Source organism: Vibrio sp. 811, from assembly GCF_033339195.1.
Genome location: NZ_JAWOUB010000017.1, coordinates 1 through 57,671, shown reverse-complemented (window position 1 = coordinate 57,671; position 57,671 = coordinate 1). Strand labels below are relative to the sequence as shown.

Here is a 57,671-nt window from a genome sequence, read left to right as displayed (position 1 = left end):
GTTGGCGTTTGTGGGCGGATAAAGTGACGGCAGCAACGCCTGATCTTCAAGTCTTGGGGGCATTCCGTCTTGATTTTCCAAAAGAACAAAGCCCATTTTTATCGTTCTATGCCGAAGCGGATCTCTACAACGCGGGTGAGACATGGCGCTATCTACCGACTCTGGCACTTGGACAAGACTTGACCGACTATCTTTCGACCGCGATTCAGGGCGGTAAAGTGAACACAGCGAAATTGTTGTGGTATGGCGAGTTAGGTGATTTTCCTTACAAAGAACATAATGGCATGTTCCAAGCTTGGGTTGGATTAAAAGACGCGAAATTTAGCTTTGATACGGCATGGCCAACCATCACGGATTTGCAGCTAGACTTGCTGTTTGAAAATGATGCCATGTATTTGGATTCAAAATCAGCCACACTAAATGGCGTTCATGCCAAGCGTATCACTGGGCGAATCCCTGAGTTGGCAGAAGGTGGACACATCGAGATTGAAGCGAAAGCAAGCGCGCCGGGTAATGAAGTCCGTGACTACATGATGGCGACGCCATTAGTGGATTCAGTCGGTGCCGCATTGACAGCGCTGCAAGTGAGTGGGCCCGTTTACTCTGAGTTTCAACTCAACATACCGTTTGATTTTGAGAAAGACTCTCGCGCTTGGGGTTATGCCGATTTAACAGAAAATCGTGTTGATATTGAAGCGCCGCCAATGACGCTTGAAAACGCCACAGGACGTATCACCTTCGACAATGATGTGGTTACCACATCGGGTTTGTCGGCCGAATTATTACAACAGCCTATCTCTCTTGATTTCCATGGAGAGAGTGCGGAGCAAGGCTACAACGTGATAATTAATACACTAGGAGATTGGGATGTCGAGCCGCTCAAACCCTATGTCGGTGAGCGTTGGTTAAACCTTGTTTCTGGCCATGCGCCGTGGCAAATGGATATTGACTTGCAACTCAATGATGTTGGTTTCACTTATCAGCTTGAAGTGCTGGCGCAGCTAAATCGTCTGGCTAGTCAATATCCTTATCCTTTAGCGAAAAAAATTGGTGAGTCTGGGCAAGCGAAACTGCAAGCATCCGGCAACCAAGAGAGTATTTCAGCACGACTACAGATCCCAAATGTGAAGTATCAAACTGAGATAGATATCGCTGGCGATGTCCCGGTTCTGACTGCGACTCATTTAATGGTTGGCAAAGGTGGCTTCCGGATTAGTCCTATTGTCGGGCACGATGCTTCGGTGCGTGTCGAAGAACTGAATTTAGACCAATGGGCGGAGCTTGCGCAGGTCTCTGAGAGCAAGCCTTCATCGTCTGTTTTGGCAAGCATGAAAACGCCGACCATTCCATTGCCGACACGCATTGAAGTTGAAACGCCAAACTTACAGCTCGGTGGGATTGAGTTTCATGATGTGGATTTTTCAGCAAGCAAGAAAAATTTGAGTTGGCAACTCGATGTGGACAGTCAAGAGGTTAAAGGGAAAGCTAACTATCTGAAACCCTATGATCTATCGGTCTCTCTAGAGCACTTGCATCTGTACATCCCAGGGTTTGAAGAGATGACCAAAGAGCGCAGTTCAATCTTTGCGAGTGAAGATCAAAACGCACCTTTGATTACCAATTTTGACCGCAAGTTTCACGCAGAGATGCCAAACTTAACTTTGAACATCGATGATTTTTGGCTGCAAGGTTACAAAGTGGGCAAAGTTAATGTTGATTTGCAGCGTCGCGAGAACCGCTTGGAGTGGAAAAATATCACCTTTAGTAGCGGCAAAAACCGCATTGATATGAGTGGTTGGTGGGACCTGACGAAAGAGAGTAGTCATTCCAACTTAACCATGAAAATGAAAGGTGATAACAACACCGATCTTATGGAGCGCTTTGGTATTACATCAGGCATTCAACAAGCACCATTTGAGATCAATGCCAATATGGAATGGGACGGCGCACCTTGGTCAATGAAGACACAAACCTTGCAAGGAAACGTCTCAACGGAATTTGGTAAAGGCGTGATCAGTGAAGTTAGTGGTGCGGCACGCTTGTTAGGCTTGTTCAGCTTGGATTCTATCATCCGTAAGATGCAGCTCGACTTTACCGACGTATTCGATAAAGGCATGGCATTCAACTCGATCACGGGAACAGGCAAAATCCAAGACGGTGTGTTTATCACCAATGATATCGTAATGGATGCGTTAGCAGGGGAAATGCAAATCCGCGGTATCGCTAATATGAACAGCAGAATGGTTGATGCGGAAGTGAAATTCACACCAGACATCACATCAGGCTTACCAATGCTGACCGCGTTTGCCGTTGCGCCTCAAACTGCTTTGTATGTCTTGGCCATCTCTACGGTGATATCTCCGGTGGTTGAGGTCTTCACTCAAGTCAATTATGAAGTGAAAGGCCCACTAGATTCACCAACGGTGAAAGAAATTTCGCGAAGTAAAGGTGAATACAAGCTGCCAGAAAAACTGCGTGAACAGGCCAAATAACTCACCGAATATAATGGAATAGGGAGGAAACACATGGAGCGTGTTGGCATTATTCAAATGACTTCGGGTCCGGATATTAACGCGAATTTGGACTTCATTGAAAAACAGTGTGCTTTAGCGAGCAAGCAAGGTGCCAAACTTGTTCTTACTCCTGAAAATACAGTGCTATTTTCCAGTCGCGAAGCTTATCATCAACATGCAGAGCCACTTGGCAGTGGCATGATTCAACAGCGGCTCTGTGAAATCGCTAGAAAGAACCAGTTAACGCTAATTGTCGGAAGCATGCCCATTCAAACCGCAAAAGGTGTCACGACAACAACACTTGTATTGCCGCCGCACGGTAAATGCATTGCTCACTATGACAAACTGCATATGTTTGATGTCGACGTAGCCGATGGTTATGGTAGTTATCGTGAGTCGGATACGTTTATGGCGGGTAATCAAATAGTCGTTGCGGAAACTGATATCGGCAGTGTTGGATTGAGTATTTGTTATGATTTACGTTTCCCAGAACTTTATAAAGTATTACGTCAAGAAGGGGCGGATATCATTGTGGTGCCCGCTGCGTTTACCGCTGTGACGGGGCAAGCTCACTGGGAAATACTATTGCGAGCTAGAGCGATTGAGACACAATGTTGGATTTTGGCAAGCGGACAAACTGGAACGCATCCATGTGGACGAAAAACATGGGGACACTCAATGGTCGTTGACCCTTGGGGACGTATCCATAAACAGCTTCAGGATGAGGTAGGTTTATTGGTGACTGAGATAGATTTGTCACAAAGCCAACAAGTAAGGCAGAATATGCCGCTGACTCAACACAGTCGCTTTCAAAATGAATTGAGACGGAAATAAAAGAGCTAACTATGAGCACAAACCAAATAGAACAGGCACTCCTTGCCCCAAATGGTCTGACAGAACAAGACATTGCTGACACGCTTGCCAGCATTGCGACGCGCCAGATCGATTATGCGGACATTTACTTTCAGTCCAGCTGGCATGAGTCTCTGGTTCTAGAAGACAGCATCATCAAAGATGGCTCTTTTAACATTGATTGTGGTGTTGGTGTCCGTGCAGTAACTGGCGAGAAAACCGGCTTTGCCTACTCTGATCAAATCCAGCCTGAAGGCCTGAAGCAGAGTGCAATGGCGGCGCGCGGTATTGCTCAGCAAGGGCAGAATGGTAAAGTCCAAGCGTTTAAACGCACCGAAAACCAAGCGTACTACGCCGCTGTGAATCCACTAGCTGAATGGGAAAAGCAGCAAAAAACAGAATTGCTCAAATTTCTAGATGCTTACATCCGCACTAAAGAACCATTGATTAAAGAGGTCTCGATCAGCATCAGCGGTGTGCATGAGCAGATGCTTGTTGCGGCAACAGACGGTACTTATGCAGGCGATATTCGTCCTTTGGTGCGTTTGTCTATTAGCGTGCTCGCACAAAAAGGTGAACGACGTGAACGCGGTAGCGCGGGGGGCGGCGGCCGTTTCGGTTACGATTTCTTTTTAACGGAAAGCAATGGTGTGAAACAAGCTTTTCATTACGCAGACGAAGCGATTCGCATGGCGTTAATCAACCTTGAAGCAGAAGCAGCACCAGCTGGCATGATGCCAGTGGTATTGGGTTCTGGCTGGCCTGGCGTGTTGCTACACGAAGCGGTAGGTCATGGCCTAGAAGGTGATTTTAACCGGAAGGAATCTTCGGTTTTCTCTGGCAAAATGGGTCAACAAGTGACGTCTTCGCTGTGTACCATCGTCGATGATGGCACGTTAAAAGACCTTCGTGGTTCACTGAATGTGGATGATGAAGGGGTAAACGGCCAGTACAACACGCTTATCGAAAATGGTGTGCTGAAAGGTTACATGCAAGACAAGCTAAACGCGCGGTTAATGGGTGTGAACCCAACAGGTAACGGTCGTCGTGAGTCTTATGCACATTTACCAATGCCGCGTATGACCAACACCTACATGCTACCAGGTGAACATACGCCAGAAGAAATAATCTCGACGGTCGAGAAAGGGTTGTATGCGCCAAACTTTGGTGGCGGTCAGGTGGACATTACTTCGGGTAAGTTTGTGTTCTCTGCATCCGAAGCATACTTGATTGAAAACGGTAAAATTACGCGCCCTGTTAAAGGTGCGACGTTGATTGGATCAGGTATCGAAGCAATGCAGCAAATCTCTATGGTCGGTAACGACCTAAGTATCGACAAGGGCGTTGGCGTATGTGGTAAAGCAGGTCAAAGTGTGCCAGTTGGGGTTGGTCAGCCGACCTTGAAGCTGGACTCACTGACAGTGGGTGGCACTGAGTAACTCAGTCGAATCGTTATAAAAAGAGCGCTCATTAGAGCGCTCTTTTGCTTTGTGAGTCGGTGTCAATTACAGGTTTTCTTCAGCAAATTCCGCCAAGCGGCTACGAACCACGCCGTTGAGGTGAATATTTGCGCTGCCTTCAAAGTTCTTGAAGCGCTCAACCATGTACGTCAATCCTGATGTCACTGGGGTGAGGTAATGAGAGTCAATCTGCGCCAAGTTACCGGAGCAGACGATTTTGGTTCCTTCGCCACAGCGGGTAATGATGGTTTTGATTTGTGATGCAGTGAGGTTTTGACACTCATCAAGCAGTACAAACGCATTTTGAATCGAACGGCCACGCATAAAGTTGATCGATTTAAATTGAATGTTGGCTTTATCGCAGATGTACTTCAATGAGCCTTCAGTGCAGTGATCGTGTTTATGTAGTGCTTCCAAGGTATCGGTCACCGCCGCTAACCACGGCATCATTTTCTCCTCTTCGGAGCCGGGTAAGAAGCCGATGGATTCACCGATATCTGGCGTGTTACGTGTTACGATAATTTTATCGAACATGCTTTTTTCAATGGTTTGCTCCAATGCTGCTGCCATTGCCAGTAATGTCTTACCACTACCCGCTGCACCCGTTAGAATCACCAAGTCAATTTCTGGATCGAGTAAGGCATCTAACGCCATTCCCTGGTAGATATTTTTAGGTGTGATGTCCCAAGCCTTACGATGCATTAGACGTTCGCGGCTCAGGTCGAGAAGCGTTAGCTTGTCTTCATTGATGGTTTCTACGCGACCAGCAAAGTCACTGTCTTCATCAATAACGTATTGGTTGATAAAGGTTGGGTCGAAGGGTTCGCGACTGAGTTTGTGGTAAGTTTTTCCGCCCAGTGCATAGCTTTCTACTTCCTCAATACCGCTCCAGAAATCACCTTCACGCAATTGAAAGCCTTTGGTTAGGTATTGAATGTCGTCAATCAGTTGGTCGGTTCTATAGTCCTCAACAAAGCGTACACCAGCCCCTTTGGCTCGCAGACGCATGTTGATGTCTTTCGTGATCAGTACCACTTCACGTGGTGCACGTTTATTTTGCAGATAAAGCACCGCGTTGAGAATACGGTTGTCACCGGCCTTGTCGGCGAAGGCTTTGACGGTTTCCTGCAGTTCAAAATCCGCCAAAATGGAAATGGTACCTTGGTCGGGGTTGTCTTTAGAAACAGGAATACCTTCAGAGATTTCATCTGGCGTTGCTTCTTTAAACAAATCTTCCAAGGTGCGAATAGCTACGCGCGCATCTCTTGCAACGTCGCGCTTGCTGTCTTTGATTCGGTCGAGTTCTTCCAACACGGTCATGGGGATAACGACATCGTGTTCTTGGAAAGAGAAGATGGCAAAGGGTTCATGAAGAAGAATGTTGGTATCGAGTACAAACAGTTTCCGATCGGTATCGCCCATAGCGTCTCCTTGCCGTAGTACGGCTCTGCATGCGAGTTGTTAGGTCGTTTCCAAATAGGTGTGAAGTGACCTAACTCTGATTGCTTGCAATAGAGGTTGTCGGGCTGATGTCGGCTAGTGTGCAACCGAGTAGCAAGACAACTTACTGCAAACCCGTGTTGATCCTAATCGTGTACTAACGCGCTTAAATCATATGCAATGGTTTTAAACGCCCCTCATTAGAAGTATACGTAATATTTACGTTCTACAACTTAATAATTGGCATGAGTATTTTACAATTTGATTGCATTTAGAGTTTGGGAAAAAAAGTTTCTGCTTGGTGCGGTTTCGGCGTGACCTAAATCACAGCTTCAAGTAAGATTAGCGACCTTTTTCTGCGTATAGGCTACGTCCGATTTATCATGTTGAGCTGGCTTAAAAAATACTCAGTTCATACTGAAATGACGAATGCTATCGGCATAGCAGAAGCCAGAATCAGATCTAAACTATTATCCATGCCCACGGGCATGAGTAGACCAACAAGAAATACGAATCAAGAACTAATAACGAGGTAGTCAATTCATGACATTTGCTTTGGGGCAGCGCTGGATTAGCGATACGGAAAGCGATTTAGGTTTAGGTACCGTTGTAGCAATGGATGCTCGTACTGTGACATTGATGTTTGCAGCGTCAGAGGAAAACCGAGTTTACGCACGTAACGATGCACCTGTTACCCGAGTCACCTTTAATGTTGGGGATGTCATCGATTGCCAAGAAGGTTGGTCTCTAAAAGTAGAAGAAGTACTGGAAGATGAAGGTCTTTACACCTATTTCGGTACTCGTGAAGACACGCAAGAAACCGCTGTTGTTCTGCGTGAGATTTTCCTTAGCAACCAAATTCGTTTTAACAAACCTCAAGATAAGTTGTACGCCGGTCAAATCGACCGTATGGACAACTTTGTTCTGCGTTACCGTGCGCTAACCAACCAGTTTGAGCAGCATAAGAGCCCAATGCGTGGCCTATGTGGTATGCGTGCAGGTTTGATCCCTCATCAGCTTTACATCGCGCACGAAGTTGGCCGTCGTCACGCGCCACGCGTCTTGTTGGCGGATGAGGTAGGTTTGGGTAAAACCATTGAAGCGGGTATGATCATCCACCAACAAGTTCTGTCTGGTCGTGCCGAACGCATTTTGATTGTGGTGCCTGAAACACTGCAGCATCAATGGCTGGTTGAGATGATGCGTCGTTTCAATCTGCATTTCTCTATCTTTGACGAAGAGCGCTGTATCGAAGCTTTTGCGGATGCAGAAAACCCATTTGATACTCAGCAATATGTGCTGTGTTCTTTGGATTTCCTACGCAAGAGCCGCAAGCGTTTTGAACAAGCACTGGAAGGTGAATGGGACCTACTGGTTGTCGATGAAGCGCATCACATTGAATGGAGCCAAGATAAACCGAGCCGTGAATACCTGGTGGTAGAAGGCTTGGCTGAACGTACTCCAGGTGTGTTGCTACTGACTGCAACGCCAGAGCAGCTTGGTCGTGAGAGTCACTTTGCTCGTCTGCGTTTGTTGGATCCAGACCGCTTCTATGATTACGAAGCATTCGTTGAGGAAGAAGAGCAATACGCGCCCGTAGCAGATGCGATTACTTCACTCTTTTCCGGTGAAAAGCTACCTAATGAAGCAAAAAACCAGATCACTGAGTTGTTGTCTGAACAAGACGTAGAACCACTTTTCCGTATTATTGAAAGTGAAGCGGACGAAGAAGCTAAAGCGTCGGCACGCCAAGAGCTGATCGATAACTTGATGGATCGTCATGGTACAGGGCGTGTTTTGTTCCGTAACACGCGCGCGGCCATCAAAGGCTTCCCTACGCGTAACGTGCATATGATGCCAATGGATATTCCACCGCAATACACTACATCAATGCGTGTTGCTGGAATGATTGGCGGTAAGATGAGTTCTGAAGCACGTGCGATGAAGAACCTTTACCCGGAAGAAATTTTCCAAGAATTTGAAGGCGATGACGCGAGCTGGTGGCAGTTTGACTCGCGTGTGAATTGGTTGCTTGAAAAAGTAAAAGAGAAGCGCAGCGAGAAAATCCTCGTGATTGCTTCTCGTGCGAGTACCGCACTGCAATTGGAGCAAGCACTGCGTGAGCGTGAAGGTATCCGCGCCACCGTTTTCCACGAAGGTATGTCGATTCTTGAACGTGACAAAGCGGCGGCTTACTTTGCGCAAGAAGAAGGTGGAGCACAAGTTCTTATCTGTAGCGAAATCGGCTCTGAAGGTCGTAACTTCCAGTTTGCCAACCAACTTGTCATGTTCGACTTGCCATTTAACCCAGACTTGCTTGAGCAACGTATTGGTCGTTTGGACCGTATCGGTCAAAATCGCGATATCGACATTCATGTTCCTTACCTGAAAGGCACATCGCAAGCGATCCTAGCACGTTGGTTCGATGAAGGCCTGAACGCTTTTGCGGAAACCTGCCCAACAGGCCGTGCTGTTTACGATAAGTACTCCGATGATCTGATTGAAATTCTTGCCTCTGGTGATACCAGCACGCTAGATGAGATCATTGAAGCGTCAGCAAAAATGAATAAAGAGCTGAAATCCCAATTGGAGCAAGGCCGTGATCGCCTATTAGAAATGCATTCAAATGGCGGGGAAAAAGCACAACAAATCGTTGAGAAAATTGAATCAACTGACGGCGATACCAATCTGGTCACCTTCGCACTTTCTCTTTTTGACACGATTGGCTTGAATCAAGACGATAAAGGTGAAAACGCCCTGATTGTGACCCCATCTGAGCACATGATGGTGCCAAGCTATCCAGGTCTGCCATACGAAGGAGCGACGATCACGTTTGATCGTGATACGGCTTTATCTCGTGAAGATATGCACTTTATCAGTTGGGAACACCCAATGATCCAGGGTGGTATCGATCTTCTTATGAGTGAAGGGGTGGGGACGTCTGCGGTATCTCTATTGAAAAACAAAGCGTTACCAGTCGGGACTATTCTTCTTGAGTTGATTTACGCGGTAGATGCGCAAGCGCCAAAACGCAGTGGTATCGCGCGCTTCTTACCGAAAACGCCAATCCGTTTAATGATGGACTCGCGTGGTAATGATTTGTCTGCTCAAGTGGAGTTTGAAAGCTTTAACCGCCAGCTCAGCCCTGTAAACCGTCACTTAGGTAGCAAGTTGGTTACGTCGGTACAGAAAGACGTACACCGCTTAATTGAAGCTGGTGATGTTCTTATTGAAGAGAAGGTCGAAGAAGTACGCAAGCAAGCTCATCAAGATATGCAGCATAGTTTGAATGCAGAACTTGAGCGTTTGCAAGCACTGAAAGCGGTGAACCCAAATATTCGTGACGAAGAAATTGAAGCTATCGACGCACAAATTAAAGAGCTTACTGGTTATATCAACCAAGCTCAGGTTCAGCTCGACTCGCTGCGTTTGATTGTGGTGAGCCACAACTAAGTATTTATTGCTCATTAAAAAAGGTCTTCAGTTGAAGACCTTTTTCTTTATTTACGGTTTAGTTTCTTTATGCGGAATGCATTAATCACTGATAGCTATCTCATTTACATCAACCACTTCCACCAGATAAATACAGCCAAGAAGCCAAACAAGTAAATCAGGCCTGCAATCGACAACCACTTTAGTTTAGGTCCAACAGCCAAAGGCTCAGGTAACTCAGTTTTGCTCACTAAGGTGTAATTTAGCAGAGCAAAGAATGGCGTGGTCATAAAGGCGAGAATCATCGCAAAGTTCAGCATAGGCAATAACGCAGAAGCCCAGAAAACCACAATACCTAATGCAAGTAAGGAGACTACCAGCGTGATCGCTGAAGTGGTTTTAGGGTTAGTGTCTGGTTGTGAGCGCAGTAGGCGTTGAGAATCCGAAATAACGCGCGAATAGCCATCAATAACGGTAATCGTGCTGCCAAAGATACAGAAAAACGCAATTACCGCGATTAAGTAACGAGACCATTCGCCAATCGTTGCCGCATATAAGCCAACCAATTGGTGGGAGAAGCCAACGCCAGAGCTTTCAAGCGCAACGCCAGATCCATAAAGCATCAAAGAGCCTAGCGATACAAAGATAATGGCAAGAAACGCCGTGCCAATATAACCGACATTAAAGTCAAATAGAGCAGAGCGGTATGTTACTTCTTGCTGGCTTGATTGGCGTTTTAGCCATGCTGAGGTTAAACAGGAGATCTCTATCGGTGCAGGCATCCACCCCATTGTCACGACGATAAAACCAATAGCCGCAATAGACCAAGGTGACGGCGGCTCGAAGTTGGCCACTTGTTCAACAGGGTTACCAAAGGCGATAGAAACAGCGAGTAAAGTCGCGATGGTTAACACCGACATGATCACTTTAGATAGCGTATCGAGCGCTTTGTAATGGCCAGCAAATAATATGATCAGGCAGGTGACAATCACAATGATGCTGAGTGATGCCATTGATAGTGAAAACGGAATGAAGTAGCCCAGCAAGCTAGCGCTAAACATCAACAAAGCGGCGGTATTGATGACGGCCGATACCACGCTAAGAAATAGAAATAGCCATAGATAAGGCCGACCTAATTTCGCGTAGCCCTCAACCAAGGTGAGCCCTGTCCCCATGGTGTACTGTACGCCCGCTCGGAAAAAAGGGTATTTAAACAGGTTTACGAGCAGAATCAGTGCAGCCAATTGCCAACCATAAATCGCACCAGCCTTGGTTGATGCCACGAGGTGAGAGCCACCGACCGCAGCAGATGCCATTAATATGCCGGGGCCTAGCGAACGAAAAAATAAGGAAAGTTTGGATTGGGGTTTATCTATAACGGCGGAGTCCATTGCTTATTGTCCTTTTTATCTTATGTATCTTTCTAAAGAGATACATACCGCAGTACATGACAAACTGAGCGCTCGCCCTATACTGCGCAACGGTAATGTCTTTTAAATGCTGTGTTTTGGTGTATTTATTTTAAGTATTCTTTGCGAATATCATGCTGTGTGCATCTAGCACTCTATTCAGTTATGCGTCTTGTTGTCAAACTAAATTTACAACGTGCTATTTTTAGTTTTTATGCTAAAGGATTGACTTTGTTTTATTGGGTTGAACTTTTCTTCAGAATCCTGCATCTGGGTGCTATTTGGGTATATAATCGTGGCGTTTTTATTTTGTAGAGATCTCCCATGGCAATGCTTGAATATACCCCTCCCACCGACCCTTGGGTTGATATCGTTTTTGAGGATGACGACATTCTGGCAGTGAATAAGCCATCAGGGCTGCTGTCTGTCCCTGGTCGCCTTGCAGAGCATTACGACAGCATGTGGAGCCGCCTCAAAGAGTTGCATCCAGAAATTCAAGTTGTGCATCGCTTGGATATGTCGACATCAGGGTTGATGTTGCTGGCGAAAAACAAACCCGCGGAGCGAGCATTAAAAAAGCAGTTCCAATATCGCCTCACTCACAAGGTGTATTACGCACGTGTTTGGGGGCATGTTGAGCCGCAAGAAGGGAATATTGATCTTCCATTAATTTGTGATTGGCCAAATCGTCCACGACAAAAAGTATGTTTTGACGACGGCAAACCATCTCAAACTTTATTCCAAGTAGTGAAGCGTGAAGTGCACCCTGATGGCACCCATACAACCGTTGTGCGGTTACTCCCCATTACTGGTCGATCGCATCAGTTACGCGTGCATTTGATGGCGATTGGTCATGCGATTGTGGGTGATGAGTTTTATGCAAGCGAAGAGGCGTATCAGTTTTCAGAACGTTTAGAGTTGCACGCTGCGGAGCTAAGTTTTTATCATCCAGCTACGGATCAGCTGAGCAGTATTTTTGTACCCTGTGACTTTTATTCTGAAGCCGAGGCGATGATCTTTAACTATTTTTCGCCAGAGCGTACATTGCCTGATTATAAAACGTTGCCACACCCTTAATGCCAATTGCACTCAACAGCGGTTCTTTCTAGTTCGCTATTTTTGGCTATTTCGTTACTGTGGTTGATGTATCCTGTCTTTCAGCCGTGAACAAGGAGTTGTTATGTCTTTGCCAAGCATCGTATTTTTAGACCGAGCGACCATCCCAGAACATATTGAGGTCCCACGACCTGGCTTTCCGCACCACTGGCGTGAGTACGACCTAACTGCGCCTGAGCAGGTAATAGAAAGGTTAGCAGATGCCGATATCGTGATTAGCAATAAAGTCCTGCTTGACCAACATGTATTAGAGCAACTACCAAAATTACGGATGATCGCGGTTGCCGCAACTGGTTTTAACAACGTCGATGTGAACTACTGTGCTAATCATGATATTGCGGTTGCTAATGTACGTGGTTACGCGACGCGTTCGGTGCCCGAGCACGTGATGGCAATGTTATTCGCTTTAAGACGGAATTTATTTGGGTACCACCAAGATATTGCCGCAGGTGAGTGGCAGCGTAACCAGCAGTTTTGTTTTTTTACTCACCCAATCGGGGATATTGGTGGTAGCACGTTAGGTGTTGTTGGTAGTGGGGCACTAGGGCAAGCGATGGCGAATCTGGCTCAAGCGTTAGGAATGACCGTGTTGTTTTCTGAGCGTAAAGGGGCGGCAGAATGTAGACCAGGTTATGTGCCGTTTGAGGAAGTATTAAAACGCTCCGATGCGCTGACTTTGCATTGCCCGCTCAACGATCGTACTCAGAATTTAATTGGTCAAGCTGAGTTGCAACAAATGAAGTCCAACGCCATTTTGATTAATACAGGGCGTGGAGGTTTGGTGGATGAGAGCGCGCTGGTGGATGCCTTAAAACAGCAAGAAATTGCAGCGGCTGGTTTTGATGTTTTTACACAAGAACCGGCTGATGAGAGCAATCCGCTGATTGCCAATATGAGTTTACCTAATTTGTTACTTACACCGCATGTTGCATGGGGCAGCGACTCATCTATCCAACGTTTAGCGGAAATCTTGATTGAGAACATTAACGCTTTCGAGCGCGGAGACCGCGTGAATCGCTTAGTGTAACGCTGACAGTAAAACCAAAGATAAAAAAAGCAGACATTGACGTCTGCTTTTTGCGTTTAAATCGAATGCTCATTGCTTGAGCCGTCGAATTAAAACTCTTCTTCGTTTAGACCTTTAAGGATCTGAAAGATTTCGCGGTACGCTTTTGCTGGTTTCCCAGCTTTTTTCTCTTTCGCTGCTTGGCGAGCAAGTTGGCGTAGACGCTGGCGATCCGCTTCTGGGTACATTTCCATTACGTCATCAATGGCTTTGTCACCTTCTTCCACTACGCGATCACGCAACGCTTCAAGTTTGTGGAATACCGCCGTTAATTGAGAGTGCTTATTACGAATTTTATCTAGTGCGGCTTGGATTGGCTCTGGATCTTCGTAACGCATCAATTTACCGATACGTTGTAATTGGCGACGACGCGCTTCATTTTTAAAGCGTTGCGCGTCAGCAATTGCTTCTCGCAAATCTTCACTCAATGGAAACTTTTCTAGAACTGAAGGTTTGAGGCCGACAAGCTCCTCACCTAGCTTTTGCAGTTCTTCCATGTCTCGCTTCATCTCGGATTTACTTACCCAGATGATCTCTTCTTCTGGTTCCCATGGCGCTTTTTGATTCTTACGTGCCATTTCAGTTGCCTGTGTTTTGATTAATATTATGACTATTTTAACAAGAATCATGGGGAGAAAGCGAAATTCTTGTTATCCTATTGTTCATCAAAGACAAGATGTGAAAGACAATGGATATTAAACAGCAGGTTGCTGAGCAACGTACCGAGCTAGAGCAAGCCGTCGCAAGAGCCTTAAAGCTTGCATCGGCAAAATCTGACGCCGCCGAAGTCGCAATTACTAAAAGCACTGGTTTAAGTGTTTCAACTCGTATGGGTGAAGTAGAAAATGTCGAGTTCAACAGCGATGGTGCGCTGGGCATTACCGTTTACCGAGGTCAACGCAAAGGCAGTGCTTCCACGTCTGATTTAAGTGAAGCGGCAATCGAGCAAACCGTTATAGCGGCGCTAGATATTGCACATTACACATCTGAAGACCCATTTGCAGGCCCTGCAGCAAAAGAATACATGGTGCAAGAGATCCCGGAGCTTGATCTTTTCCACCCTGACGCACCCGATCCAGACTATGCTGCCGATGTGGCGATTGCCGCTGAGAAAGAAGCGCTAAGTTATGACAGAGCAATCAAGCAAAGTGATGGCGCGAGTTATGATAGTCATTATGGCGTGAAAGTGTATGGCAATAGCCATGGCTTATTAGCTAGTTATGCGTCTAGCCGCCATAGTACTAGCTGTTGTGTAATTGGCGTTGGTCAAAACGGCGAGATGGAACGTGATTACAGCTACACCGTGGCACGTCATCGTGATGACTTATGGACCCCAGAAACGGTGGGTCGTAAGGCGGCAGAGAATACGGTTAACCGCTTAGATGCGCAGCGTCTAAAAACAGGTCAATACCCAATCATGTTTGCGGCTGATGTTGCGACAGGCTTGATTGGCCATCTCGTTATGGCGATCAGCGGTGGTAACCTGTACCGAAAATCTTCTTTCTTACTTGACCATCTAGGCAAACAAGTGCTTCCTGAATGGTTCAATATCTCAGAACGTCCGCATGTATTGCGTGGTTTGGCATCAAGTCCATTCGATAGTGAAGGTGTGTACACTCAAGACCGTGAGATCATTACCGACGGTGTGCTAGCAACTTATCTGTTAACCAGTTATGCCGCACGTAAAATGAAGATGACGCCGACAGGTCACGCTGGTGGGATTCATAACTGGTACGTGAAGTCGACAGGCCAAAACTTCGAGCAAATGCTTAAAGAGCTCGGTACTGGTCTTCTAGTGACAGAAGTCATGGGACAAGGTGTGAACGTGGTAACGGGTGATTACTCTCGCGGTGCCGCAGGCTTCTGGGTTGAGAATGGCGAAATCCAATACCCAGTATCAGAAATTACCATCGCAGGTAATCTAAAAGACATGTTCACCAAGATTGTGGCGGTTGGTAGTGATATTGAAACGCGCTCACAAATCCAAACGGGCTCTATCCTACTGGATAGCATGAAAGTGGCGGGTGAATAAGCTTTTCTAGCAATTCAGAATCAAAAAAGCCTGATGTGTTCATCAGGCTTTTTCGTTTTTTCTGTTAGGTAATCAGTATTGTGGCAAGCCCTAAGAAGACAGATAAACCAATCACATCCGTCACCGTTGTTAATGCCATACCACCAGCTAAAGCGGGATCGATGTTCATTTTTTTCAATAGGATTGGAATCGTTACTCCGGCAATACCTGCGACCAATAAGTTGGTCAGCATGGCGGCGGAAATGATTCCTCCGAGCATCCAGTTACCTTTCCAAGCAACAACAATACCACCAATAATCAGCGCCCACATGATACCGTTGAGTAAGCCGATCGAGGCTTCTTTCATTAACAGTTCGCGTTTGTTTGAGTCACCGATATGACCAAGAGCAAGACCACGAATCACTAGTGCGACGGTTTGGTTACCAGCAACACCACCCATGGACGGAACAATCGTCATCAATACCGCAATGGCCGCCATTTGATCTAATGTGGCCTCAAACATGTTAGAAACGGAAGCAGCAGCAAGGGCGGCTAATACGTTAGCGCCAAGCCAGATACTGCGTTTGCGAGCTGATTTTACAACAGGCGCGAAAGTATCTTCGTCATCGTCCATACCCGCCATACTCATCATCGAGTGTTCCGCGTCTTCACGAATAACGTCAACCACGTCATCGATGGTGATACGGCCGACCAAATGCAAGTTTTCATCAACAACAGGTGCAGATACCCAATTACGGCGTTCGAACAGACTCGCAACATCTGAGTCGCTAGTATCGACGGTGATGGCCTCGTCCGCGTCTTCCATTACATCAATGATTTTTACGTCTGGCTGAGTGGTAATAAGCGTCGTGATCGGCAGTTCACCGATGAGCTTACTCTCTTCATCGATCACATACAGGGCATCCGTAGCTTCTGGAAGCTCGCCTTTCATACGTAGATAACGCAAAACTACGTCCACATCGACGTCACCACGAATTGTGATGACGTCGGTGTTCATCAGTCCACCCGCGGTGTCTTCTGGGTAGGATAGGGCGGTTTCGACCCGTAGACGGTCAGAGGAGTCCATTTGCGACAGGACTTCGCGTGACAGGTTGTCAGGCAAGCTACGCAGTACGTAAGCCACGTCATCGGTATCCATGCCTTCTGTCGCTTCTGCAAGCGCTTCTGGTGCCATTTTGGATACGAGGCTGTCTTTGACGTCTTCGTTCAGCTCGTCAAGGATTTCACCATAATCTTCAGGGTCGGTGAGTTGCCAAAGAACTTCACGGCTCTTCCGTGGGGAGGCTTCTAAAAGGTGAGCGATATCCTCAGGTTCCATGTCCTGTAATTGACGACGAACATGGACGAAGCGGCCATTTTCTAGCGCTTCTGTGACTTCTTGGAGGGCTTGGTGAGCTTGGTCGAATTCAATTTGCTCTGCCATTCATTCCTCCCAATTCCTGATATTTACAATGCGTTGAATAATAACTTAATTCTAGGCGCCTTTTAATAACAACTTATGATACTAAGCAAATTTATTTATTAGGTCAGGGAAGAGAAAGATAATGGGAGGTAAGAAAAAAGCGAGTAAACTACTCGCCTTCATCAAATTTATCTTCGATCAAGTGGCAAACGGCATCCAGTGCTTCTTCCGCTTGCCCACCCGTTGCGTGGATCGTGACGTATTGTCCTTGAGCGGACTCTAGCATTAACAGGCCCATTACGCTGTCTGCTGTGGCGGTTTTGTCTTCTTCATTGTCGATGGTGATGACCGCTTCAAAGCTCTGTGCCAGTTCGACCAGTTTGACTGCTGCACGAGCATGTAAGCCAAGGCGGTTTTGAATCAATACTTTACGACTTAACTCCACGGCTACTCCTTAGCGTTTTTCTCTAGTGAGGTATGGCGAATTTGTACTTGGTGTCCTTTGTTGGCGAAGTATTCACCGATTTGCTGAGTTAAGTACACCGAGCGGTGCTTACCACCAGTACAACCGATTGCAACGGTCAGGTAGCTGCGGTTGTTTTTCTCAAGCAGAGGTAACCAATTCTCTATAAAGCTTTCAATTTGATATTTCAAACTTAACACCGATTGGTGTTGCTCTAAAAATGCGGCGATAGGAGCATCCAGACCTGTAAGCGGGCGTAGTGCTGGTTCCCAATGTGGGTTAGGTAAGAAGCGAACGTCGAATACGTAATCGGCATCGGAAGGCAGGCCGTATTTAAAACCAAAAGACTCAAATACCATAACGAGCCCTTTGCGATCTCTGCCTTCAACGCGCATACGCACGGTTTCACTCAATTCATGCAAAGACTGCCCACTACTATTCAGGACCAGATCTGCATGCGCTTTGAGTGGCATCAAAATTTGCTTCTCACGCTCGATGGCTTGATCGAGCGAGAGGGAGGTGCCACCTAAAGATAACGGGTGAATTCGGCGTGTTTCACTGTAGCGTTTGAGTAGCGTTTCTTTATTAGCGTCCAAGAAAAGCACGGTCACATCAAGCTCAGTTTTTAACTGTTCTAGTGTACTCGTCAGTTCTTTTAGCTTTTTAGGAATATTGCGAATATCAATGCTGACTGCAACATTCTGTTTGCTGTCAGCAACAGAATGAACAAATGCGTCTAGCAAGTTAACTGGCAGGTTATCAACACAGTAGTAACCTAAGTCTTCCAGTACACGAAGCGCAATACTTTTACCGGCACCTGAGTGCCCGCTAACAACGATTAGTCGCATGGAGTTAGTCCTGCTTATTGGTGAATCATGATGTCGTAAAGTTCTTCATCACTCTGAGCATTACGCAGTAGTTTCAATACTTGCTTATCGCTCAGACGTTCTGCCATAGAGGATAGAGTCTTGAGGTGCTCTTTGCACTGTTCTTCTGGTACAAGGAGCGCAAAAAGAAGATCGACAGGTCGATTGTCAATCGCATCAAATTCGATTGCTTCATCACATTGCAGTAAGACAGCAATGGCCTTGTCGCTTGATTGCATTCTCGCGTGAGGGATCGCAATACCGTTTCCGATACCGGTACTGCCCATTTTTTCTCTATTGAGCATGCATTCGAACAGCTCGGTAGAATCTTGGCCCGTTTGATCAGCCACGATACGGCTGATCATTTCAAGGGCGCGTTTTTTACTCGTGCAGTGGACCGCACTTTTGGTGCAGTCCAATGACAGTATTTCGCTCAGTTGCATGATTAATGACTGTTTAGTTTTTCTTTGTGCTTATTAAGTTGGCGAACCAATTTATCTACCAGCGAATCGATCGCGGCATACATATTTTCGTCATCGGCTGATGCGTGGATTTCGCCTTGATTTATGTGAAGCGTAGCTTCCGCGATTTGAGTAATTTTTTCAACTTTTAGTACAACATGCACTTGATTGATATGGTCGAAGAACCTTTCGAGCTTCTGAAACTTAGAATTTACATAGTCTTGCATTGAATCGGTAAGATCAACGTGATGGCCTTGAATATTGATTTGCATAGACTTTCCTTTTCAGTTAGTGCCTTATAATAGGCGTTTACGCTGACTTGAAGGGGCAATTCCCAAGGATTCGCGATATTTGGCTATCGTACGTCTTGCGACCTGAATCCCTTGGTCAGCCAGAAGAGCAGCAATCTTGCTATCACTCAGTGGTTTGGCAGTATTCTCTGCTGCGACCAGTTTTTTAATGAGTGCACGAATTGCTGTTGACGAACATTCTCCGCCGTTGTCAGTACTAACATGGCTAGAGAAGAAGTACTTCAATTCAAAAATACCACGTGGTGTATGCATAAATTTTTGCGTTGTTACACGAGAAATCGTGGATTCATGCATGTCCACAGCCAAAGCGACATCATTGAGTACCATTGGCTTCATGGCTTCCTCACCATACTCGAAGAAATCTTGTTGATGTTCAACAATACATCTTGCAACTTTGAGTAGCGTCTCGTTTCTACTCTCTAAGCTCTTAATTAACCATTTTGCCTCTTGCAAATTGCTGCGGATGTACTGGCTATCCGCGCTATTACCTTTGCCTAATTGAGCATATTGTTGATTTACTTTTAATTTTGGCACGCTATCCGGGTTTATAGAAACGGTCCATTTGCCATTGTCTTTAAAAACGGATACGTCTGGAATTACGTACTCGGTATCATCAGGAGTGATGCGACTACCTGGACGAGGATCTAACTGTTGGATAAGCTTTAAGACTTCACGCAGATCGGCTTCTTTCAGCTTAGTCTCTTTGATGACGAGCTTGTAGTCACGGTTGCCTAGGTGATCAATATGATCCGCAAGTATCATTTTGGCTTCAGCAAGCCATGGCGTGTCTTCTGGGAAGGTCGTCAGTTGCAGTAACAAACATTCTTGTAAGTTACGCGATGCAACGCCAAGAGGATCGAATTGTTGAATGCGTTTACGAACGGCTTCTACTTCGTCTAACTCTATCTCTTCATTATCGAAGCTCTCATGAATCTCTTCAGGCGACAAAGTTAAATAGCCGTAGTCGTCAACAGCGTCAATAATCGCTAATGCAATCGTGCGGTCGGTTTCACTGAATGGTGTAAGGTCAAGCTGCCACATGAGGTAATCATGTAATGATTCAGTGGTTTCGCCTTGGTAGACGGGCATATCATCATCAAGAGCTAAGCCAGTGCTACCAGTATTCGCGCTGTAGACGTCATCCCAAGTCGTGTCGATTTCAAGTTCAGAGCTAATTTCTGATTTCTCTATCACATCGGAGCTATCTGGAACGTCAATTTCTGTTGGTTCGCTAGCACTGTTGCTATCAGCAGCCTCGACCGCTGACTTATCTTCACCGTTTGCTAGAGGCTCGTCTTGGCCTTCTTCAACTTCCAATAATGGGTTTGAGTCCAACGCTTCTTGGATTTCTTGTTGAAGATCGAGTGTCGACAATTGCAATAAGCGAATCGCTTGCTGCAACTGTGGCGTCATGGCTAACTGCTGACCTAGCTTGAGTTGTAATGAAGGTTTCATTCAGTGTTACTTACCTTGTAATGCTCAGAATCTTACCGTTCCTAATATAATCATAGACGGAATTGTTCGCCGAGATAAACTTGTTTCACCTGTTCATTATTGAGAACTTCTGCCGGAGTTCCCGATGCAATTAGGTGCCCTTGGCTCACGATATAGGCTTTTTCACATACGTCCAGTGTTTCACGTACATTATGGTCAGTGATTAACACTCCGAGACCACGATCGCGCAGATGCTCAATGATTTTCTTGATGTCATTAACCGAAATTGGGTCAACACCAGCGAAAGGTTCATCCAATAAAATGAACTGAGGGTTGGCCGCTAGAGCTCGAGCGATTTCCACCCTGCGTCGCTCACCCCCTGATAGTGCCATACCAGCACTGGTTCTGATGTGCTGGATGTGGAATTCTTCCAACAAATCTTCCAGTTTATCTTGGCGCTCTTCCCTCGTCATTTCTTGACGAGTTTCAAGTACGGCCATGATGTTATCTTCTACTGAAAGCTTACGGAAAATCGACGCTTCTTGCGGAAGATAGCCAATGCCAAGGCGTGAACGGCTATGCATCGGCAAAATACTGATGTCATTGTCGTCAATGGTAATGGTGCCTTCATCGCGAGGTACTAAGCCGACAATCATGTAAAACGAGGTGGTTTTACCCGCACCGTTTGGACCGAGCAGCCCAACAATCTGACCAGATTCAACTTCTAAGCTAACATCAGTGACGACTTTGCGTTTTTTGTAGCTTTTCGCCAAGTTTTTCGCACTCAGTACTGCCATATTAGTTCTCTATCTGATTGGGTTGCAAAATGGTCGTAACGCGCTCTTCCTTAGAGCTATCTGCGACTAGCTTTTGTTTACCAATTTGGTAACGAATCGAAGAACCTTTGATGGTGTTGTTGTCTTGTGCCAGCTGCGCTTGACCTTTCATGGTCAGTTCGTCTGTAGAAATACGGTAATCCAACTCCGTAGCTTGGCCACTAAGTGTTTTACCATCGTCCATCAGCTGAGAAAACTTCGCAGGTTTACCAAATGCTTGAATCTGTTTAATTGCTTCGGTTTTAGGATCGCGAGTTACCACGATTCTATCAGCATCGATATTGATGCTCCCTTGCTTAAGAGATACATCGCCTTCAAAAACAACCTGGTTACTCTTCATATCCACCTGTTGGGTGTCAGAGTTTATGTAAACCGGCTGTTGAGTATCCGACTTGAGTGCCAGCGCTTGAGGCGCCGCCAATACCAGTGCCAGTAGGCTAAGGTGTAACGGTTTCATATCGACCTTGAACTTCATCTGTCAGAGTCGCAGTATGCTGTTTTAAGTTGCCTTGCATTGCGCCTCCAGTAGTTTCAAATAGTGGTCCAACCAACATCACTTGTTGGTCAGCTTTAAAATCACGATTGGTTAGATTAATGACCAATTTGTCTGTTGCCATGGTATCAAAACTCGCACCAGGCAGAAGATTTTGCATTAAGACTTTGTCATATAAAGTCAAAACTTGGTCTTCATCTAACACTGCTCTTGTGGCAGTCACCTTCCATTCAATGACGCTACCTTCACGGTAAACCATCAAAGTCGGGTTATTAAAAATAGTATCTCCACTCTTAGCATAATGGTCTAAGTTAGTGGAGCGAATGATGTAACTGCGGACACCATCTTCACCGTAGGTGATGTTTTCTAATCCAGAACCACTGAACATGGGCAGTTCAGAATCTGGTGCTACTTGAATTGCGTCGTTGCCTTTAGGGGTTAGTAGGTAATAACCGCACCACGCTACAACGAAGATCAAGAGCAAATAAATAAGGCGAGTAAAACTCATATAATGAAGGCCTATCGTTTAGCTCAGTACTTCCCTGACCATTGCCTTTATTCGTCTAATAAATGGTTTAAATGTTTGTGCTGATATTACATCACGCCAGCTTTTAGTAAATCGTGCATGTTCAGTGCACCCACAATTTTTTCGTCTTTACATAAAATCAGAGCGTTAATGTTTTTATTCTGCATCAAGTTCAAACCTTCAACCGCCAGCATATCAGGGTGCGCTGTGGTTGGGTTTGTCGTCATGACCTCGCCAATTGCCGTCGTATGAATATCGATACGCTTGTCTAAGGTACGACGTAAATCACCATCGGTGAATATACCAAGCATAGCATCGTGCTCATCGACGATGGCTGTCATGCCTAACCCCTTTTCTGAAATTTCAAGCAGGGCATCGCGAATTAATGCGTCAGGAGAAACTTTAGGTAACGCTTCTCCAAAGTGCATAATATCAGACAACTTAAGTAGCAGTTTTCTCCCCAGTGCACCACCTGGGTGAGATAGGGCAAAATCTTCGGCAGAAAAACCACGAGCTTGAAGCAGAGCTACGGCTAATGCATCTCCCATCACTAATGTGGCAGTCGTACTGCTAGTTGGCGCCAGGCCTAACGGACAAGCTTCTTGAGGTACCGTAATTTGCAGGTGTAAGTCAGACAGCTTGGCCATATTTGATTCTGGCTTACCTGTCATGCTGATGATCTTAATATTCAGGCGCTTTAATACTGGAAATAGAGACAGAATTTCGTTTGATTCACCAGAGTTAGAAATTGCCAGCACAATGTCACCAGGGCTGATCATACCCAAGTCGCCATGTGCGGCTTCGCCTGGATGAACGAAAAACGCCGAAGTCCCTGTGCTTGCCAGAGTGGCGGCAATCTTGTTACCAATATGGCCTGACTTGCCAATACCCATAACGACAACTTTGCCGTTGTTGGAAAGGATAAGTTCACACGCTTTTTCAAATTGATCATCAAAGTAGGTATCTAGCTCTTGCAGAGCAGCAACTTCGATATCAAGAACTTGTTTAGCAGCAGCGCGAAAATCAAATTGATTGGACATATCAGATCTCTACTTATTGATCGTGGTAATTAAGCGGTCATGTTTGCGAATAAGTACACTTGGTAACCTAAGAAGCACACAAACAAGATGGCACCTTCAATACGGTTAATACTACGTGATTTACCCAAACACATCGCGACAAGTAACAATGAAACGCCTAACATGACCCAGAAGTCACGTCCCATCGCGTACTCACTGAGCACCGATGGATTAATGATGCCAGGAATCCCCATGACCGCCAGAATGTTAAACACATTCGAACCGATAATGTTACCGACAGCCATGTCGTCTTCACCCTTTAAAACTCCCGCAAGTGATGCGGCCAGTTCAGGCAGGCTAGTGCCAATGGCGATAATAGTTAGGCCGATAACAAGGTCGCTCATACCAAAGTGTTTAGCAATGATTACCGCGTTATCAACCAGCATGCTGGCTGCCAAAGGAAGCAGTATCAAGCCAATAACCACCCACATGATTGCTTTAGGGTTACTGACGCCTTCTGGGATCTCTGACTCTTGGTCATCAAGAAAAACATCACCTGATTTTTGCTCTTTGCGGCTGATTTGCAACATAGCAAATAAAAATGCCCCAAAGAGTACAAACAATAAGACACCCTCATAAAAACCGAGATGGCTATTCCAAAGCAGAATACCAGCGAGTACGGTTACGGCTATCATGAGTGGAAGTTCTCGGCGGATGACGGCGGAGCTAATCGACAAAGGCTTGATCAGCGCTGTAATACCTAGGATTAACGCAATGTTCGCTATGTTTGAGCCTAATACGTTACCCACCGCTGTATCTGTTTTACCATCCCAAGCAGCGGTTGCAGATACCATCATCTCAGGGGCAGATGAGCCCATCGCAAGGATTGTCATGCCGATGACAAGCGGGGAAATACCGACGTTGCGGGCTATCGCTGCAGAGCCAAAAACAAGTTTATCTGCACTCCAAACAAGCAAAACAAGACCGACTATAAGCAACGCAACGGCTTCGAGCATGAGAATTCCTAAGTATTAAATAAGTAAAATGAATAACCGCTAATTTTGACCTTTTGCGGCCTAAAATGGAAGATAAACGAAGAATAAATTAAAGGTTAGTAACGAAAATGTATGTAAATCTCACTCATTTAAATGAGCAATTCTGGTCTAGGATTTAAACACTTCGTGCTAATTAGGTCATAAACCATGAGAAATTGCAGGGATATAGTCGACTTTATTTAATTGAACAGTGCTTTAAATTCAACGCCAATGTGCTTATGATTGCAGCCTAATAAATGTACCGACGTTACTTTATTAAACGTAGAATTCAACTCCGATGAGTATCTGCTTGATGATTCCGTGAGTTGCAACGCTCCTACAGTAGAAGAGATGATATGTCGAACAACGATTTAGTCACCGTGAACAACCTCACTTTTTCACGGGGAGAACGCATGATCTTTGATGATATTGATCTGCATGTTCCTGAAGGCAAAGTGACGGCCATTATGGGACCATCGGGAATTGGTAAAACAACACTGCTGCGTTTGATTGGTGGTCAGTTGTATCCCGAGCAAGGAGAGATCTGGTTTGATGGCGACAATATTCCCTCTCTCTCGCGTAAAAAACTCTACCACGCTCGAAAGAAAATGAGCATGTTGTTCCAGTCAGGGGCTTTATTCACTGATTTGAATGTTTTTGATAATGTCGCCTTTCCATTGAGAGAGCATACCGATTTATCGGAAGATTTGATTCGCACCATGGTGTTACTCAAGCTCGAAGCTGTCGGTCTGCGCGGCGCAGCGCAATTAATGCCGAGTGAGCTTTCAGGTGGTATGGCAAGACGCGCTGCTTTGGCTCGTGCAATCGCACTTGACCCTGACCTGATCATGTACGATGAGCCGTTTGTGGGGCAAGACCCAATTACTATGGGCGTTTTGGTTGAGCTAATTAGCAATCTAAACCAAGCGTTAGGTTTGACCTCTATTGTGGTTTCTCACGACGTACCTGAAGTCATGAGTATTGCTGACTGGGTATACTTGATGGCCGATGGAAAAATCATCGCCTATGGTACGCCAGAAGAGCTGACTCAAAACTCTGATCCTCGTGTCCAGCAGTTCTTACAAGGTGATGCCGACGGTCCTGTGCCGTTTCGTTTCCCTTCTCAAAGTATCGAAAAGGACTTATTTGATGGTCGATAACTTCATTCACTTTGTCGCCTCGCTGGGTCGACGCACGCTTTCTATTTGCGGAGCATTTGGTCGTGCGACTTTCATGTTGATTGGGGCGCTATTTTCTAAGCCACAACCGATCAGAAGCTTTCCTCTGCTTGTTAAGCAACTTTATTCTGTTGGTGTTCAGTCGCTGGCGATCATCGTCGTATCTGGTCTGTTCATTGGAATGGTTTTGAGTCTACAAGGCTATGTTGTGTTGGTGGATTACGGCGCAGAAGGCAGTTTGGGGCAAATGGTAGCGCTTTCGTTACTCCGTGAATTAGGACCCGTTGTTACTGCACTTTTGTTTGCTGGTCGTGCCGGTTCTGCGTTAACCGCAGAGATAGGTCTAATGAAAGCAACGGAACAACTGTCTAGCCTTGAAATGATGGCGGTAGACCCATTGAAACGAGTGATTGCACCACGGTTTTGGGCTGGGGTTATCTCAATGCCTTTACTGGCTATGATTTTCATGGCTGTGGGAATTTGGGGAGCTCAGCTTGTTGGTGTTGACTGGAAAGGCGTTGATCACGGCAGTTTTTGGTCAGCGATGCAGTCCTCTGTTGAGCTAGGACAAGACATTGGTAACAGTATGATCAAATGTTTTGCGTTTGCAATTACGGTTACTTGGGTCGCTCTATTTAACGGTTATGATGCTATTCCAACATCGGAAGGGATCAGCCGAGCAACTACGCGCACTGTTGTGCATTCTTCTTTAGCAGTACTAGGATTAGACTTTGTACTGACCGCATTGATGTTTGGGAATTAATCATGCAACAAACACGTAAAACTGAATTATGGGTTGGCAGCTTTGTATTAGCGGGAATTTGCGCGATTCTTGTGATGATTTTTCAAGTTGCTGACGTAAAAAGCATTGGCTCTGGTGATACTTATACCCTCAAAGCCGAGTTCGATAATATTGGCAGTTTAAAAGTTCGTTCTCCCGTAAAAGTGGGGGGCGTTGTGATTGGTCGAGTAAGTAGTATTTCGCTTAACCCAGACAACTTATTGCCAGTTGTAACACTATCTATCAATAGCAAATACAATCAGTTCCCAGAAACGTCGAGCGTACAAATTTTGACATCTGGCCTGATTGGTGAGCAATACATTGGTTTAGTACCTGGCTTCGTTTTTGATGAAGAAGTCATGCTGGTGGATGGTGATACCATCGAAGACACCAAATCGGCGCTTGTGCTTGAAGACTTAATTGGTCAAGTACTATACAGCGTAGGTGGTTCAGACGACTCAAGTAAGGAATAATTATGTTAGCGAGATTACTACTTTCAGTTTGTGCTGTGTTTAGCGTCTTTGGAGCAACAGCAGCAGAGGTGGATAAAACTGAACCTTATAAGATGATGAAGCAGGTAGCTGAAGTCACGTTTGAAAGATTGAAAGCCGAACAGCCGAAAATCAAACAAGATCCAAATTTACTTAAAGTGATCGTTGAAGAAGAGCTAATGCCTTACGTCAACTACCGCTATGCAGGGTTAAAACTTCTTGGTCCAAACTTAAAAGGTGCTAAGCGTGAAGATGTACTTGAGTTTATCGATGCATTTCGTGCGTACCTGATTGCGTCTTATGCACAAGTGTTGACGCAATACTCTGACCAAAAAATTGAGTTTGGTCCTGAGCCTAGCATTGATGACTCTAAGCGTATTACAAGCATTAAAGTTGATATCATCGATACTCCGCGTCCAAACATCAAACTTGAGTTTAAACTGCGTAAAGACAACCAGTCTGGAGAGTGGGAAGCATTCGATATGATTGCAGAGGGCATTAGTTTACTTTCTAGTAAACAATCCGAATGGAACAGTAAAATTCGTCAAGAAGGCATTCTATCTGTTGCTAAAGACTTAGAAAAATTGGCCGCAGAACCGATCCGTTTCGAGGCGAAGAAATAATGGCCCAGACTCCCGTTCAGTGGCAATTGGATCAAAACATTCTTAAGCTAACAGGGGCACTTGATAGAGATACAGTGCCTTCATTGTGGGCGTATGCACAGCAATGGCAACCTGCTCAATCGGAGCTGGAATGCTCGCTAAAAGAGATAGAGCGCGTCGACTCTGCAGGAATGGTGATGTTAATCCACTTATTAGAGCATGCAAAAAAGCAAAACTGTCATATAATGCTCAGTTTCGTGCCGGCGCAACTGCGCACTTTGTTTCAACTGAGCAATGTTGAATCTTTAGTGGCCAAACACATACAGAATTATCAGGGGTAAATTGTGGATAGCGCAAAAGTACAACAGTTATTAGAAGAAGCACTAAACCTTCAAGAAGTGCATGTGAAAGGTGAAGGTAGCCACTATGAAGTGGTTGCTGTTGATGCTTGTTTCGATGGAATGAGCCGCGTTAAGAAGCAGCAGCTAATTTATGCTCCTCTGATGGAATACATCCAGCGTAACGACATTCACGCATTATCAATCAAAGCGTTCACACCAGAAGAGTGGGCTCGTGATAAGAAATTGATGTCGCTTTAAGGTTTATTGATGGAAAAGTTTCGAGTTATTGGGTCAGATAAACCACTAGTTGGTGAAGTGACCATTTCAGGTGCAAAAAACGCAGCACTGCCGATTTTATTTGCGTCTATCTTGGCGGAAGAGCCAGTAGAAGTGGCAAACGTACCACACCTTCGTGATATCGATACAACCATGGAATTGCTTAAGCGTTTAGGCGCGAAAGTAAGCCGCAATGGCTCTGTTCATGTTGATCCAAGCAGTATTACAGAATACTGCGCGCCTTATGATTTAGTGAAAACCATGCGTGCCTCTATTTGGGCTTTAGGTCCTTTGGTGGCGCGCTTTGGTCAAGGTCAGGTTTCTTTACCAGGCGGTTGTGCCATCGGTGCCCGTCCTGTGGATCTGCATATTTCTGGTTTAGAGCAGCTTGGCGCAACCATTACATTAGAAGATGGTTATGTGAAAGCAGAAGTGGATGGTCGTCTAAAAGGCGCGCACATCGTGATGGATAAAGTCAGCGTAGGCGCGACGATCACCATCATGTGTGCTGCAGCGCTAGCGGAAGGCACAACAACACTAGATAACGCTGCGCGTGAGCCTGAAATCGTCGATACCGCTGATTTCCTAAATAAGCTTGGCGCAAAAATCTCTGGCGCTGGCACAGATACCATTACGATTGAAGGTGTTGAGCGCCTAGGCGGTTGTAAACACAACGTGGTTGCTGACCGTATTGAGACGGGAACATTCCTTGTCGCAGCAGCAGTATCTGGCGGTAAAGTGGTATGTCGCAACACTAATGCTCATTTGCTTGAAGCGGTTCTCGCCAAGTTGGAAGAAGCTGGCGCGCTTGTCGAAACGGGTGAAGATTGGATCTCCGTTGATATGACCGACCGCGAGCTAAAAGCGGTAAGTGTACGTACTGCGCCACATCCTGGTTTCCCGACGGATATGCAAGCTCAATTTACGCTACTGAACATGATGGCGAAAGGTGGAGGCGTGATCACAGAGACTATCTTTGAAAACCGCTTTATGCACGTACCAGAACTCATGCGTATGGGCGCTAAAGCTGAGATCGAAGGCAATACGGTTATCTGTGGTGATGTTGAGTCACTCAGCGGTGCGCAAGTGATGGCAACCGATCTACGAGCTTCGGCTAGTTTGGTTATTGCAGGTTGCATTGCTAAAGGCGAAACCGTCGTTGATCGTATTTACCATATCGACCGTGGTTACGACAAAATCGAAAATAAACTGGCTGCACTTGGCGCAAATATTGAGCGAGTGAGCTAGGCAAGTTAAACTGCTCCGCAGGTAACTTGGATATCAAGAGAGCCGAAACCTGAGTTTCGGCTTTTTTATATCACTCTCATGACCATATTTTCCCTTTATGGAAAGAGAGATATTAATAGCTGTATCTGGCAAAAGCCGGTTCCTGGAGAACAAGAATGATTGCACTGTTACGTGTATTTGCTGTCGCTATCTTTGCGATTGTTATGTTTATTGGTGGTTGTGGTTACTGCCTATTAAGCCCTAGAAACCCTAAGCACGTTTTCACTTTTGGCCGTTTGTTTGCCAAGATGTCTCGTGTGTTTGGGATTAAGTTAGAGTTGCGTATCCCTGAAGATGCGTATTCACGCGGCCAACATGTTTACATTGCTAACCACCAGAACAACTGGGACATGTTTACTGTTTCTGCGGCTGTGACTCCGAAAGTTGTGACAGTAGGTAAAAAGAGCTTGGCTTGGATGCCACTGTTTGGTCAGCTTTACTGGCTTACGGGTAACATTCTGATTGACCGAGCGAATCGCTCTAAAGCAAAAGGTACTATCGATCAGGTCGTGAGCAGCATGAAAGAAAGTGATGTTTCGGTGTGGATGTTCCCTGAAGGCACGCGTTCTCGTGGGCGTGGTTTGCTGCCATTCAAAACAGGTGCTTTTCATGCGGCAATTGGTGCAGGTGTGCCAATCATTCCTATCGTATGTAGCTCGACGAATAAAATTAAGCTGAACCGTTGGAACAATGGTCATGTGATTGTTGAAATGCTACCTCCAATCAGCACTGAAGGCTATGGTAAAGAGGGCATTCGCGAGTTAGCGAATATCTGTCGTGAACAGATGAAAGAGAAGCTTGAATCGTTAGATGAAGAAGTCAAACAGCGTAATGCTGCTTAAGTTTTACTGCGATATCATCACGAAAAGACAATAAAAAACGGGTAGCCTGAGCTACCCGTTTTTTATGTTTGTCAGCAAGTACAATTATTTGCGAACTGCAATTGCTTCAATCTCGATGCCAACATCTTTTGGTAGGCGAGCCACTTCTACACAAGAGCGTGCAGGGTAGTTTGCTACGCCGTGCTCATCAAAGAACTTGCCGTAAACTTCGTTCACTGTGCCAAAGTCATTTAGGTCTTTAACAAAAACCGTTAGCTTTACAATATCAGATACTTTAAGACCTGAAGATTCAACTACAGCCTTTACGTTTTCTAGAGACTGACGAGCTTGTTCTGCGATATCAGCAGACACTTCACCTGTCGCTGGGTTTACTGGGATTTGGCCTGAAGTAAGAACCATGTTACCTAGATCTACGCCTTGAACGTAAGGACCGATTGCTGCTGGTGCAGACTCAGTGTGAAGTACTTTCGTCATTTGATTTTTTCCATCAGTTGTAGGGAATAAAGATTCTCAGTTTGCCTCTAAACCCTCGGTAGGTAAAGAGCAAAATACCCTGACATTGCAGGGTATTTTAAACGTATCACAGCCTAGTCGTGCGGCGTGTTTATCGCTCGGTTACGATCTCGCGTGAGAACACTTTCTCGCAGTATTTACACTTTAGGCGGATTTCTTGTTTCTTCTCGAACACGCTAAAGCTGCTTTCTACTGGTTCATTATGAGAAATACAGTTTGAATTCGGGCATTCAAATACATCATTGATGCGCTCAGGAAGCTCTAACGCGAGCTTTTTCACCACTTCATAATTCTCGATTTGATTCACGGTCGCGTGAGGAGCATACAACGCTAGCTTGCTCGCTTGCTCTTCATTGATAAACACATTTTCGATTTTGAGTAGATCTTTATGACCGAGTGCTGATGATGGCAAGTTCAGTCCAATCGTTACGCGTTGTGATGAATTGTGCATATCGAACAGTCTTAATACTTTGATGCCGATTTGCGCAGGGATGTGGTCGATGACCGTACCATTTTTGATTGCTTCTACCTGCAATTGAGTTTCTTTAGCCATGATTTTTCCCCTCGATTACAGTGTTTCGTTTAGAACAAGCGCCAGCAGTGCTTGGCGAGCATACACGCCATTTTGAGCTTGCTGGAAGAAGTAAGCATGAGGCGTTTTATCAACATCAGTTGTAATTTCATCCACACGTGGTAGTGGGTGCAGCACTTTCAAGTTCTCACGCGCGCCTTCTAGTAGTGCCGCCGTTAGGATGTAAGCCGACTTAATATGTGCGTATTCCGATTCGTCAAAGCGTTCTTTCTGTACGCGTGTCATGTACAGAATATCCAGTTCAGGAATCACACTTTCCATGTCTGTGTGTAGGCTATATTGAATGCCAGCTTCGTCTAGTTCTTCGCAGATGTAATCTGGCATTGCCAGCGCATCTGGTGCAACAAAGAAGAAGCGGATGTTGTTAAACTTTGCTAAGGCTTGAGTCAGTGAGTGCACTGTGCGGCCATATTTTAGGTCACCTACGAATGCGACGTTCAGGTTGTCTAGACGCCCTTGTGTTTCCGCTATGGTGTATAGGTCGAGTAGCGTTTGAGTTGGGTGTTGGTTTGCACCGTCGCCCGCGTTGATCACTGGCACGCCATTTGAAAATTCAGAGGCCAAGCGAGCGGCGCCTTCTTGTGGATGACGCATCACAAAGGCATCGACGTAAGAAGAGATGACTTGTACTGAATCTGCGAGTGTTTCGCCTTTTTTCGCCAGAGAGGTATTACCATCATTATCAAAGCCAATCACGTCACCACCAATGCGCTGAATCGCTGTTTCAAACGATAAACGTGTACGTGTTGATGGTTCAAAGAAACAACTTGCAACGACTTTGTTTTTAATCAGTTCTGGTCGAGGTGCTTTTTTAAGGCTACCTGCTGTTTCTACGATAAGTTCCAGTTCTTCGCGTGAAAGCTCTGGAATAGAGATGATGTGCTTCTGGTAAAGCGAGTTCGCCATGATCTTCTTCCCTATAACATTGATGACTACATCCAAATAACCGAAAGGAATTTTGGACATAAAAAAACCTCCCCAATGGGGAGGTTTTAAAATTCAATAGAATTAACGAAAATAACACCACGTAAGCGTAGTCGCTTAGCGAGAGCAAATCGCGTTTTTACGTCAGCAATCAGCGTGGTCATTTCTTAATCCTCAGACAAATTGCCGAGCATTATACGCTTAACTTTCGTGAGCGCAAGCGATTACATCATGGTTTTTATCGGCTGTTTTTGCGCGCTGGTTTAGCTTCCTAGCGTCGCAACCATCACGGCTTTGATGGTATGCATACGGTTTTCAGCTTCGTCGAATACGATGGAGTATTCCGATTCAAATACCTCTTCTGTTACTTCAAGGCCTTTCATACCGTATTTTTCAGCGACTTCTTTGCCGACGGTGGTTTCATCATTGTGGAAAGCTGGAAGGCAGTGCATGAATTTCACATGTGGATTACCCGTTTGCTTAATCACGTCCATATTGATTTGATAAGGTGTCATTAACGCTACACGTTCATCCCATGCCTCGGCAGACTCACCCATAGACACCCAAACGTCGGTGTATAGGAAGTCACAACCTTTCACACCTTCCTCAACGCTTTCTGTTAACGTGATTTTTGCACCGGTTTGTTGCGCGATAGTTTGACAAGTTGCCACGAGCTCTTCTTCAGGCCAGAACGCTTTTGGCGCGACAAGGCGAATATCCATGCCCATTTTCGCTGCGCCCACCATAAGTGAGTTACCCATGTTGTTGCGCGCATCACCTAGGTAAGCGAAGGTTATTTCATGCAGCTGTTTACCACGGCCGTGCTCTTGCATGGTCAGGAAGTCAGCAAGGATCTGGGTCGGGTGGAACTCATCCGTTAAACCATTCCACACTGGAACACCAGCATACGTACCAAGCTCTTCAACAATGGATTGGGCAAAGCCTCGGTATTCAATCCCGTCGTACATACGACCAAGAACACGAGCGGTGTCTTTCATCGATTCCTTATGACCGATCTGCGAGCCAGAAGGGCCGATGTAAGAGACTTGAGCACCTTGGTCAAAGGCAGCGACTTCAAACGCACATCGGGTACGAGTCGAAGATTTCTCAAAGATTAGTGCGATGTTTTTACCTTGAAGTTTCTTCTGCTCTGTTCCTGCATATTTAGCTTTTTTCAGCTCTGCAGACAGTTCGAGCAAAAACTGGATTTCTTTGGTTGAGAAGTCCAATAGCTTCAAAAAGTTGCGGTTACGTAAATTGAAAGCCATAGCTCGTCCCTTAGTACATGTGATTAGATTAATAGAATTTATTAAAACATATAAATGCTTTTATTGTGAATAATTATTTTTAATTAAAGCTAAAAAAGGTTGATGTATTCACATCAACCTTAGTTTTGATTCACCTAATGTAAAGGGACGAGTAAGTTATATATCGTCTCGTTCTATTGGACAGCTCATACAGCGAGCGCCACCGCGACCACGACCAAGCTCGTTACCAGGTACTGTCAGTACTTTGATGCCAGCTTTATCGTATTTTTCGTTGGTGTATACGTTGCGTTCGTAACCAATTACTACGCCCGGTTTTACAGTCAGAACGTTATTGGCGTCATTCCATTGTTCGCGTTCCGCTTCATAGCTGTCGCCACCAGTGGTGATGATTTTCAGCTGATCTAAGCCAAGAGCGGACTCAATCGCGTGCAGATAGTTATGTGAGGCTTCAACATGCATTTCACCGTTGCCTTTTGGTGTTAAGCGCCATGTGTCGAGATCTTTGCGCATGATCTCAGGGTAGACAGAGAAAGTATCTACATCCATATGGGTCATCACGGTGTCTAAATGCATACATGAGCGGTGTTTAGGCAGATCAATTGCAATCACTTCGGTCGCTTGGCCTGCTTTAAATAGGCTCGCTGCAAGGTTCTCTACGCCTTGCGCGGTCGTACGCTCAGACATACCGATAAGAACTGCACCTTTACCAATAACCAACACATCACCGCCTTCGACATTAGCATTATCATAATGCAGATCATCGTCACCGAAGTATTTAATAAAATCTTGGCCAGCAAAAATTGGGTGCCAACGATAAATCGCACGTAGGTGGTTTGTTTCACGTTGGCGTGCAGGCATCATCATCGGGTTAAGAGAAACGCCGCCATAAACCCAACATGAGGTATCACGAGTAAAGAGGTGATTAGGCAGTGGCTCAATAACAAAGTCGAGAGGACGCTTCATTTTTGGCAGCATAGAAGATGAGGAGATCGGTAGCTCTGAGTATGCTAAGCCACCTAAAAAGATGCAGGCAAGATGTTCATCATCCATTTCTGAAAAGTATTGGCGTAGGTCTCGCGCAAATGTTGGCCCGTAGCGAAAGTCAGAAATCTGAGTGTTCAGCAGCCATTGTTTTGCTTCTGGAACAGCGAGGGTTTCGACCAGTAAATCGTGGAGGAGAAGCACTTCAACGTCTTGCTCGCGCAGCGTACGTGCGAATGCATCGTGCTCTTCACCTGCCGCTTCTACAGCAAGAACGTCATCAAATAGCAACTCATGACAGTTTGACGGAGTTAAGTGGGTTAGGGCGCGTTCAGGGCGATTTAATAGAACTCGTCGAAGTTGACCAACTTCTGATCCAACGTACAGCTTGCTCATTTTGTATCCTTACAAATTTTCCAGCCATTAGTTATGACAAGCTTCCTAGAAAGATGCAAGTTATCAAGCTTTGTTTATATTCTGGTGTTTCTGGTTTTGTGAGTTTTTTATTTTTATTTTGATTCTTATGAAATTTATTATTAGATATAAATGCTATTTTACTAAAATTAGAGTGCGTGCGTTTTTATTCTAATTTTCCCGTTGAGAAAGAATACACGCACAGTGCATAAAACGTGCATTTTTATTCTAAATTATGCATTATTAAAGTGAATTTATTCGTTATGCTTCTTCGTTTTACACGTGAGTGTATTCAAGAAAGCATCATAAACACGCATAGAAAGAGAAAATAACCACATTAAGTGTCAATTAGGATGTTCTGAATATTAAAAAATGCCATTCTTTGTTAATTTTTTGTTTCTTTGTGTGGTCGGTTTAATATTTAGATTCAAATAACCGATAAGAATCGCAGTGGTATGATGTTTGTTTGTGGCTTTTCATCGCAATCCATGCCATATTTCACCGGATCAGCATACTCAGTATCGGGTATTGTGTTTCCATCAAGTAACTAATCTGGAGCCAAAACATGTCTCACGAAGATGAATATCTATCAGTAGAAGAATTAATTGAGATTCAAAAGGAAGAGACTCGCGATATCATTGCAGCATTGCTAGAAGATGGCAGCGATCCAGATTCGCTATACGAAATTGAGCACCACCTGTTTGCAGAAGATTTTGACACGCTAGAAAAAGCGGTAGTTGAAGCATTCAAGATGGGCTTTGAAGTTCTTGAAGCAGAAGAAACTGAAGATGAAGATGGTAACAAGTTGCTTTGCTGTGATGCGACTATGGAGTCCGCACTAGACGCAGAAGCGATTGATGCGCAAGTTGAAAAATTGATTCACTTGGCAGAAAAATACGACATCATCTATGACGGTTGGGGTACGTACTACGAAGGCGAAGATGCGCTTTACCCTGAAGAAGATGAAGACGACGAGTAATCAAAGCTCACTACTTTTGGAAAAACCAGCGTTTAACGCTGGTTTTTTTATTCCTTGAAAAACTGACGAATGTGGAGGCGATAAATAATTCACATTGAGTTTATAGGGGATTTCTCCCTATAATGCGTGAAAATTGATCTAGCTCAAGGTGTATATGCAACTCTCACTCGCCGGTTTATGGCAAGTCTCTCCACTGACGGACCTTTCTATCCCACAGGATGACATTACTTTCCCTGCTCCTTTGAGTCAGGTATTGCCAGCTGAACTGACAGAAGAAGCAATTCGTCAGCAAGAGTGGCACCTGATGCATGACATTGAAGTGGACGAATCCATGATGGCATTCCCAGCGGTAGAAATGGTGTTGGGTGGTGTGGATTACCATGCAGAAGTGCGTTTGAACGGAGTAGCATTGTTCGACTGTGACGGTTCTCAAAATGTCTACAAGAAAGACATTCGTCCGTTCATGCAAATGGGGCGTAACCGCTTTGAAATCTTGTTCTTAGAGGAAGAAGAGGATCTTCTGTTTGATGAAGATAAACTTGAGCTGTGCTCTCTGTCCGATCATGAATATAAAAAAAGTGATGAGCGCTTAGGGGTATGGCAAGAACCGTATCTGCAGTTCATTCGCAATGTACGTTTAGACCGCGTGGCAACCGAGCAGATTTGGCACCACGGTGGTGGTTGCGAGTTTAAAGTAGACTTGTACTATCAAACTTTTGCGCCGGGTCTGGTCTCTGCATCGGTTAAGTTTAATGGTATGACTTACCATATTCCTATTGATGTCCGAGCGGAGCATGCGAGCGCTTTATTCCAGATCGAAGCGCCAAAGTATGCCGATCTTACTGATCCTGATCCAAGTGATCTCTACCAATTGTCTGTTGAGTTGGATGGGCAGCACCAAAACTTCACTGTTGCCTTGAGCCAGGAGCTTTGTGTTACCCATGTTGTGCTTTAACTTCTAATAATATTATCTATTACAGCATCTTAAGCATTACGACTTCACATGCATCATGCCCTGTTTGTCCAAGCGGGGCATCGAGATGCTCAAAGCCTAGCTTTTCATACAAGCTTACCGCTTCTCTCAGACATTCAGTTGTCTCTAAATAGCACTGCTGATACCCAAATTGTTTCGCCAATTGTAAGCTCAATGCGACGATGCGTTTGGCTAAACCGTGTCCTCGTGTTTGAGGTAAGAAGTACATCTTTTGTAGTTCACACACATTTGGCTCGCCAGCTAAAGGGGCAAAGCCACCGCCACCAACGATCTCTCCGCGATGTTCAATGACCCAATAGGCGGCCCCGCATTGATTGTAAACCGAATACATATCATCAAGCGTTGGATCGGCCACACCATAACCTTTGTCTGCGGTTAAGCCGTATTCTGCAGAGACTTTACGAATCACATCTGCGACTTGCGGGTTGTCTGCTTTAGTAAGAGGTCGAAGAACGTATTCCTCAGCCTGACACACTTTTGTTAGCCCTTTTAGGTAAGTCTCTAGACCAAGTTTGAGTTGCTCTTGCTCGCTGTCATCGAGTTGGGTAAGCAGTTGTTCAAAGAAGTGGTTTTGCTGTTGGTCCAGTTGTGATAACGCCTGTTGGCCTTGCTCTGTAATCGCTACGAGTTGACTACGTTTGTCTTTTGGGTTTTCGATGCTCTCGACCAAACCTAATTTAATCAAACCAGTAACGGTTCGGCTCGCGTTGGACTTGTCGACATTAAGCTGCTGTGCCAGCTGATTGATGGTCAATGGCTGCAATTGGATTTCACCCAATGCGTGCGCTTGCACTGGAGTGAGAGCGACATCGCCGCATTGTTTATCAAGCATACCAAGCAATCGGACGGCTTGACGGGAGTAGTGTCGAAGTTGACGAGCGTTCATTATCACTTACCTCTAAAAATAAAGTTGCGCACCGCAATTAAATTAATTGCGGTGCGCAACCTTGTCAATGGTAAATGTCATTTTTCTCGTTAGGAGACGTAGTGAGCCTCCATATTTAAGCGTGGTGATGTAAACAAAACTGCGGTGCTGGAGCTTTTTCTGATGATTTACGCATCCATACTTTCTCGTGGAAGTAGTAAGCCACCGTGTTCAAACTTGGCTCTAGCATCGCCATTACGCCGCCGACAAATGCATCACCTGTTAGTAAGTAAACCACGGTAAAAGCGACGCTGAAGTGCACGGTCGCAAAGCTTGCGGTTTTTAATTTGGTCATCCACTGACGAGCTTTAAGTGCTGGGACTTTTGCCCATGCCTTTTCATGAAAGTAGAAGGCTACGGTGTTCACTGAAGGCTCAATCATGGCAATTAAACTACCAATTAGAATGTCGCCTGTGAGTACGTAAGCGACACTAAATGCGATAGTAAAATGCAGTGCTGCGAAAGTTAGTGTCTTTTTCATGATAATTACTCAATCGTGTTTGTTTCGATGAGCTTATTATCGATAATAATTCTCATTAATGCTAATGGGTAATGAGTATTGTTGTGATAGGGGGAAGCTATTGATGATGGTTTTGGTGAAATGTATACAAAAAAGGTTGGCCATGATGACCAACCTTTTGAACCAAAAAGTGAGAAGTGCTAATTCTTCTCTTTCACTGAGGCTTAAAGCGCAGCGATCGTTGTCTTCTGCTCTTCTAGCTTAGCTAGCGTTTCTTTGTAGCCTTCAAGCTTCTCACGCTCTTTAGCAACAACTGCTTCAGGTGCTTTCGCTACGAAGCCTTCGTTACCTAGTTTGCCTTCGATACGCTTGATTTCGCCGTGAGTCTTCTTGATTTCGCCATCTAGACGAGCAAGCTCAGCATCTTTGTCGATCAGACCTGCCATTGGGATCATCAGCTCAGACTTACCAACCAGTGCTGTCGCACATGCAGGAGTTTGTTCGCCAGCTTCAAGCACGCGTACTGCTTCTAGCTTCGCTAGTGACATCAGTACTTGCTTGCTTGCTTCTAGACGAGAGGCATCTTCTGCATTTGCTGCTTTCAGCATAACGTCAAGCGGCTTACCAGGGTTGATGTCGTATTCAGCACGTAGGTTACGGATGCTGGTAATGAACGCCTTCACCCATTCGATATCATCTAGCGCTTCTTGGTTGAAGTTTGCTTCGTCGAATTGAGGCAGTGCTTGAAGCATGATTGTCTCACCTTCTACACCTTCAACTAGTGGCTTGATGCTTTGCCAGATAGTTTCAGTGATGTAAGGAATCACAGGATGAGCCAGACGTAGAGTCTTCTCAAGTACCGTGATTAGTGTACGGCGAGTACCACGCTGTTGCGCTTCAGTACCTTTCCATAGAACGGGTTTAGTTAGCTCTAGGTACCAGTCACAGAATTGGTTCCAGATGAATTCGTAAAGCGTGTTCGCAGCCATATCTAGACGGAAGTTGTCGATATGGTTGTTGAACGCTTTCGCTGCAAGTTCAAACTGAGACTCGATCCATTTGTCTGCTAGTGAGTATTCAATCTCACCACCGTTGAAGCCACAATCTTGCTCTTCTGTGTTCATCATTACGTAACGGCTTGCGTTCCATAGTTTGTTACAGAAGTTACGGTAACCCTCAAGACGCTTCATATCCCAGTTGATATCACGACCTGTTGATGCCATTGCTGCAAGAGTGAAACGCAGTGCGTCTGTACCGTATGCTTCGATACCGTTTTCAAACGTCTTACGAGTGTTCTTCTCGATCTTCTTCGCTAGTTGAGGCTGCATCATGTTGCCACAACGCTTCTCTACGAGAGACTCTAGGTCGATACCATCGATCATGTCGATTGGGTCAAGTACGTTACCTTTCGACTTCGACATCTTGTCGCCGTTTTCGTCACGGATTAGACCAGTAACGTAAACCGTTTTAAATGGTACTTGTGGCTTGCCGTTTTCGTCTTTCACGAAGTGCATGGTCATCATGATCATGCGCGCAACCCAGAAGAAGATGATGTCGAAACCAGTTACTAGAACGTCTGAAGGGTGGAATACTTTCAGATCGTCAGTTTGCTCTGGCCAACCTTGAGTACCGAACGTCCATAGTGCAGAAGAGAACCACGTATCCAGTACGTCTTCGTCTTGGTGAAGTTCAATGACTGACTCTAGGTTGTTGTTCTTACGAACTTCTTCTTCAGTGCGACCTACGTAAACATTACCTTGGTTGTCGTACCAAGCTGGGATGCGGTGACCCCACCATAGCTGACGAGAGATACACCAGTCTTGAACGTCACGCATCCAAGAGAAGTACATGTTTTCGTACTGCTTAGGAACGAATTGGATGTCGCCGTTTTCTACTGCTTCAACTGCAGTTTTCGCTAGAGGCGCAGTACGTACGTACCATTGGTCAGTTAGCATTGGTTCGATAACCACGCCACCACGGTCGCCGTAAGGAACTTGTAGATCGTGATCTTTCACTTCTTCAAGTAGGCCTAGCTCGTCGAATTCAGCAACGATAGCTTTACGAGCGGCAAAACGCTCCATACCGTGGTATTTAGCTGGTAGCTCAGTGCTGTAAGCGTCGCTTGCTTCGCCGTTGGTGTTGAATACTTCAGAAGCATCACGGATGTTTGCGTCGAAAGTCAGAATGTTGATCATTGGTAGCTGGTGGCGCTTACCTACTTCGTAGTCGTTGAAGTCGTGCGCAGGTGTGATTTTCACACAGCCAGTACCTTTTTCCATATCTGCGTGCTCATCGCCCACGATTGGGATGCGACGATCAACGATAGGAAGGATGATTTCTTTACCGATAAGATCTTTGTAACGTAGATCTTCTGGGTTAACTGCAACACCCGTATCGCCTAGCACGGTCTCTGGACGAGTCGTTGCAACAACGATGTAGTCTTTGCCATCCGCTGTTTTAGCGCCATCTGCCAGTGGGTAGCGGAAGTGCCACATGTGGCCTTTAGTGTCTTTGTTCTCTACTTCTAGATCTGAAATCGCTGTGTGTAGCTTTGGATCCCAGTTAACTAGACGCTTACCGCGGTAGATTAGATCGTCTTCGTATAGACGTACGAACACTTCTTGAACGGCGTTAGATAGACCATCGTCCATCGTGAAGCGTTCACGATCCCAGTCTACAGATGCGCCAAGACGACGAAGCTGCTTAGTGATAGTGCCGCCAGATTCGCCTTTCCATTCCCAGATTTTGTCGATGAAAGCTTCACGACCGTAATCGTGTTTTGTTTTGCCTTCTTCTGCAGCGATCTTACGCTCAACAACCATCTGAGTTGCGATACCAGCGTGGTCAGTACCTACTTGCCAAAGGGTGTTTTTACCCTTCATACGTTCACAACGGATAAGCGTATCCATGATCGTATCTTGGAACGCGTGGCCCATGTGTAGGCTACCAGTGACGTTCGGTGGCGGGATCATGATGCTGTATGATTCTTTAGTAGTGTCACCGTGTGGCTTAAAGTAGCCTTTCTCTTCCCAAGTCTGATACAGAGCTTGTTCGATTGAAGTTGGGTTGTATGTCTTTTCCATAGCGCTCTTTTAATGGATACGTTGATGGTTGAATCTTAGTCAATCTTTATAAGTGAGGGATCTTAACAAGATCGCCTTAACTATAAGGATTGACCGTTAAGGATATTGAATTTCGATCGTTTGCAGTTGGTAACCTGCTTGACGGTAAATTTTATATCTTTCTCTTGCGAGTTGTTTAGCTTTTTCTTCGCAGGGCACGAAGTCTACCACTTGAGCAAACTTGTTCGCAAAGGTTGTCTCATTTTCCGCCAAATTAATTACCAGCTGACGGTTCCAATTAGGTTTTACACCTTCATGGCCGATTTCAATATTGGTGGCGTATTTCGGTCCCTCGCCTACGAGGTTATGTGCCATGAACTTGTCTGCATCAACTTGCCAAAAGGCTTCAGCGAGCTGCTCGGCGTGTGGTTTGTCTTGGCAGTTTAAATACACTTTAGCGCCTTGGCGAGCAAAGTGCTGAGCCAAAAACACGATGTATTCTTCAAAGCCAGCCACCGTTGCTTGCGGGCTCTCTTCGTTAATGATGTAGAAGGTTGCAGTTTGCATCATTCTCTCACTTGCCTTGGGTCTCTTCCTAAGACCATCTTAAGTCCCACTTTCATTTTAGAAAATTAGGATAATAAAAAAGGGCCTTGCGGCCCTTTTAGATTCTGTTCAGAAATTACTCTTCTGTCTCTTGGCCGCTGCGGTTCAAAAGGAATTGGACAAGCATTGAGACAGGACGGCCCGTTGAGCCTTTCGCTGCGCCTGATTTCCACGCGGTACCTGCGATATCGACGTGTGCCCAGTTGTACTTCTTCGCGAACTTAGATAAGAAGCAACCCGCAGTAATTGTGCCACCAGGGCGACCACCAATGTTTGCCATATCCGCAAACGGGCTCTTCAACTGTTCGTGGTACTCGTCTGCCATTGGTAGACGCCATGCACGGTCACTCGCTTGCTCAGAAGCGTTTACTAGCTCATGAGAAAGAGGGTTGTGGTTAGAGATTACGCCGCTGATATGGTGGCCTAGTGCGATAACACAAGCACCAGTTAGCGTTGCAACGTCAACCACGCAGTCTGGTTCGAAACGCTCTACGTAAGTCAGTGCGTCACAAAGAACAAGACGGCCTTCAGCATCCGTGTTCAGAACTTCTACAGTTTGACCAGACATGGTCGTTAGGATGTCACCTGGACGGTAAGCGTTGCTGCCAGGCATGTTTTCACAACCCGCTAGAACACCAATAACGTTGATTGGTAGGTTTAGCTTCGCCAGCGCTTTCATTGTACCGAATACCGATGCCGCACCACACATGTCGTACTTCATCTCATCCATACCTTCGCCCGGCTTTAGAGAGATACCGCCTGAGTCGAAGGTTAGACCTTTACCTACGAGCACAATCGGTTTTGCATCTGAGTCAGGGTTACCTTTGTACTCGATGATAGACATCATAGATTCGTTTTTAGAACCACGGCCTACTGCTAGGTAAGAGGTCATACCCAGTTTTTCCATCTCTTGCTCACCAATAATTTTGGTGGTTACGGTTTCGTAGTCGTCCGCTAGACGACGAGCTTGAGAAGCAAGGTAAGCTGGATTAGCTACGTTTGGCGGCATGTTGCCAAGGTCTTTTGAGGCTTTGACACCTGATGCGATAGCAAGACCATGAGTGATTGCTTTTTCACCCAAGTTCAATTCACGACGCGTTGGTACGTTGAAAACAAGCTTGCGCAGTGGGCGGCGAGTCTCAGGTTTCACGCTCTTGAATTGATTAAATGTGTATAGACCATCTTTAGTCGCTTCTACAGCCTGGCGCACTTTCCAGTATGTATCACGACCCTTAACATGCAGTTCAGTTAGGAAACATACCGCTTCCATTGAGCCTGTCTCGTTAAGTGTGCTGATCGTCTTTTGAATGATTTCCTTGTACTGGCGCTCGCCAAGTTCACGCTCTTTGCCGCAACCGACAAGTAAAACGCGCTCTGACAAAACACCTGGTACTTGATGCAGTAGCAGCATCTGACCAGGTTTACCCTCTAGATCACCACGGCGAAGTAGTGAACTGATGTAACCGTCACTGATTTTATCAAGTTGTTCGGCTACTGGAGAAAGGCGACGTGGTTCAAACACACCAACAACGATACATGCGCTACGTTGTTTCTCTGGACTGCCACTTTTTACACTGAACTCCATGCGTACTCCTACATCCTGAAGACAAATTGCTCTAAATGTTAGATAATGATCGCTTACTTGTTGAATTTTAGCTCCAGGCTTACATGCAGAGCTGATTAAGCGACTAACATCTAGTTTATAATTTTTAAAAAAATAAATGGTTCAACGGGAAACTATAGTGATTCGACCAAAAAAACAAGTTTTGTATAGGTAATTTCAGCGTGATTATTGTTAGATATTTGATCCGCGAAACACTCAAGAGCCAATTTGCGATTTTTTTCGTACTTTTTTTGGTGTTTGTAAGCCAGAAATTCATAAGTGTTCTTGCTGATGCTTCTGATGGGGATATTCCTGCTGGATTGATTTTCTCGATTGTTGGTTTGAACATGCCAGCAATGGGTCTGTTAATGCTGCCTTTAAGTCTGTATATCGGCATATTGATCACATTTGGTCGTCTGTATGCAGAGAGCGAAATTGTCGTAATGAACGCGACAGGTATTGGTAATAAATTCTTGGTTCAAGCGGCCTTATACCTAGCGTTGATTACTTCAGCGGTGGCGGCTTTCAATGCGTTGTGGCTATCGCCGTGGTCTCAAGACCGCGTTGAGCAGCTTTATGAGCAGGTAGCGTCAGAAAACAGCGTTGACCTACTTAAAAAAGGTCAGTTCCAAGGTACACCAGACGGTTCATCGGTTGTGTTCATCGATGACATTAAAGACAATACCTTGAGCAACGTTTTTGTTGCGCAGATGCGCCCTCGAGATTCAGTGTTACCGAGTGTGATGTTCTCATCTTCTGGTGAAGTAAAAGAGCTTTCGGACGGTCGTCAGATCATCACTATGAAAGAAGGTACGCGTTATGAAGGTGTGCCTACTCGCGTTGAATATATGATCACGAAATTCGATGAATACGAAGGTGTTATCGGCCAACGTGAGGTCAAAAAGAAAGGGCGAGACTGGGAAGCATACCCAACGGTTGACTTGATAGGTCACCCAGATCCAGAGGCGCAAGCGGAGCTACAATGGCGAATTTCGTTATTTGTGTGTATTCCACTCTTAACAATGCTCGTTATTCCTTTGTCTGCGGTGAATCCGCGTCAGGGACGGTTTGCCAAAATGGGGCCTGCGATTCTGATCTATCTAGCGTATTTCTTGGCGATCAGTGCAACCAAATCTGCATTAGAAGATGGTGACATCCCGGCTGCTATTGGTATGTGGCCAATCAATGCGATGTTGCTGATTGTTGCTATCATGGCGAATATGATGGACAGCGTTGCTGCTAGACGAATAAAAGACAAATTCCGCAAGAAGAGGCTCGCGTAAGCTGTGTTCAAAATCTTAGACCTTTACATCGGTAGAACCATCATCTCTACCACTGCCTTGGTTTTAGCGACGTTTGTTGGCTTATCGGGCATCATCAAATATGTAGAACAGCTACGTAAAGTAGGGCGAGGTGTGTACGACCTCACTCATGCGTTGTACTTTGTGTTACTCAGTGTGCCGCGTGATATCGAAATGTTCTTTCCAATGGCGGCATTACTCGGTGCCCTGATCGGCTTAGGTATGTTGGCTTCAAGCTCTGAGCTGGTGGTGATGCAAGCTGCTGGTTTCTCTAAGCTGGATATCGGGTTATCGGTACTAAAAACGGCCGTCCCACTCATGATTGTCGTTATGGCGTTAGGCCAATGGGGCGCTCCTGAGGCCCAGAAGATGGCCCGTGACTTACGTGCGTTTGCGATATCAGGTGGTAGCATTGTGTCTGTGCGCTCAGGTGTGTGGGCTCGTGACGCAAACGACTTTATCTTTATCGGTAAAGTCGAAGACGACAAGCTTTATGCTTTAAATATGTGGCGTTTTGATGATGATAAGAATCTACAAAAAGTTATTTTCGCCGAAGAAGTCGACTACCAACAAGATAACAACTGGCTGATGCGCTACGTACAAATTACGGACATGGAAAATGAAAACGTAATTTCAAAGCAAGACATCGAACAGATGGAGTGGCACACCTCTTTGGCACCAGATAAGCTAGCTGTGGTGACCGTGAAGCCAGAAGAATTGTCACTGAGCGGTTTGTATGATTATGTGACTTACCTGAAAGCATCGGAACAAGATGCATCTCGCTATGAGTTGGCGTTTTGGCGTAAGTTGACTCAGCCGCTTTCAATTGCTGTGATGATGTTAATGGCGCTATCTTTTGTTTTCGGTCCACTCAGAAGCGTGACCATGGGGGCAAGGGTATTGTCGGGCGTGGTTGCCGGGTTTACTTTTTACATATCCAGTGAGTTCTTTGGTCCATTAAGCTTGGTGTATGGCATATCCCCAGTGTTTGGTGCTTTGGCCCCGAGTTTGGTGTTCTTAGCTATTGCGATTGCACTGCTACGAAGAAAGCTATAACTGAAGCATCATCGAATAAACCAAGTTTTACCGAACCAAATGTAAAAGGAAGGCATTACGCCTTCCTTTTTTGTGTTCCTAGACAAGTTAATTTGCCTTAGGTAATACAACAACCTCTGTTTTGGCCCAAATGTCGTGGAAACCACGTTTCTTCGGATCAATCGGTACAGTCAAATTTGCCAAGCCAAAGCCAGATGTCGAAATACGAATCAGAGCTTGAGTTACCGTAATTGGTGCTCCGTCTTTGGCATTGCGAACTCGAAGCTTCCAAGCGCGCATCCCAAGAGTTTGTCCTGCTCGCGTCCAGAAGAACACAAAGAAATATATCCACACACCCGCAAGGTAAAGTGTAAATAGAGGGCTCAATACAGGGTGCTTTCCGAGCATATCTGCGGCATCAGCGTACTCGCCATAGCTCAACAATCCTGCTGCATTTAGTGCAAACACAACGGCCATAACAATACCTGCGGCCATCATTTCAATTGCGATAATAATCAATGTGTCGTAAATCAACGCTGCAAGTCGACGAAACAGACCAGCAGGTGGAAGAGTTGTAGACGTTGTCATTATTCCATCACTTACCTTAAAAATTGTGCGTCAGAATATAGATTCCCTCACCAAGAGAAAAGAGACCTAACGCACAGAGTCTTTAATTGTGTATAAACTAAGTGACTTTTCTGCCCTACGTTATCAGCACATGTCATGATACACGAGGCCGTGCAGCAATATGTTTCAACTGAATTCGATTCTCTTAACCATTGGCTCTTTGGTCTGTGACCAGATTAGATAGCTGAGAGAGTTGGTGTTTCTCATCTTCGGTATAATGTTGGCTTAATGAAAGCTCTAAAGCTTTTTCTGACAGCTTGATTGCTGGTGACAAAAATAACTTAGGGTGCATACTAGAGAGAGCTAGCAAGGCCTTTTGTAGGCGAATCTGTATTTGGAGTTGCGCTGCACCATCGTGTGCTATCGGCAAAAAGACATCATCAAACAAATCCTGGCAGCTCAATGCGGGCACAAATAGTCTAGGATATCGAGTTTTGGTAGGCGGCTCACTGAGTAGGTCTCCCCATAATGAAAGTGCTCGTACAGAACGCCCAAGAACGTCAATTGCGGTGCCATTATCATTTACAGCCGGAGATAGTGCTCGTGAGGCGATTTCCGCCATAACGACTAAACCAAAGCGAGGGTCCTGATCATATGAACGCTCTGTTCGAATCGTGAAGGCTGCCGTTACTTCGCTTTCGTCTGGCAATTCTCCACAAACACAAGCCAATGGTTGACCTACGTACACAAAACTTCCCGGTTGTCGCTCAAGGTAGATGGTGCATTGGTTTGCTTCAGCAATACTATCGAGATGATGCATATCAACATGCTGTAAGTAGCCAATTTCTTGGCTCAAAATAGGTTTACTTCCTCTGGGTTTATGTTCTGGGTGGCTCCACGGGTGAGCACCTAGCCAACGCTCTTTGCCCCGTTTTCTTATCGCATCTAACAAGGCTTGCTCCACGTATGAAGTGGTTTCACTGACCCTTCCTAGTACGGAAAGGTGCTGAATCCAACGTAGCAGAGTGAGTATGATCATCACGATTACGGCGATAGTTACGATGAACAGATAAATTTGTGCTTGTTGATGATAGGCCCCAATACCTAGCGCGATAATTCCTACCAAACTAAATAGAAAAGAGCCAAGAAAGGTTGCTAAGGCATTTTGTGTTGTGCTGTCTTCCATCAACAGTTTTGTCGCTCGCGGCGTTACCCCTGCACTAGCGGCACTGTACGCTGAGACCATAATATTGAGAGAGAATGTAGTCACTGCAAGCATGGAGGTTGCGAGGATATTTAATATGTTGTTCAACAAATCCTTGCTGACGTTGATGGCAGGGGGCAGAGTAATGAACTGGTTTAAAACAATCGACATTAAGGCGGTAGCAACAGCAAGTAATGCGTAGAGTGACGTCCGGACCCACAGTTTTCGCGTCATCTGTTTCAGTAACCACTGCCATTTTGACCCAGTCATTCTTTGCTCCTATTCAGTTCTCACTAGAAAGTCGATAGAAAATTCAGAAAGTTATTCTTGCTTAAGCATAGGTTAAATGCCCGTCGTTCTGCTTGATATTTCATGCATCACGAAAGTAAGAAAGCTGCTTGCTTCAAAGAATGGTGCTCTTGAGGTGTGAATTACCACGATTCTGTTACCTTAATTGATAGATGAATTAAAAGTATGTGGTTGAAAAGAGGTAGCGCATGATTGTAATTACAGGTGCAAGTAGCGGTTTAGGGGCGGAACTAGCAAAGCGTTATGATGCGGAAGGCAAAGAGACGTATGTAATAGGAAGAAATACAGAAAAACTATCCGCACTAGCAAAACAACTCTCTCATAACGTTGGTTATCAAGCTTGCAACCTCTCATCGCACCAAAATGTGAAACAGCTCTTTGATGGGGTGAAACAGTCCCCTGAAATGGTCATTCATAGTGCGGGAAGTGGTTATTTTGGCTTACTGGAAGAGCAGGAGCCGGAAGAGATTCAAAAGTTGATTGATAACAACCTGAATTCTGCGATTCATGTGTTAAGAGAGTTAGTAAAGCGTTACAAAGATCATCCAATAAAAGTGGTCATGATCATGTCCTCAGCCGCGCAACAACCTAAAGCGCAAGAGTCTACGTATTGTGCAGTGAAATGGGCCATCAAAGGATTAATTGAGTCGGTTCGTTTGGAGCTAAAAGGAAAACCTATGAAAATTATCGCGGTTTATCCTGGTGGAATGGATACGGAATTCTGGAAAACAAGCGGCAATACGATGGACACGAGTCACTTCATGCAAGCAGAAGATACCGCAGAGATGCTCCATAATGCGTTGTCGAGCATTGGGAATGGTTATGTTTCTGATATTACAGTGAATAGAACTTAAAAAGAGTTTCGTATACTCATTTTCATCTGGAAGAGTAGTAGAAAATGGAGCGTACGTTTCTTATGAGTACAGCTTTGTCACACTTTGTGGCGAAATTATCAGCAAACGATAGTTATTTAAGGTATTTCTGCTTGCGCAGGTCAAAAGCTTACGTATAATGCCAACCATCAAAGGGCAATAGCCCAAAGATGCCGGTGTGGTGAAATTGGTATACACGACGGATTCAAAATCCGTTGCCTTCGGGCGTGGCGGTTCAAGTCCGCCCACCGGTACCATACATAGAAAGGTCGCTTTTATAGCGGCCTTTCGTCGTTTTAGGTGTTCGTAAATATCAAAAGAAAGTTAGCGTTGCCTTCGCGGTGGCGTCAGGAGTGCCTGCCAGTCAAGTCACTCGCAGGTACCATATTTTAAGACAGAGCCTCGATGAAAGTCGGGGCTTTGTTGTATCTTGATCTTCAAAACAAAAAAGCGCGAGGGGTATGCCTCGCGCAAACTACTACATGGTGATAGTAGGAACAGCCTATAGAGCTGTGAACAAGGTATTTTGAGTGTTCGGAGTCCAGTCTGCTTGGGACACGTGCGGTACATCAACTAGATAACGCAAACCTTGATAAGTCACCACATCACCTTGTTTATAGGAAACATTCTGAGTCCAGTTAGTGGCTGGGTCTGCATTTGTCCAAAGGCTAGAGGTTGGAGACGGTGCCCAATCTTGTTGCGCAGTATGGTTTGTTACAGCCTGGTATACAGTACCTAGGTGTAAGACGTAATCGCCAGCGTCGTAGTTATGACCAACTTGCCAGTTCGGTGTGTAGTTATCCATTGTGTCGAAGTCATAACCCGCTTGTTTTGCTAACTGTATAAACTTAGCGAGCTTAGGTAGGTTTTGCGTTGCACCCATGCCACGCTTACCATCTTCAAATAGGAACTCGTGAGTTAATACGATAACTTTATCGGCGTGTAAAGGTGTACCACATGGGAACTCTTGAGCTTTGGAGTTGATCGGGTTAATCGTTGTTGGTGCACAAGTGTTTAACGCGGAATCCACATATCCAAGAAATGCTTCTGCTTCTGTAAGGCTGTTTGCTGGCATTTCAATGCCCCAATTTTCGGGTGCCCAGTCCACATCCCAACCGTGAGTTTGATAGCCGTTATTCGCTAGGATATTTTGAACCTCGATAGCTGCTTTTACACTGTTGGATGGGTTGGATGTATCGCATACATATCCTGGTTCCCAAGGTTTCAGGTCATCAGACGTGGCACATAACCCATCTGCTTTGAAGTCTTTCGTCACGCGCCAACCGTTGGTGTAGGGCAGTCTAGCAAACTCTGTTGCCTTGTAGTTCGGGTAGCTTGTAATGTTCGGCAAATACTTTGCTAACACAGATAAGTTTTCCGTAAACATTGAGGCATCGTAAACAGGGTCTTGATACGAGTTAAGCTGGTGGTCCCCGGTCGCATTACACTCCGCAGCACTGTTCGGTCCAAACTCATCCACGCAGTTGTGCACCATGTGATCGTAACTGTGGTTCGCAACAATATGACCAGTGTCTAATGCGAGCTTTAAGGCTTCTAGGGAACGGTCTTCATTCTCATCACCAATTCCATCTAAATGCCAAGCATTAAAGTAAAACGTCGCTTTGATATCTTCCTGGTTAAGTACTTGAATAACGTCAATAGATGCATTGATTGGTCCATCATCAAACGTTAGATAAATTGTGCCTTTAGAGTCGGTTTGAGCAAATGAGTGTTGTGATAGTGCGGCACTTACAAGCGTTGCAATAGCCAATTTATTAAATTTCATTCTCTATTCCTTTTAAGAAATTAATAACGACGTTGTCAGTAGTAAAATATTGATAATTTGAAACTTAATGTGATGTCTTAAATTATTTTATGACTTTTATCCTAGACCTAAATAATTACAAAAAAATAGGTGGTATTTTCTAAATTGGGATTGTGTTCACGAATAATGCAACCGGTTGCGCTTTTTTGTCTTGGTTATTTTTGCTACAGTTTTTGCAGGTTGAAATTTACACAACGGGAGTAAGGCTATGAAAAAGATCCTTTTATGCTGTAGCGCAGGGATGTCCACCAGTATGCTTGTTAAGAAAATGGAGCAAGCTGCTGAAAATAAAGGAATTGAATGCAAAATTGATGCGATGTCAGTGAATGCATTTGAAGATGCAATTAAAGAGTACGATGTTTGTCTTCTCGGGCCTCAAGTACGTTTTCAGCTAGAAGAGCTAAGAAAAACGGCGCAAGAGCATGGTAAAAACATTGACGCGATTTCTCCTCAGCATTATGGAATGATGAAGGGAGAGGAAGTACTAGAGCAAGCATTAGAATTAATTAACTAAACCATAGTTTTAAATTAAAAAAGATAACTGTACATCAAATATAAATATTTGATGCGGGATTCTTTTGCCTAAAATAAGGATGGATTCTATGAAGCTTTATGACGCAATTATAGGCGCAGTCGAAAAGCATATAGCCCCTATAGCAGCTAAAGTGGGGAATCAGCCCCATGTTCGCGCAATGAGAGACGGTTTTATTGTCGCAATGCCGTTTATTATTGTTGGTAGTTTCATTTTGATTTTTGCATTCCCCCCATTTGCCGAAGATACAACCTTTACTTTTGGTCGAATTTGGCTCGATTTCGCCACTACACATTTTGATACCATAATGATGCCCTACAACATGTCGATGGGGATCATGACCATTTTTGTTTCGCTGGGCGTTGCTTATAGTTTAGCGAAGGCTTACAAGATGGATGGGATCACGAGTGCTGTATTGTCACTAATGTCTTTTTTACTCATTGCGGCCCCAGCTAAAGATGGCGCGTTGTCTATGTCTCACATGGGCGGAACCGGGATCTTCACCGCAGTGATGTGTGCATTTTTCTCGGTGGAGCTCTACCGTTTTATGAAAAAGCACAATATTACGATTCGCATGCCAGAGCAGGTGCCACCGGCGATTGCGCGATCATTTGAAGTATTGCTACCAGTCTTAGCGATATTCATTACCTTATATCCACTTAGCCTTTTCGTACAAACCCAGTACGACATGCTGATTCCAGATGCTGTTATGGCTATCTTTAAACCGCTAATCAGTGCGTCTAACTCATTGCCTGCCATTATTGGCGCTTTATTGCTTTGCCAGCTACTTTGGTTTGCGGGTATTCATGGTGCTGCAATTGTTGTTGGACTGCTTTCTCCAATCTTTTTGACCAACATTGGTGCCAACATTGAAGCCTTTGTTGCAGGTGAACCGATTCCAAATGTATTTACTCAACCGTTCTGGGATTTTTACATCTTTATTGGCGGCTCTGGTGCAACACTTGCTCTTGTTATGCTGATGTCGTTTAGCCGTTCTGTTCACCTTAAGAGCATTGGTCGAATGAGTGCGGTGCCTGGCTTTTTCCAAATCAACGAACCAGTGATCTTCGGTAGCCCAGTTGTGATGAACCCGACCTTGTTTATCCCGTTCGTCTTCGCTCCAGTCATCAACGCTACGATTGCGTATTTTGCTGTGCATGTCGGCTTTGTGGGTATGGGTGTCGCTACAACACCTTGGACAACACCGGCACTGATAGGTGCTTCGTGGGGTAGCGGTTGGACCTTTGCGCCAGTATTGCTCGTCATTGGTTTATTGATTCTTGATCTAATCATCTACTTCCCATTCTTCAAAATGTTTGAGAAGCAAATGTTGGAGCAAGAACTACCAACGACGAAGGAAACTAAAGGTGACACGCAGCCGTCAGGCGAAGGCGTTACAGCTTAACTGTGCTTAATGGGCCGCAATTACCGCGGCCCGATTTTCGGAGAGAAAATGATGGAACAAGAATTGGTTGTGATGGAGATCATTTGCAATGCTGGTGAAGCCAGAAGTTTAAGCTACGAGGCATTGCGCTTATCTCGAGAACAAGATTTTGAAGCGGCTGACGAGAAGCTTTCTCAAGCAAGAGAGTGCATTAATAAAGCCCACTTAATACAGACTCAGCTTATTGAAGAAGATCAGGGAGAAGGGAAAGTCCCGATGACGTTAGTGATGGTGCATGCTCAAGATCACCTGATGACTACGATTTTGGCTCAAGAGATGGCTGTAGAAATCGTCGCACTGAACAAAAAAATCTCGAACAAGTAAAGGGGGATGAAAATGTCTAGAGAGGCGATCAAACTTGCCATTATTGGCGGTGGTAGTAGCTATACCCCGGAATTGGTTGAAGGGGTTATTAAGCGCTTAGAATATTTACCCGTTAAGAAAATCCATTTTGTGGACATTGAGTCAGGAGCTGAGAAGCTTGAGATCATCAAAGGATTGGCTCAGCGAATGGTCGATAAAGCCGGCGCAAAAATTGAGATAAAAGCCGGTTTCGATCGCCGTGCTGCGATAAAAGATGCAGATTTTGTGATGACGCAGTTTCGTGTTGGTGGCCTTGCTGCACGCGCTAACGATGAGCGAATCCCAATCAAGTACGACGTCATCGGCCAAGAAACAACGGGCCCTGGTGGTTTTGCTAAAGCACTGCGAACCATTCCGGTCATTCTTGATATCTGTAAAGATATTGAAGAGTTGGCTCCAAACGCATGGATGCTCAATTTCACCAACCCAGCGGGTTTAGTTTCCGAAGCGGTCAGTAAGTACACCAAAGTAAAGAGTATTGGTTTATGCAATGTGCCCGTTTCAATGGAAATGATGATTGCAGAAATGATGGAGTGCGAGCCAAAAGAGCTACAACTTGAGTTTGCTGGGTTAAACCATCTCGTGTGGGTACACAAAGCATGGCTCAATGGGGAAGATATTACTCAAACGGTATTAGAGAAAGTCGGTGATGGTGCCAACTTCAGTATGAAGAATATCTGGGAAGAACCGTGGGATCCGGCATTTCTAAAAGCACTGGGGGCGATACCATGTCCTTATCATCGCTACTTCTATCAAACTGATGCCATGCTTGCTGAAGAGAAACAAAGTGCCGATGAAAAAGGCACTCGTGCTGAGCAGGTAATGGAAACAGAAAATGCGCTATTTAAGCTCTATCAAGATCCTACCCTCGATCATAAGCCGAAAGAGTTAGAGGAGCGGGGTGGTGCTTATTATTCTGATGCATCACTGAACCTAGTTGATTCAATTTATAACAATCGTAATAGTATTCATGTTGTTAACGTTTTAAATAATGGAGCGATCAACGGCCTACCTGACGATGCTGTGATTGAATGTAGTGCCGTGATTGGTAGCTGGGGGGCGAAACCTCTTGCGGTTGGCGAGTTGTCAAACAATATCAAAGGATTACTCCATCAAGTTAAAGCGTATGAGCAGCTAACAATAGAAGCTGCTGTCGAAGGTAATTATAACAAGGCGCTTATGGCATTAACCAATAACCCATTGGTGCCTGACATTGGCCGCGCCAAGTCAATCCTGGATGATATTCTGGCGGTGAACGCTCCGTATTTACCTCAATTTAAACTAACGACGTTGTAAAACTAAGGAAGGGCGCCGATGAAAGTCATTTTTAATGCTGATGATTTTGGTTTAACGAGAGGTGTAAATAGCGGCATCGTTAAAGCTCATCAGCAAGGTGTGGTTCATTCAACCACCATGATGGTGGGTATGGATGCTGAGCAACATGCCTTAGAACTAGCTCGCCATAATCCAGACTTGAAAATTGGCGTTCATCTTAGGTTTACAGCAGGTGTGCCTATAACGAAGCATCCTAACTTGACCAACGGCCGATCGCACTTTATCAACTATGACGAACTTTGGAGTAAGCAGGACTTCGAAACTCAGGTCGTTTATGATGAAGCAAAAGCTCAGGTGGAACATTTTTTATCGCTTGGGTTAGAGCTAAGCCACTTAGATAGCCATCATCACGCGCATACTCACCCTCAAATTTTGCCCGTTATTAAAGAAGTAGCGAATGAATACCGAGTGCCACTGCGGGGCACTGGCTTGTGTCAAGAATCGATGACAATCAGGTATATCTTTACTGATGAGTTTTATGACCAAAAAGTGAGCTTGGATGGTTTGATGACACATTTATTGAGCTTAAAAGCTGACTATGACTTGGTTGAGGTGATGTGCCACCCGGCAGAGGCCGATCAGGCGCTTGTCTTAAAGAGTGGTTATGCGCTTCAGCGAGAGCTAGAGTTACAAGTTCTTACCTCTCCCATTTTAAAAGAACAGTTAGCTCATCATGGTATAACTGTCACGGATTACTCTGAGCTTGTTTCTACCAATCAAATGGTCAGTGTATGATTAAAGGCTGCCAGCTTCGCCCCCTATAGCACCTTACGAATTGCTGGCAGCCGTTCTATACAAACGAATATTTAATAACAATTGCAGTTGGACCCAATAGCATTATGGCAAGGATTAAAGATGTAGCCGAACTCGCCGGTGTAAATCGCTCTACCGTTTCTCGAATTATTAATGGAGAGGGGAAATTTCGTGAGGAAACTCGAAAAAAAGTAGAGCAGGCTATGGCGCAATTGAATTATCGTCCCAGTGCAATTGCTCGTTCACTCGCAACCTCATCCAGTAATATGGTTGGGTTATTGGTGACTTACTATACGGGGGGCTTCTTTGGCGAGATGATGGAGCAGGTTCAGACTGAGCTGGATATTCATAAGAAGTTTTTGATTACAGCTCAAGGCCATCATTCTGCACAAGGTGAAAAAGAGGCAATTCAGCGTTTTAATGATTTACGTTGTGACGGCTATGTACTTCATAGTCGTTATTTGTCAGATGATGACTTACGTGAATTAGCTAAACAGCCAACACCTTTCGTTCTCCTGGATCGCTACGTGGAAGGAATAGAAGAGCGTTGTGTTATCTTTAACCATCATCATGCAAGCCGTATTGCCGTTGAGCACCTTTTAGCTGGTGGTCATCGAAAGATTGCTTGTATTGCCGGTCCATCCCAACGTCATAACAGTGTATTGAGAAAGCTTGGGTATATTGATGCAATGAAGGATGCTGGTATAGATATTGATGAAAGCTGGTGTGAAGAAGGGAATTATGGCCGGCAAAGTGGTTATGATGCAATGGCTGCAATTTTACAACGACACCCTGATGTGACGGCTGTCTTTTCGTGCAGTGAAGAAATGACGGTTGGCGCAATGCAGTACTTACACGAGCATAGTATTTCTGTACCAGAGCAAATCTCATTAACTAGCTTTGACAGTGTTGATCTTTGTGAAAGTCTTTACCCTACAGTATCAGCAGTGCACTTTCCTATCAGTGACATGGCCCGTGTAGCGGTACAAACGTTAATGGGGCTAGTCAAAGATCAAGAAGTAATAGACAAGCCAGTATTCGAGGCCAAGCTTAAAATACGCAAAGCAGATCGTTCCTTAAAGTAGCTTACTTCTATCTAATTAAGTGAGTCGCTTAGAAATAACGGTTTGATGTTTTGATAGTTACTGATGAATTTATTCACAAAATTTACTAGTATTCTAACTCTCTTAAGAAATATAAATCAGTAGTGAATAAGTGGCTGCCATTAAACTAACGGTCGATCGTATTCAACCCGGATTACATATCCGTCTTCCGCTAAAGTGGAACGATCACCCCTTTCTACTCAATAGCTTTAAGATTAAAGACCAAGAGCAAGTCGAGATGATCCGCCACCTCGGCGTAAAGTTCGTTTACTTTAATCCAGAGCAAAGCGATGCCGTTCCACTCCCTGTTGATCAAAGACAAGCTGACAGAGTAACAAATGAAGCGTCGTTAGATCATGAAACTCAAAAAATGTGGCAAGAAAAACAGAACCGCATAGAAAAGTTAAGTGCATACCGTCGACGCGTGATTCAGTGTGAAAAAGAGTTTGAGCGCTCTCTGGCACGTATGCGTTCAGTCATGACTAAAATCCGTAACCGTCCGACAGCAGCAGTTGATGAAGCAAAGCTTCTTATTGAAGATATCGTCGAGAAGTTAATGTGCGATGATAATGTTACGTTACACCTGATGAACGGAAAAAATGAGTTTGAAGATATTTATTTCCACTCATTGAACGTGGCTGTTATCTCGATGATGATTGGCCGTGCTAAAGGGTACTCAGCAGCACAGTTGAAAGAGCTTTCCTTCTCCGCACTATTCCATGATATCGGGAAAATAAAAATCCCGACTGCAATATTAAGAAAGCAACTACCTCTAACAGAGCCAGAAACCAACTACTTAAAGTTGCACACTAAATATGGCGTCGATCTTGCGAGTCAAATCGAGGCTTTTCCCGAAGTCGCGAGAATTGTGATTGCGCAGCACCATGAGCTAAGAGATGGGTCTGGTTATCCTAAAGGCCTGAAAGGAGATGAGATCAACGAGTTTGCTCAAATTATTGCTGTAGCCAATGCGTTTGATAACTTGTGTCATACACCGATAGTCTCAGATCAAAAGATTCCTTATACCGCACTCTCTCATTTATATAAGAACTGTAAACACCTATATAAAGAAGAGAACCTGAACATCCTAATTAAGTTTATGGGCGTGTTTCCTCCGGGTACCGTAGTTCAGCTTTCTAATAATATGGTCGGCCTGGTTATCTCAGTGAATGCATCGCATCTATTATTCCCGAATGTCTTGGTTTACGATCCATCAGTACCAAGGACGCAAGCGCCAATCATTGATCTTGCCTCAAAAGATATAAAGATAGTTAACGCGATTCATCCGTCAAAATTACCGGATAAAGTAAAAGAGTATCTAAATCCGCGTTCGCGTATTTCTTATTTCTTTGATAGTGATGAGTAGTTATCCACAGCTTTTTGTGGGTAAATTGTATAAATCCTGAGTGTTATTTCTGGGTAATTTTAGGGTTGGATGGAAAGTATCCATTTGGCATGTTTTTTTAGAAAAAATGCATTTTTAGTATTGCCAAAGAAAATCTTCTCCCTATAATGCGCATCCATCGACACAGCAGACGTCACAAGGCTTCAGCAGGGTCGAAGAGGTAAAAAGCTTCTACAAAAAATTAGTTTAAAAAAGTGTTTGACACTAACAACTAAATCGCTAGAATGCACCTCCGCTTTGAGAGAAAAACTTCTCGCACAGCAAGCTCTTTAACAATATAGACCTATCAATCTGTGTGGGCACTCGTTGATGATAATCCAATTCGATACTTCGGTATCA

Annotated in this window: 55 protein-coding genes and 1 tRNA gene (1 of these 56 running past the window's edge); 28 read left to right on the top strand and 28 right to left on the bottom strand. The window is 45.0% G+C overall.

Translation table 11 applies throughout. The features are described from left to right. The 3 genes in view from R7Q46_RS19955 to tldD are tightly spaced (at most 33 nt apart) and all read left to right on the top strand, a layout consistent with a single transcriptional unit that may run on beyond the window. Positions 1-2,492 carry the 3' portion of a YhdP family protein gene (locus tag R7Q46_RS19955; protein WP_213871928.1) on the top strand. 1,390 nt of this gene lie to the left of the window's left edge, so only the last 2,492 of its 3,882 coding nucleotides appear in the window; its start codon lies off the left edge, out of view; its stop codon occupies positions 2,490-2,492. Between the two features lie 33 nt (positions 2,493-2,525). After that, positions 2,526-3,347, top strand: a complete 822-nt coding sequence (locus tag R7Q46_RS19950) for a carbon-nitrogen hydrolase family protein (protein ID WP_262669182.1) — start codon at positions 2,526-2,528, stop codon at positions 3,345-3,347. 11 nt (positions 3,348-3,358) lie between these two features. Beyond that, positions 3,359-4,804 carry a metalloprotease TldD gene (tldD, locus tag R7Q46_RS19945; protein ID WP_262647668.1) on the top strand — a complete coding sequence of 482 codons (1,446 nt, stop codon included), beginning with the start codon at positions 3,359-3,361 and terminating at the stop codon, positions 4,802-4,804. Between the two features lie 66 nt (positions 4,805-4,870). Here tldD and R7Q46_RS19940 read toward each other — a convergent pair whose 3' ends face one another. Then, positions 4,871-6,247: a PhoH family protein gene (locus tag R7Q46_RS19940; RefSeq protein ID WP_005381133.1), complete on the bottom strand. Its 1,377-nt coding sequence runs from the start codon at positions 6,245-6,247 to the stop codon at positions 4,871-4,873. Positions 6,248-6,808: 561 nt separating this feature from the next. Here R7Q46_RS19940 and rapA point away from each other — a divergent pair. Beyond that, positions 6,809-9,718 (top strand): RNA polymerase-associated protein RapA, encoded by a 2,910-nt coding sequence (gene rapA, locus R7Q46_RS19935; protein WP_262647667.1) that lies wholly within the window; start codon positions 6,809-6,811, stop codon positions 9,716-9,718. 104 nt (positions 9,719-9,822) lie between these two features. Here rapA and R7Q46_RS19930 read toward each other — a convergent pair whose 3' ends face one another. After that, a complete protein-coding gene (locus R7Q46_RS19930) occupies positions 9,823-11,088 on the bottom strand; it encodes an NRAMP family divalent metal transporter (RefSeq protein ID WP_262647666.1) in 1,266 nt (421 codons plus the stop codon). A gap of 342 nt (positions 11,089-11,430) precedes the next feature. Here R7Q46_RS19930 and rluA point away from each other — a divergent pair, with 342 nt between their 5' ends. Both rluA and R7Q46_RS19920 read left to right on the top strand, forming a co-directional pair. Then, positions 11,431-12,183 (top strand): bifunctional tRNA pseudouridine(32) synthase/23S rRNA pseudouridine(746) synthase RluA, encoded by a 753-nt coding sequence (rluA, locus tag R7Q46_RS19925; protein WP_042523486.1) that lies wholly within the window; start codon positions 11,431-11,433, stop codon positions 12,181-12,183. A 103-nt stretch (positions 12,184-12,286) separates the two neighbouring features. Further along, entirely contained in the window at positions 12,287-13,249 is a 963-nt protein-coding gene (locus R7Q46_RS19920; RefSeq protein WP_318077726.1) for a D-2-hydroxyacid dehydrogenase, read from the top strand. Positions 13,250-13,338: 89 nt separating this feature from the next. Here the strand turns inward: R7Q46_RS19920 and yjgA are convergent, their stop codons facing one another. Next, positions 13,339-13,866, bottom strand: a complete 528-nt coding sequence (gene yjgA, locus R7Q46_RS19915) for a ribosome biogenesis factor YjgA (RefSeq protein WP_005381124.1) — start codon at positions 13,864-13,866, stop codon at positions 13,339-13,341. A gap of 110 nt (positions 13,867-13,976) precedes the next feature. On the opposite strand from yjgA, the gene pmbA reads away from it, so the two are divergent. After that, positions 13,977-15,320 carry a metalloprotease PmbA gene (gene pmbA, locus R7Q46_RS19910; RefSeq protein WP_238843935.1) on the top strand — a complete coding sequence of 448 codons (1,344 nt, stop codon included), beginning with the start codon at positions 13,977-13,979 and terminating at the stop codon, positions 15,318-15,320. Between the two features lie 64 nt (positions 15,321-15,384). Here pmbA and mgtE read toward each other — a convergent pair whose 3' ends face one another. The 11 genes from mgtE to R7Q46_RS19855 form a co-directional block, all read right to left on the bottom strand. Next, entirely contained in the window at positions 15,385-16,743 is a 1,359-nt protein-coding gene (gene mgtE / locus R7Q46_RS19905) for a magnesium transporter (protein WP_005381121.1), read from the bottom strand. Between the two features lie 148 nt (positions 16,744-16,891). Further along, positions 16,892-17,167 carry an HPr family phosphocarrier protein gene (locus R7Q46_RS19900; RefSeq protein WP_005381120.1) on the bottom strand — a complete coding sequence of 92 codons (276 nt, stop codon included), beginning with the start codon at positions 17,165-17,167 and terminating at the stop codon, positions 16,892-16,894. A 2-nt stretch (positions 17,168-17,169) separates the two neighbouring features. Beyond that, on the bottom strand, positions 17,170-18,033 hold the full coding sequence (rapZ, locus tag R7Q46_RS19895) for an RNase adapter RapZ (RefSeq protein WP_318077724.1): 864 nt from the start codon (positions 18,031-18,033) through the stop codon (positions 17,170-17,172). A gap of 14 nt (positions 18,034-18,047) precedes the next feature. Further along, on the bottom strand, positions 18,048-18,494 hold the full coding sequence (gene ptsN / locus R7Q46_RS19890; protein WP_005381116.1) for a PTS IIA-like nitrogen regulatory protein PtsN: 447 nt from the start codon (positions 18,492-18,494) through the stop codon (positions 18,048-18,050). Positions 18,495-18,496: 2 nt separating this feature from the next. Next, positions 18,497-18,784 (bottom strand): ribosome hibernation promoting factor, encoded by a 288-nt coding sequence (gene hpf, locus R7Q46_RS19885; protein ID WP_005381114.1) that lies wholly within the window; start codon positions 18,782-18,784, stop codon positions 18,497-18,499. A 24-nt stretch (positions 18,785-18,808) separates the two neighbouring features. Then, positions 18,809-20,278, bottom strand: coding sequence for an RNA polymerase factor sigma-54 (locus R7Q46_RS19880; RefSeq protein ID WP_005381112.1), 1,470 nt, complete (start codon positions 20,276-20,278; stop codon positions 18,809-18,811). A 50-nt stretch (positions 20,279-20,328) separates the two neighbouring features. Further along, positions 20,329-21,054, bottom strand: coding sequence for an LPS export ABC transporter ATP-binding protein (gene lptB, locus R7Q46_RS19875; protein WP_005381111.1), 726 nt, complete (start codon positions 21,052-21,054; stop codon positions 20,329-20,331). A 1-nt stretch (position 21,055) separates the two neighbouring features. After that, complete coding sequence (gene lptA / locus R7Q46_RS19870; protein WP_005381109.1) at positions 21,056-21,550, bottom strand: lipopolysaccharide transport periplasmic protein LptA; 495 nt, start codon at positions 21,548-21,550, stop codon at positions 21,056-21,058. Beyond that, positions 21,531-22,094 (bottom strand): LPS export ABC transporter periplasmic protein LptC, encoded by a 564-nt coding sequence (lptC, locus tag R7Q46_RS19865; RefSeq protein WP_171344972.1) that lies wholly within the window; start codon positions 22,092-22,094, stop codon positions 21,531-21,533. Before lptC ends, lptA begins: the two co-directional genes overlap by 20 nt. An 86-nt stretch (positions 22,095-22,180) precedes the next feature. Further along, complete coding sequence (kdsD, locus tag R7Q46_RS19860) at positions 22,181-23,152, bottom strand: arabinose-5-phosphate isomerase KdsD (RefSeq protein WP_005381104.1); 972 nt, start codon at positions 23,150-23,152, stop codon at positions 22,181-22,183. Between the two features lie 29 nt (positions 23,153-23,181). Beyond that, positions 23,182-24,147, bottom strand: a complete 966-nt coding sequence (locus tag R7Q46_RS19855) for a calcium/sodium antiporter (protein WP_005381102.1) — start codon at positions 24,145-24,147, stop codon at positions 23,182-23,184. 374 nt (positions 24,148-24,521) lie between these two features. Between R7Q46_RS19855 and mlaF the strand changes: the two genes are divergently transcribed. The 8 genes from mlaF (at position 24,522) to R7Q46_RS19815 (ending at position 29,963) form a co-directional block, all read left to right on the top strand. Further along, complete coding sequence (mlaF, locus tag R7Q46_RS19850) at positions 24,522-25,325, top strand: phospholipid ABC transporter ATP-binding protein MlaF (protein ID WP_005388422.1); 804 nt, start codon at positions 24,522-24,524, stop codon at positions 25,323-25,325. After that, positions 25,315-26,106: a lipid asymmetry maintenance ABC transporter permease subunit MlaE gene (gene mlaE / locus R7Q46_RS19845; protein WP_005381100.1), complete on the top strand. Its 792-nt coding sequence runs from the start codon at positions 25,315-25,317 to the stop codon at positions 26,104-26,106. Before mlaF ends, mlaE begins: the two co-directional genes overlap by 11 nt. A 2-nt stretch (positions 26,107-26,108) precedes the next feature. Continuing rightward, entirely contained in the window at positions 26,109-26,597 is a 489-nt protein-coding gene (mlaD, locus tag R7Q46_RS19840; RefSeq protein WP_115386306.1) for an outer membrane lipid asymmetry maintenance protein MlaD, read from the top strand. A gap of 2 nt (positions 26,598-26,599) precedes the next feature. Further along, the gene (gene mlaC, locus R7Q46_RS19835) at positions 26,600-27,238 is read left to right on the top strand and encodes a phospholipid-binding protein MlaC (RefSeq protein ID WP_005381098.1); all 639 of its coding nucleotides are present in this window, start codon (positions 26,600-26,602) and stop codon (positions 27,236-27,238) included. After that, positions 27,238-27,558 (top strand): lipid asymmetry maintenance protein MlaB, encoded by a 321-nt coding sequence (locus R7Q46_RS19830; protein ID WP_054728869.1) that lies wholly within the window; start codon positions 27,238-27,240, stop codon positions 27,556-27,558. Before mlaC ends, R7Q46_RS19830 begins: the two co-directional genes overlap by 1 nt. A 3-nt stretch (positions 27,559-27,561) precedes the next feature. Then, positions 27,562-27,816, top strand: coding sequence for a BolA family iron metabolism protein IbaG (gene ibaG / locus R7Q46_RS19825; protein ID WP_005381092.1), 255 nt, complete (start codon positions 27,562-27,564; stop codon positions 27,814-27,816). Positions 27,817-27,825: 9 nt separating this feature from the next. Next, complete coding sequence (gene murA, locus R7Q46_RS19820) at positions 27,826-29,082, top strand: UDP-N-acetylglucosamine 1-carboxyvinyltransferase (RefSeq protein ID WP_005388419.1); 1,257 nt, start codon at positions 27,826-27,828, stop codon at positions 29,080-29,082. 155 nt (positions 29,083-29,237) lie between these two features. After that, positions 29,238-29,963 (top strand): 1-acylglycerol-3-phosphate O-acyltransferase, encoded by a 726-nt coding sequence (locus R7Q46_RS19815; protein WP_005381088.1) that lies wholly within the window; start codon positions 29,238-29,240, stop codon positions 29,961-29,963. Between the two features lie 84 nt (positions 29,964-30,047). Here the strand turns inward: R7Q46_RS19815 and R7Q46_RS19810 are convergent, their stop codons facing one another. The 6 genes from R7Q46_RS19810 to arcA all read right to left on the bottom strand — a co-directional run bounded on the left by R7Q46_RS19810 (position 30,048) and on the right by arcA (position 34,637). Continuing rightward, positions 30,048-30,437 carry a RidA family protein gene (locus R7Q46_RS19810; protein WP_005381087.1) on the bottom strand — a complete coding sequence of 130 codons (390 nt, stop codon included), beginning with the start codon at positions 30,435-30,437 and terminating at the stop codon, positions 30,048-30,050. Between the two features lie 130 nt (positions 30,438-30,567). Next, positions 30,568-31,029, bottom strand: a complete 462-nt coding sequence (gene pyrI / locus R7Q46_RS19805; RefSeq protein ID WP_005381086.1) for an aspartate carbamoyltransferase regulatory subunit — start codon at positions 31,027-31,029, stop codon at positions 30,568-30,570. 15 nt (positions 31,030-31,044) lie between these two features. Further along, positions 31,045-31,974 carry an aspartate carbamoyltransferase gene (pyrB, locus tag R7Q46_RS19800; RefSeq protein WP_005381085.1) on the bottom strand — a complete coding sequence of 310 codons (930 nt, stop codon included), beginning with the start codon at positions 31,972-31,974 and terminating at the stop codon, positions 31,045-31,047. An 86-nt stretch (positions 31,975-32,060) separates the two neighbouring features. Beyond that, positions 32,061-32,156 carry a hypothetical protein gene (locus tag R7Q46_RS19795; RefSeq protein WP_005381084.1) on the bottom strand — a complete coding sequence of 32 codons (96 nt, stop codon included), beginning with the start codon at positions 32,154-32,156 and terminating at the stop codon, positions 32,061-32,063. A gap of 99 nt (positions 32,157-32,255) precedes the next feature. Further along, positions 32,256-33,260, bottom strand: coding sequence for an ornithine carbamoyltransferase (locus R7Q46_RS19790; RefSeq protein WP_318077723.1), 1,005 nt, complete (start codon positions 33,258-33,260; stop codon positions 32,256-32,258). Positions 33,261-33,416: 156 nt separating this feature from the next. Continuing rightward, on the bottom strand, positions 33,417-34,637 hold the full coding sequence (arcA, locus tag R7Q46_RS19785) for an arginine deiminase (protein ID WP_005381082.1): 1,221 nt from the start codon (positions 34,635-34,637) through the stop codon (positions 33,417-33,419). A 583-nt stretch (positions 34,638-35,220) separates the two neighbouring features. Here arcA and rraB point away from each other — a divergent pair. Together rraB and R7Q46_RS19775 are read left to right on the top strand one after the other, a co-directional pair. Next, a complete protein-coding gene (gene rraB / locus R7Q46_RS19780; RefSeq protein WP_005381081.1) occupies positions 35,221-35,634 on the top strand; it encodes a ribonuclease E inhibitor RraB in 414 nt (137 codons plus the stop codon). A 154-nt stretch (positions 35,635-35,788) separates the two neighbouring features. Beyond that, on the top strand, positions 35,789-36,589 hold the full coding sequence (locus R7Q46_RS19775) for a glycosyl hydrolase 2 galactose-binding domain-containing protein (protein ID WP_138939833.1): 801 nt from the start codon (positions 35,789-35,791) through the stop codon (positions 36,587-36,589). Between the two features lie 19 nt (positions 36,590-36,608). Here the strand turns inward: R7Q46_RS19775 and R7Q46_RS19770 are convergent, their stop codons facing one another. From R7Q46_RS19770 to pepA, 5 genes are all read right to left on the bottom strand, one after another. Further along, positions 36,609-37,514 (bottom strand): bifunctional helix-turn-helix transcriptional regulator/GNAT family N-acetyltransferase, encoded by a 906-nt coding sequence (locus R7Q46_RS19770; RefSeq protein WP_213871933.1) that lies wholly within the window; start codon positions 37,512-37,514, stop codon positions 36,609-36,611. 115 nt (positions 37,515-37,629) lie between these two features. Continuing rightward, positions 37,630-38,034, bottom strand: coding sequence for a DUF2061 domain-containing protein (locus tag R7Q46_RS19765; protein WP_005381078.1), 405 nt, complete (start codon positions 38,032-38,034; stop codon positions 37,630-37,632). A gap of 203 nt (positions 38,035-38,237) precedes the next feature. Continuing rightward, on the bottom strand, positions 38,238-41,096 hold the full coding sequence (locus R7Q46_RS19760; protein ID WP_017821845.1) for a valine--tRNA ligase: 2,859 nt from the start codon (positions 41,094-41,096) through the stop codon (positions 38,238-38,240). A gap of 96 nt (positions 41,097-41,192) precedes the next feature. Next, complete coding sequence (locus R7Q46_RS19755; protein WP_031777270.1) at positions 41,193-41,642, bottom strand: DNA polymerase III subunit chi; 450 nt, start codon at positions 41,640-41,642, stop codon at positions 41,193-41,195. A 115-nt stretch (positions 41,643-41,757) separates the two neighbouring features. Next, on the bottom strand, positions 41,758-43,266 hold the full coding sequence (gene pepA, locus R7Q46_RS19750; RefSeq protein WP_005381073.1) for a leucyl aminopeptidase: 1,509 nt from the start codon (positions 43,264-43,266) through the stop codon (positions 41,758-41,760). 200 nt (positions 43,267-43,466) lie between these two features. On the opposite strand from pepA, the gene lptF reads away from it, so the two are divergent. Continuing rightward, positions 43,467-44,567, top strand: a complete 1,101-nt coding sequence (gene lptF, locus R7Q46_RS19745; RefSeq protein ID WP_005381072.1) for an LPS export ABC transporter permease LptF — start codon at positions 43,467-43,469, stop codon at positions 44,565-44,567. 3 nt (positions 44,568-44,570) lie between these two features. Then, complete coding sequence (gene lptG, locus R7Q46_RS19740) at positions 44,571-45,641, top strand: LPS export ABC transporter permease LptG (protein ID WP_005381071.1); 1,071 nt, start codon at positions 44,571-44,573, stop codon at positions 45,639-45,641. Positions 45,642-45,728: 87 nt separating this feature from the next. On the opposite strand, the gene R7Q46_RS19735 is transcribed toward lptG, so the two are convergent. Together R7Q46_RS19735 and R7Q46_RS19730 are read right to left on the bottom strand one after the other, a co-directional pair. After that, entirely contained in the window at positions 45,729-46,208 is a 480-nt protein-coding gene (locus R7Q46_RS19735; protein ID WP_005381070.1) for an RDD family protein, read from the bottom strand. A 184-nt stretch (positions 46,209-46,392) separates the two neighbouring features. Then, positions 46,393-47,661: a DUF2254 domain-containing protein gene (locus tag R7Q46_RS19730; protein WP_005381069.1), complete on the bottom strand. Its 1,269-nt coding sequence runs from the start codon at positions 47,659-47,661 to the stop codon at positions 46,393-46,395. 227 nt (positions 47,662-47,888) lie between these two features. Here R7Q46_RS19730 and R7Q46_RS19725 point away from each other — a divergent pair, with 227 nt between their 5' ends. Both R7Q46_RS19725 and R7Q46_RS19720 read left to right on the top strand, forming a co-directional pair. Continuing rightward, positions 47,889-48,554: an SDR family NAD(P)-dependent oxidoreductase gene (locus R7Q46_RS19725; RefSeq protein WP_318077722.1), complete on the top strand. Its 666-nt coding sequence runs from the start codon at positions 47,889-47,891 to the stop codon at positions 48,552-48,554. Between the two features lie 190 nt (positions 48,555-48,744). Then, positions 48,745-48,829 (top strand) — tRNA-Leu (locus tag R7Q46_RS19720). Positions 48,830-49,074: 245 nt separating this feature from the next. Here R7Q46_RS19720 and R7Q46_RS19715 read toward each other — a convergent pair. Next, entirely contained in the window at positions 49,075-50,358 is a 1,284-nt protein-coding gene (locus R7Q46_RS19715) for a carbohydrate-binding protein (protein WP_005381066.1), read from the bottom strand. A 247-nt stretch (positions 50,359-50,605) separates the two neighbouring features. On the opposite strand from R7Q46_RS19715, the gene R7Q46_RS19710 reads away from it, so the two are divergent. From R7Q46_RS19710 to R7Q46_RS19680, 7 genes are all read left to right on the top strand, one after another. Further along, entirely contained in the window at positions 50,606-50,911 is a 306-nt protein-coding gene (locus R7Q46_RS19710) for a PTS sugar transporter subunit IIB (RefSeq protein WP_025767645.1), read from the top strand. An 88-nt stretch (positions 50,912-50,999) separates the two neighbouring features. Next, positions 51,000-52,334: a PTS sugar transporter subunit IIC gene (locus R7Q46_RS19705; RefSeq protein ID WP_005381064.1), complete on the top strand. Its 1,335-nt coding sequence runs from the start codon at positions 51,000-51,002 to the stop codon at positions 52,332-52,334. A gap of 51 nt (positions 52,335-52,385) precedes the next feature. Continuing rightward, entirely contained in the window at positions 52,386-52,697 is a 312-nt protein-coding gene (locus tag R7Q46_RS19700; RefSeq protein WP_031777269.1) for a PTS lactose/cellobiose transporter subunit IIA, read from the top strand. A gap of 12 nt (positions 52,698-52,709) precedes the next feature. Continuing rightward, complete coding sequence (locus R7Q46_RS19695) at positions 52,710-54,032, top strand: 6-phospho-beta-glucosidase (protein ID WP_033906216.1); 1,323 nt, start codon at positions 52,710-52,712, stop codon at positions 54,030-54,032. 18 nt (positions 54,033-54,050) lie between these two features. Further along, entirely contained in the window at positions 54,051-54,806 is a 756-nt protein-coding gene (gene chbG / locus R7Q46_RS19690) for a chitin disaccharide deacetylase (RefSeq protein WP_318077721.1), read from the top strand. A gap of 104 nt (positions 54,807-54,910) precedes the next feature. Then, the gene (locus R7Q46_RS19685; RefSeq protein WP_158156878.1) at positions 54,911-55,909 is read left to right on the top strand and encodes a LacI family DNA-binding transcriptional regulator; all 999 of its coding nucleotides are present in this window, start codon (positions 54,911-54,913) and stop codon (positions 55,907-55,909) included. Between the two features lie 130 nt (positions 55,910-56,039). Continuing rightward, complete coding sequence (locus R7Q46_RS19680) at positions 56,040-57,293, top strand: HD-GYP domain-containing protein (RefSeq protein WP_005381029.1); 1,254 nt, start codon at positions 56,040-56,042, stop codon at positions 57,291-57,293. Positions 57,294-57,671: the final 378 nt, after the last annotated feature.

Excerpts from the sequence above, each read along its gene's own strand:
- R7Q46_RS19950 (WP_262669182.1), top strand. The coding sequence starts at position 2,526 with ATGGAGCGTGTTGGCATTATTCAAATGACTTCGGGTCCGGATATTAAC.
- tldD (WP_262647668.1), top strand. The coding sequence starts at position 3,359 with ATGAGCACAAACCAAATAGAACAGGCACTCCTTGCCCCAAATGGTCTG.
- R7Q46_RS19940 (WP_005381133.1), bottom strand. The coding sequence starts at position 6,247 with ATGGGCGATACCGATCGGAAACTGTTTGTACTCGATACCAACATTCTT.
- rapA (WP_262647667.1), top strand. The coding sequence starts at position 6,809 with ATGACATTTGCTTTGGGGCAGCGCTGGATTAGCGATACGGAAAGCGAT.
- R7Q46_RS19930 (WP_262647666.1), bottom strand. The coding sequence starts at position 11,088 with ATGGACTCCGCCGTTATAGATAAACCCCAATCCAAACTTTCCTTATTT.
- rluA (WP_042523486.1), top strand. The coding sequence starts at position 11,431 with ATGGCAATGCTTGAATATACCCCTCCCACCGACCCTTGGGTTGATATC.
- R7Q46_RS19920 (WP_318077726.1), top strand. The coding sequence starts at position 12,287 with ATGTCTTTGCCAAGCATCGTATTTTTAGACCGAGCGACCATCCCAGAA.
- yjgA (WP_005381124.1), bottom strand. The coding sequence starts at position 13,866 with ATGGCACGTAAGAATCAAAAAGCGCCATGGGAACCAGAAGAAGAGATC.
- pmbA (WP_238843935.1), top strand. The coding sequence starts at position 13,977 with ATGGATATTAAACAGCAGGTTGCTGAGCAACGTACCGAGCTAGAGCAA.
- mgtE (WP_005381121.1), bottom strand. The coding sequence starts at position 16,743 with ATGGCAGAGCAAATTGAATTCGACCAAGCTCACCAAGCCCTCCAAGAA.
- rapZ (WP_318077724.1), bottom strand. The coding sequence starts at position 18,033 with ATGCGACTAATCGTTGTTAGCGGGCACTCAGGTGCCGGTAAAAGTATT.
- ptsN (WP_005381116.1), bottom strand. The coding sequence starts at position 18,494 with ATGCAACTGAGCGAAATACTGTCATTGGACTGCACCAAAAGTGCGGTC.
- hpf (WP_005381114.1), bottom strand. The coding sequence starts at position 18,784 with ATGCAAATCAATATTCAAGGCCATCACGTTGATCTTACCGATTCAATG.
- R7Q46_RS19880 (WP_005381112.1), bottom strand. The coding sequence starts at position 20,278 with ATGAAACCTTCATTACAACTCAAGCTAGGTCAGCAGTTAGCCATGACG.
- lptB (WP_005381111.1), bottom strand. The coding sequence starts at position 21,054 with ATGGCAGTACTGAGTGCGAAAAACTTGGCGAAAAGCTACAAAAAACGC.
- lptA (WP_005381109.1), bottom strand. The coding sequence starts at position 21,550 with ATGAAACCGTTACACCTTAGCCTACTGGCACTGGTATTGGCGGCGCCT.
- lptC (WP_171344972.1), bottom strand. The coding sequence starts at position 22,094 with ATGAGTTTTACTCGCCTTATTTATTTGCTCTTGATCTTCGTTGTAGCG.
- kdsD (WP_005381104.1), bottom strand. The coding sequence starts at position 23,152 with ATGTCCAATCAATTTGATTTTCGCGCTGCTGCTAAACAAGTTCTTGAT.
- R7Q46_RS19855 (WP_005381102.1), bottom strand. The coding sequence starts at position 24,147 with ATGCTCGAAGCCGTTGCGTTGCTTATAGTCGGTCTTGTTTTGCTTGTT.
- mlaF (WP_005388422.1), top strand. The coding sequence starts at position 24,522 with ATGTCGAACAACGATTTAGTCACCGTGAACAACCTCACTTTTTCACGG.
- mlaE (WP_005381100.1), top strand. The coding sequence starts at position 25,315 with ATGGTCGATAACTTCATTCACTTTGTCGCCTCGCTGGGTCGACGCACG.
- mlaD (WP_115386306.1), top strand. The coding sequence starts at position 26,109 with ATGCAACAAACACGTAAAACTGAATTATGGGTTGGCAGCTTTGTATTA.
- mlaC (WP_005381098.1), top strand. The coding sequence starts at position 26,600 with ATGTTAGCGAGATTACTACTTTCAGTTTGTGCTGTGTTTAGCGTCTTT.
- R7Q46_RS19830 (WP_054728869.1), top strand. The coding sequence starts at position 27,238 with ATGGCCCAGACTCCCGTTCAGTGGCAATTGGATCAAAACATTCTTAAG.
- murA (WP_005388419.1), top strand. The coding sequence starts at position 27,826 with ATGGAAAAGTTTCGAGTTATTGGGTCAGATAAACCACTAGTTGGTGAA.
- R7Q46_RS19815 (WP_005381088.1), top strand. The coding sequence starts at position 29,238 with ATGATTGCACTGTTACGTGTATTTGCTGTCGCTATCTTTGCGATTGTT.
- R7Q46_RS19810 (WP_005381087.1), bottom strand. The coding sequence starts at position 30,437 with ATGACGAAAGTACTTCACACTGAGTCTGCACCAGCAGCAATCGGTCCT.
- pyrI (WP_005381086.1), bottom strand. The coding sequence starts at position 31,029 with ATGGCTAAAGAAACTCAATTGCAGGTAGAAGCAATCAAAAATGGTACG.
- pyrB (WP_005381085.1), bottom strand. The coding sequence starts at position 31,974 with ATGGCGAACTCGCTTTACCAGAAGCACATCATCTCTATTCCAGAGCTT.
- R7Q46_RS19795 (WP_005381084.1), bottom strand. The coding sequence starts at position 32,156 with ATGACCACGCTGATTGCTGACGTAAAAACGCGATTTGCTCTCGCTAAG.
- R7Q46_RS19790 (WP_318077723.1), bottom strand. The coding sequence starts at position 33,260 with ATGGCTTTCAATTTACGTAACCGCAACTTTTTGAAGCTATTGGACTTC.
- arcA (WP_005381082.1), bottom strand. The coding sequence starts at position 34,637 with ATGAGCAAGCTGTACGTTGGATCAGAAGTTGGTCAACTTCGACGAGTT.
- rraB (WP_005381081.1), top strand. The coding sequence starts at position 35,221 with ATGTCTCACGAAGATGAATATCTATCAGTAGAAGAATTAATTGAGATT.
- R7Q46_RS19775 (WP_138939833.1), top strand. The coding sequence starts at position 35,789 with ATGCAACTCTCACTCGCCGGTTTATGGCAAGTCTCTCCACTGACGGAC.
- R7Q46_RS19770 (WP_213871933.1), bottom strand. The coding sequence starts at position 37,514 with ATGAACGCTCGTCAACTTCGACACTACTCCCGTCAAGCCGTCCGATTG.
- R7Q46_RS19765 (WP_005381078.1), bottom strand. The coding sequence starts at position 38,034 with ATGAAAAAGACACTAACTTTCGCAGCACTGCATTTTACTATCGCATTT.
- R7Q46_RS19760 (WP_017821845.1), bottom strand. The coding sequence starts at position 41,096 with ATGGAAAAGACATACAACCCAACTTCAATCGAACAAGCTCTGTATCAG.
- R7Q46_RS19755 (WP_031777270.1), bottom strand. The coding sequence starts at position 41,642 with ATGCAAACTGCAACCTTCTACATCATTAACGAAGAGAGCCCGCAAGCA.
- pepA (WP_005381073.1), bottom strand. The coding sequence starts at position 43,266 with ATGGAGTTCAGTGTAAAAAGTGGCAGTCCAGAGAAACAACGTAGCGCA.
- R7Q46_RS19735 (WP_005381070.1), bottom strand. The coding sequence starts at position 46,208 with ATGACAACGTCTACAACTCTTCCACCTGCTGGTCTGTTTCGTCGACTT.
- R7Q46_RS19730 (WP_005381069.1), bottom strand. The coding sequence starts at position 47,661 with ATGACTGGGTCAAAATGGCAGTGGTTACTGAAACAGATGACGCGAAAA.
- R7Q46_RS19725 (WP_318077722.1), top strand. The coding sequence starts at position 47,889 with ATGATTGTAATTACAGGTGCAAGTAGCGGTTTAGGGGCGGAACTAGCA.
- R7Q46_RS19715 (WP_005381066.1), bottom strand. The coding sequence starts at position 50,358 with ATGAAATTTAATAAATTGGCTATTGCAACGCTTGTAAGTGCCGCACTA.
- R7Q46_RS19710 (WP_025767645.1), top strand. The coding sequence starts at position 50,606 with ATGAAAAAGATCCTTTTATGCTGTAGCGCAGGGATGTCCACCAGTATG.
- R7Q46_RS19705 (WP_005381064.1), top strand. The coding sequence starts at position 51,000 with ATGAAGCTTTATGACGCAATTATAGGCGCAGTCGAAAAGCATATAGCC.
- R7Q46_RS19700 (WP_031777269.1), top strand. The coding sequence starts at position 52,386 with ATGGAACAAGAATTGGTTGTGATGGAGATCATTTGCAATGCTGGTGAA.
- R7Q46_RS19695 (WP_033906216.1), top strand. The coding sequence starts at position 52,710 with ATGTCTAGAGAGGCGATCAAACTTGCCATTATTGGCGGTGGTAGTAGC.
- chbG (WP_318077721.1), top strand. The coding sequence starts at position 54,051 with ATGAAAGTCATTTTTAATGCTGATGATTTTGGTTTAACGAGAGGTGTA.
- R7Q46_RS19685 (WP_158156878.1), top strand. The coding sequence starts at position 54,911 with ATGGCAAGGATTAAAGATGTAGCCGAACTCGCCGGTGTAAATCGCTCT.